This window comes from Pseudomonas syringae group sp. J248-6 (assembly GCF_032586995.1).
Lineage (GTDB): Bacteria > Pseudomonadota > Gammaproteobacteria > Pseudomonadales > Pseudomonadaceae > Aquipseudomonas > Aquipseudomonas amygdali.
Window position 1 is genome coordinate 92,398 of the sequence record NZ_JAWHOP010000003.1, and the last position, 56,425, is coordinate 148,822.

The following is a 56,425-nucleotide window of genomic DNA, read 5'->3' on the forward strand; positions in this document are numbered from 1 at the left end:
GCGTGGGAATGCAGGTCTCGACGCTCTGCGTCGCCAGGAGGACGCGGAGCGTCCGGAAAGGCATGCGACGCGGAGCGACGCACGATATTGAGATCATCGTTCCGCACGCTCCAGCGTGGGAATGCAGGTCTCGACGCTCTGCGTCGCCAGGAGGACGCGGAGCGTCCGGAAAGGCATGCGACGCGGAGCGGCGCACGATAGTTGAGATTCCGCATGCTCCAGCCATATAACCATTTAAAACTATTACCCTTTCTTCGCTGTCTCTGACTTAACGCCACTCAGAGCACACGCAAACGGATGAGCAGACCCACCGATTTCGCTCGACGATGGTTTCTCGCCCGGGGCTGGAAGCCGTTCGCTTTTCAGAAGGAGGTCTGGGCGGCGGTGAAGAAAGGTGAGTCCGGCCTGCTGCATGCCAGTACCGGCTCAGGCAAGACTTATGCAGTCTGGTTTGCCGCACTCAACCGCTTCGCCAAAGCCAATACGCTCACCGCTGACAACAAACCTCGTAAACGCAAACCGCCCGCTGAACCGCTGAGTGTGCTGTGGATCACGCCCATGCGCGCCTTGGCCGCCGATACCGCCAGAGCCCTTGAAGCACCATTGGCCGAGCTGGATATTCCATGGTCGGTGGGCTTGCGCACCGGCGATACCAGCGGCAGCGAACGCGCCCGGCAGAGCCGGCGGCTGCCCTCTGCCCTGATCACCACCCCTGAAAGCCTGACGCTGCTGCTGACCCGCGCCGATGCCCAGGTCGCCTTGTCGACGCTGAAAATGGTGGTGGTGGACGAATGGCACGAGCTGATCGGCAACAAGCGCGGCGTGCAGTTGCAATTGGCACTGGCGCGCCTGCGGCGATGGAATCCACAACTGATTGTGTGGGGCATTTCCGCGACGCTGGGCAATCAGCAACACGCGCAGCAGGTGCTGATCGGCGACAACGGCGTGACCGTGCAGGGCAAGGTCGACAAGCAATTGCTGGTCGATACGCTGTTGCCGCCGTCCATCGAACGCTTTCCATGGGCCGGACATATGGGCCTGCGCATGCTGCCGCAAGTGGTCGCCGAGGTGGATAGCAGCGCCAGTTGCCTAGTGTTCACCAATACAAGGGCGCAATCGGAAATCTGGTATCAGGCGCTACTCGAAGCGCGCCCGGACTGGGCCGGATTGATTGCCCTGCATCACGGGTCGCTGGCGCGAGAGGTCCGTGACTGGGTCGAACGCGCGCTGAAAGAAGGCGCGCTCAAGGCCGTGGTGTGTACATCGAGCCTGGATCTGGGCGTGGACTTTCTGCCGGTCGAGCGCGTGTTGCAAATCGGCTCGCCTAAAGGTGTCGCACGGCTGATGCAGCGTGCCGGACGCTCAGGCCACGCGCCGGGTCGCCCTTCGCGTGTCACGCTGGTGCCGACCCACAGCCTGGAACTGGTCGAAGCTGCTGCCGCTCATGACGCCGTCGCCGCGCGGATGATCGAGCCGCGCGAATCACCACAGCAGCCGCTGGACGTTCTGGTCCAGCATCTGGTCAGCATCGCGCTGGGCGGTGGCTTCATGCCCGATGAGCTGTTGACCGAAGTGCGCAGCGCCTGGGCCTACCGCGACCTCAGCGACGAGCAATGGCAATGGGCGCTGGCCTTTGTGCGCAACGGCGGCCACTCACTGACCGCCTACCCCGATTACCGCCGCGCCGAACCGGATGAACAGGGTGTCTGGCGTGTTCCCGATGCGCGTCTCGCCAGGCGCCACCGCATGAGCGTCGGCACCATCGTCAGCGAAGCCACCGTTAACCTGAAGTACTGGAAAAAAGGCGGCGGTGGCGGCTCGCTGGGCAGCGTTGAAGAAGGTTTCATCGCCCGGCTCAAACCTGGTGACGGCTTTCTGTTCGGTGGGCGCCTGCTGGAGCTGGTCCGGGTGGAAAACATGACCGCCTACGTCAAGCGGGCTACGGGCAAGAAAGCCGCCGTGCCACGCTGGAACGGTGGTCGAATGCCACTTTCCAGCGAACTGGCGGACGCCGTGGTGGAGAAGTTCGATGCGGCGGCACGGGGTGAATTCACCAGCCCGGAAATGCAAGCCATCAAACCCTTGCTGGAAGTGCAGCAACAATGGTCCGGGCTACCGCAACGCGACACGCTGCTGGCTGAAACCCTTAAATCCCGTGAAGGCTGGCACCTGTTTCTCTACCCGTTCGCCGGTCGGCACGTGCATTTGGGGCTGGGTAGTCTGCTGGCCTGGCGTCTGAGCCAGCATCGACCGTTGACCTTTTCCATCGCCGTCAACGACTACGGGCTGGAACTGCTCAGCGCCAGCGAGATTGACTGGGCCCAGGCATTGCAGGCTGACCTTTTCAGCGAGACCGATCTTTTGGCCGACATTATTGCCAGTCTGAATGCGGGCGAACTGGCGCTGCGACGCTTTCGCGAAATTGCCCGCATCTCGGGACTGGTGTTTTCCGGCTACCCGGGTGCGGCGAAAAGCAATCGACAACTTCAGGCATCGAGCGGGTTGTTCTTTGAGGTATTCAAGCAATACGACGCTGACAACATGCTGCTGACCCAGGCCGAACAGGAAGTGCTACGCCAGGAGCTGGATCTGCAGCGTCTGGAGCTGACATTGCGCCAGATCAACAGTCGCAGGCTGGACCTGCATGCGATAAAGCGCGCGACCCCGTTGGCTTTTCCTCTACTGGTCGAGCGCTTCCGCGAAAGTCTCAGTTCGGAAAAACTCGCTGACCGCATTGCGCGCATGGTCCGCGACCTGGAGAAAGCCGCAGGTCCGGAGCATGAGCAATGACGCCTTACCTCGCAGTAACGCTGGCGGGAGAAGAGTTGTGGCTGCTGGCCGACAAGGCCATCTACTACCCAGCAGAGCGATCGCTGCTGATTGCCGACGCGCACTTTGGCAAGGCAGCGGCCTACCGCAAGCTGGGTCAACCAGTGCCACACGGCACCACTCAAGCCAATCTGCGACGACTGGACAGCCTGCTCGATGCGTATGCCTGCGATCATCTGATCTTTCTGGGCGACTTTCTGCACGCGCCGGAATCACACGCAGCGGGCACGCTCGCGGCACTGGAACAATGGCGGGGCGAACACCCGGCGTTGCGCATCACCCTGATCCGCGGTAACCATGACAAACGGGCGGGCGACCCGCCCGCCTATCTGGGCATAGATGTAGTTCCCGAACCCCTGACGCTGGGGCCCTTTGCCTTGCAACACGAGCCTGACCCACACCCTCAATTGCACGTACTGGCCGGGCATGTTCACCCGGTTTACCGGCTGCATGGGCGTGGCAGGCAAAGCTTGCGACTGGCGTGCTTCTACCTGGGCCAACGCGTCAGCCTGCTGCCAGCGTTCGGTGAATTTACGGGCGGGTTTCAGATTAGTCCGGCGCAGGACTGCTCAGTCTATGTGACAGGCGGTGATGCCGTGTGGCGAGTGGTATAGCGTCGCTAGCCGCCGCATACGAGGACCTGCCCCTCACAAGGAGAAGCAGGGAACTGGTAATCAGGCAACCGGCGCAGGTGGCGGCTCGTCAGGAACGGTAGGTCCACCTGGCTCAGTGGGCTCCGGATAGGGAGTATCTGGCCCTGGATCACCCGGAATGCCACCACCGACCATATTAAGCTCGGGAAGCAGATCCGAATGAGCCATCAATGACCAGGCAAGCAACCCGATCTCGTTAAGCGGAGATTGAACCTGTTCAGAGATTTTGAAAGTAGTCTTCATAGGGCACTCCAGATCAAAGGCCGTCGCACATATCGATTATGCGAAAGCATGTGAGCAGATAGAGTGCGAAATAGAGTATTAATTCAATTCCACTAATCACCTGACCGGCAAATCAGGTACGTGGCAGGGTGACGCCACGCTGGCCCTGGTATTTGCCGCCTCGATCCTTGTAGGACACTTCACATTCCTCATCGGACTCGAGGAACAGCATCTGTGCCACGCCTTCGTTGGCGTAGATCTTGGCCGGCAATGTCGTGGTGTTGGAGAACTCCAGCGTCACATGGCCTTCCCATTCTGGTTCAAGCGGCGTGACGTTGACGATAATGCCGCAGCGCGCGTAGGTGCTTTTGCCCAGGCAGATGGTCAGAACGTTACGCGGAATACGGAAATATTCCACCGTGCGCGCCAGCGCAAACGAGTTGGGAGGGATGATGCACACGTCGCTCTTGATATCGACGAAGCTTTTTTCATCAAAGTTTTTCGGATCGACAGTGGCCGAATTGATGTTGGTAAACACCTTGAATTCGTCTGCGCAACGCACGTCGTAGCCGTAGCTGGACACGCCGAAGGAGATCACCCTGTCAGCTCCTTCGCCACGTACCTGGCGCTCGACAAAGGGCTCGATCATCCCGTGTTCCTGCGCCATGCGGCGAATCCACTTGTCCGATTTGATGCTCATGGCGGTGTCCTGAATAGCGAGGTAAAAAAGATATCCGGCATCTTACCGGGCCGGGGCCGACGGTTCAAAGGCAACAGATAGCGAGTTTGTGTGACGAGCCGGGCTCTTTCGCTGCGAATGGAAATAATCATCAACAGACCATTGGCACGTTCGGAAAAAAGGGTTAAGGTGGCGTCACTGTGTTGCTTGTGTCACTGAGAATCTCTACACGATGTTGAATTTCGATCCAACCATCTCCATGAATTTTCCAGCTCTTTGCACTCAGTCTCGGCCAGGGCTCTTCCTACGCCGCAGTTAACTTTGTCCAAGGAGATATACTATGTCCAATCGCCAAACTGGTACCGTTAAGTGGTTCAACGATGAAAAAGGCTTCGGCTTCATCACTCCACAATCCGGTGACGACCTGTTCGTGCACTTCAAAGCTATCCAATCCGACGGCTTCAAAAGCCTGAAAGAAGGCCAACAGGTTTCTTTCATCGCTACCCGCGGTCAGAAAGGCATGCAAGCTGAAGAAGTTCAAGTTATCTAACTTGTACTGATTCGCTTAAAAACCCCGCCCTTAAAAGCGGGGTTTTTTATTGCCTGTCGTTTGAGCATTTGCTTACCCATCAAGCCACGCATAAGCCTGACCGAGAGACGTCAATTGGCTGCGCCTCCCCGCCAGAGCACCACTACAGAATCAATCGTCGCTGACAGAAATGGTCGGCATCGCCGGGCTTGCAGCTTCCTGCAAGACGATTCGTGCGCCCACGTGACGTGCCAGCTCCTGATACACCATCGCAATCTGACTTTCAGGCTCGGCAATAGCGGTAGGCTTGCCGCCATCTGCCTGTTCGCGAATCAGCATCGACAACGGCAGTGATGCCAGCAACTCGACATTGTACTGCGACGCCAGCTTCTCACCGCCGCCCTCACCAAAAAGATGCTCCGCATGGCCGCAATTGGAGCAGATGTGTACCGCCATGTTTTCCACAACGCCCAGCACCGGGATGTTGACCTTGCGGAACATCTCGACACCCTTCTTCGCATCCAGCAAGGCCAGATCCTGAGGCGTGGTGACAATCACGGCACCGGCAACCGGGACCTTCTGCGCCAGCGTCAACTGGATATCGCCCGTGCCGGGCGGCATGTCGATAACCAGATAGTCCAGATCATTCCAGGCAGTCTGCGTGACCAGTTGCAGCAACGCCCCTGACACCATCGGCCCGCGCCAGACCATAGGCGTGTTGTCATCGGTCAGAAACGCCATCGACATCACGTCAATGCCATGAGCCTGGACCGGCACGAACCACTTCTGGTCCTTGATCTTCGGCCGCGTGCCTTCGGCAATACCGAACATCACACCCTGACTCGGCCCATAGATATCTGCATCGAGAATACCGACCCGTGCGCCCTCGCGAGACAGTGCCAGTGCCAGATTGGCCGCCGTTGTGGACTTGCCGACACCGCCCTTGCCCGACGCGACAGCCACGATGTTTTTCACATTGGCCAAACCGGGGATCTGACTCTGCGCCTTGTGCGCGCTGATCACGCTTTTAATGGCAACCGTGGCCGAGCTGACGCCCTCCAGGTTCTCGATGGCGGTTTTCAGCACTTGCGCCCAGCCGTTCCTGAACAGGTCGGCGGCATAGCCCAGTTCGAGTTGCACGCTGACCTGTGCACCCTGGATATCGATGGACCGCACGCAACCGGCACTGACCGGGTCCTGATTCAGATAAGGGTCGGTGTACTGGCGAAGAATCGTCTCCACCGCTGCGCGATTGACTGCGCTCATGGGCTTACTCCGTAAAAGACTGAGTGAAACAGCCGACTATCGTACCTGTTCTGTCCGTAGCCGACATGATTTCACTGAACCCTGCCCAACCACTCAGGAGTATTCCCACAACCGAGCGGGGTGAAAAAAATCGCTCAGACCTTTATAGTGGCCGGTCTCCGTTTCACTTCAAGTAGCCGAGCCCCATGTCCGAGCCACGCAAGATTCTCGTTACCAGCGCCCTGCCCTATGCCAATGGCTCCATCCACCTTGGCCACATGCTCGAGTACATCCAGACCGACATGTGGGTGCGCTTTCAGAAGCACCGCGGCAACCAATGCATTTATGTCTGCGCGGACGATGCTCACGGTTCGGCAATCATGCTGCGCGCTGAAAAAGAAGGCATTACGCCAGAACAGCTCATCGACAACGTCAAGGCCGACCATAGCGCCGACTTCGCCGACTTCCTGGTGGATTTCGATAATTTCCACTCGACGCACTCGCACGAAAACCGCGAGCTGTCGAGCATGATCTACACGCGTCTGCGCGACGCAGGTCATATCGCGACGCGTTCAGTGACCCAGTATTTCGACCCGGAAAAGAAAATGTTCCTGGCCGACCGCTTCATCAAAGGCACCTGCCCGAAATGTGCGGCTGAAGATCAGTACGGCGACAACTGTGAAAAGTGCGGCGCAACCTATGCCCCGACCGACCTGAAAAACCCCAAGTCGGCAATTTCCGGGGCCACGCCGGTACTCAAGGACTCGAAGCATTTCTTCTTCGACCTGCCTGCATTCGACGCGATGCTCAAAAGCTGGACGCGTAGCGGAACCCTGCAGGACGCCGTCGCCAACAAGATCGCCGAATGGCTGGACAGCGGCCTGCAGCAGTGGGACATCTCCCGCGATGCGCCGTATTTCGGCTTCGAAATCCCCGATGAGCCGGGCAAATACTTCTACGTATGGCTGGATGCACCGATCGGCTACATGGCCAGCTTCAAGAACCTGTGTGCACGTCGTCCGGACCTGGACTTCGACGCGTACTGGGGCAAGGGTGCGACCACCGAGCTCTATCACTTCATCGGCAAGGACATCGTCAATTTCCACGCACTGTTCTGGCCAGCCATGCTGGAAGGTGCGGCCTTGCGCACACCGACCGGCATTAACGTTCACGGCTACCTGACCGTCAACGGTCAGAAAATGTCGAAGTCACGTGGCACCTTCATCAAGGCGCGCACCTACCTCGACCACCTGCCACCCGAGTACCTGCGCTATTACTACGCGTCGAAACTGGGTCGTGGCGTCGACGACCTGGATTTGAACCTCGAAGACTTCGTGCAAAAGGTCAACTCTGACCTGATCGGCAAGGTCGTGAACATCGCCAGCCGTTGTGCCGGGTTCATCCACAAAGGCAACGCCGGTGTAATGGTCGAGGCCAATGCGGCTCCCGAATTGACCGATGCCTTCCTCGCGGCAGCCCCAAGCATTGCCGACGCCTACGAAGCCCGCGACTTCGCCCGCGCCATGCGCGAAACCATGGCTCTGGCGGATCGCGCCAACGCCTATATCGCGGAAAAAGCGCCGTGGGCGCTGGCCAAACAGGAAGGTAAACAGGATGAGGTGCAGGCGGTCTGTGCGCTGGGTATAAACCTGTTCCGCCAGCTGGTCATTTTCCTCAAACCGGTATTGCCGAATCTGGCCGCCGACGCAGAGAAATTTCTCAACGTCGAGCCGCTGACCTGGGAAGACCACAAGACCTTGCTGGGCAATCATCAGCTCAATCCGTTCTCGGCCCTGATGACCCGCATAGATCCACTCAAGGTAGAAGCCATGGCTGCTGCTTCCAAGGAAGACCTGACCGCTACCGACACTACCGCGAGCAGTGCGCCTGCCGGTAATGGCGAACTCGCCAAAGACCCGCTGTCGGCGGAAATCGACTTTGATGCTTTTGCCGCTGTAGACCTGCGCGTTGCCCTGATTCTCAAGGCCGAACATGTGGAGGGTGCCGACAAGTTGCTGCGCCTGACTCTGGACATCGGCGATGAGCAACGTAATGTCTTTTCCGGCATCAAAAGCGCCTATCCGAACCCGTCCGAGCTCGAAGGCCGTCTGACCATGATGATCGCCAACCTTAAGCCACGAAAAATGCGCTTCGGCATTTCGGAAGGTATGGTGATGGCGGCAGGTCCTGGCGGCGAGGAGATCTATCTGCTCAGCCCGGACAATGGTGCAAAGCCCGGCCAGCGCATCAAGTAAACCCGGACAAGGCCCGGTATCCAGCCATCAGGCGGATACCGGGCCTTTGCGCATTCGCAAACCTCCCGATCTGTCCGATAATGCTGCACCCTCGATAGACAGAACACCTGTTGGTCACCTGGCAAGATCATGACTGAATTGATTCGCCTGCTTCCCGGCGTGGACCTTATCCGCAGCATCGACGCCCTTCTGCCGCAGACTCAGTGCGGCAAGTGCGGCCATCCCGGCTGCAAGCCCTACGCCGAAGGCATCGCTGGCGGTGAAGCCATCAACAAATGCCCGCCGGGCGGGGACGAAACAATAGCCCAACTGGCAGAGCTGCTAGGTGTTCCGGCTCTGCGGCTGGATATGGAACGCGGTGCAGCCCCTGCGCAGGTAGCGTTCATTCGCGAAGCAGAGTGCATCGGTTGTACCAAATGCATTCAGGCCTGCCCCGTAGATGCCATTCTCGGCGCATCCAAGCTGATGCACACCGTGATTATCGATGAATGCACAGGCTGTGATCTGTGCGTTGCGCCATGCCCGGTGGATTGCATTGAAATGCACCCGCTGCCACTGGCAACGGTCACGCCCTTCGTGGGTGGTCTGGCCCCTACACCCGAGCTGCAGGAGGCGCGGCAGCGCAAGCGTAGCCATGCCCGGAAGCGTTTCGAAGCACGAAATGCGCGCCTGCACCGTGAACAGCAAAAACGGCTGGCAGAGCGCCTTGCGCGGTCGCAACGCATTGAATCCGCTCGTGACGTGCTGCCTCATTCCGCCGTTGCACTCGCCCGAAACGACAAACCTGCCGGACCGGATGAAGCGGTGAAAAGAGCCCGTATTGCCGTGGCCATGAGCCGCGCGCAGCTCAACAAGTCGCTCAAGGCCTTCGGCCATCCACCGATTGCCGAGCAGGCCGCCAGGCTCGTGGAGTTGCAGCGCGAATACGAAGCCGCCGAGCAAACACTTGCAGCACTTCTGCCGCCCCCCGCACAGGCTAATTCCGAGGAAAAGCTCCGTCCATGAATGCCGCAAAACGCCAGGAAATCTTTCGCAGGCTGCATGAGGACAATCCGGACCCTAAAACCGAACTGGCCTACACCACGCCTTTTGAGCTGTTGATCGCCGTCATCCTTTCTGCCCAGGCCACTGACGTGAGCGTCAACAAGGCCACGGCGAAGCTGTACCCGGTTGCCAATACGCCACAAGCCATATATGACCTGGGCGTCGAGGGGCTGTCCGAGTACATCAAGACAATTGGCCTCTACAACAGCAAAGCCAAAAACGTAATTGAAACCTGCCGGATGCTGGTGGAGTTGCATAACAGCGAAGTGCCGCAGACCCGAGAAGCACTCGAAGCATTACCGGGCGTAGGACGCAAGACTGCCAATGTCGTGCTCAACACCGCTTTCCGTCAGGTCGCGATGGCTGTAGACACTCACATCTTTCGCGTCAGCAACCGTACGGGCATCGCGCCAGGGAAAAATGTGGTGGAGGTGGAGAAGCAATTGATGAAATTTGTGCCAAAGAACTATCTGCTCGATGCGCACCACTGGCTGATCCTGCACGGACGCTACGTTTGCCAGGCACGCAAGCCGCGATGCGGCAGTTGCCGTATAGAAGACCTGTGCGATTACAAGGAAAAAACGTCCGACGATTGAGCCAGACAGCTGGTTGCTATCCTGTCGATTGAAAAAATCTTTTTTACCCGCTTGTGGATTGTCGATATAAGAGGCGCCAGAGAGCCCAAGCCCTGGAGTCGACTTCATGAGCACTGACAACGAGCAACTGGACGTGGACGATGACCTTGTTTCCGTCGAAACGGATGAAACCGAAACAGCGACTATTGAGCCGGCAAAGACCAATCTGAGCAAACGACGCACCATCGACAACCTGCTTGAAGAGCGGCGCTTGCAGAAACAGCTGGCCGACTACGATTTCGACTTCTAGACAAGCGCAAAAAACCTCGCACCGGCTTCCTGCCACCTACCGTTCCATTCAGGCATTTGAAGCCTCTCACAGAAGAGGCTTCAATACGTGACTGGCTGCTCTTCACCCGCTCCACATACGTGGGCACCAGGCACGCTTCCTTCTCAAACAGACCGGTTATTCAGACCAGCCCGTTACGCTGGGCGAGCTCGATCAGATCGACCAGTGAATGCGCGTTGAGCTTGAGCAACAAACGCGTTTTATAGGTACTGACGGTTTTGTTGCTCAGAAACATACCGTCTGCAATTTCCTTGTTGGTCTTGCCTCTGGCCAGTTGTTGCAGAACCATCATCTCCCTGCCGGAAAGTCGGTCAACCATGTCCGACTCGCTCGCGTTGCCCATACTGGAACGAACCGTGTGCAACGCCTGATTGGGAAAGTAGCTGTACCCCGAGAGTACCGCCTTGATAGCGCTGAGCAGCTCGGTCAGGTCCTGTTGCTTGCAGACATATCCGGCGGCCCCTGCCTGCATGCAGCGCATGGAAAAGTGGCCGGGTGCCTGAGACGTCAGAATCAGGACCTTGAACGGCAATGTCATGGCTGACAGGCGGGCAATAACTTCCAGCCCGTCGAGCTTGGGGATACCAATATCAAGAATGACGATATCAGGAAGGTGCTCACGAGCCAGTTGCAGCGCATCCACACCGTTGTCAGTCTCCGCAATGACCTCATAGCCATGACGCTCCATCAGCATGCGTACAGCAAGGCGAATGACGGGATGATCATCCACGATCAGCACTTTATTCATGGGCAGTCCATTTTTCGCTATTCGAATTTTCAGAGCCAGCACAATAACTTAGTCGTTTACTGCTTTGCATGGCGCTCACCCTTGTGGACTGACAGCCAAAGACCATTCCTACAATTACAGCAGAAACTTCCTACAAAACTCGGCAGGAACGTACATTTTTTATTAATTTTCACAGAGCCTTCCTTTTCGGAATCTGGTGATTTTTTATTGCTGGCGGCTACGGCATAAGCATCACAGCGCCAGTAAGTAAATGCATGCAGCAAACCCAGCCAAACTTTTACGTTCAAAAATGACCTTGCTGCATCTGTTAAAAGTATCGCCACACTGTTTTTGCGTCAGCGTCAGAACACGCCGGACACATGGCTTATCGCCAGCAAAAACAGCCGGAAAACTGTAGAGGCCTTGCATCCGGATGCCCTACCCGAAACCCCATGATGGAAAATCAGTGAATACACACCACGCATTACATACGCAAACGGGGATTAAAAATTACACATCGATTCCGGAATTTCGTACAAATATTTATTTAAGGACGCTCCTTACAGGCATGAAGGAAAGTTCCTACAACCGAAGCGCACAACATAAACGCGGCGTGCCAATTGAACCATTGCCGACAAACGCCAAATAATGATAGTCCATCCCCCTTGCATTGTCGCAAGATCTTACACACACCATAGCATAACCCTACATCATTCAAGACCATAAGCAGCTCTTTCGACAAGTAGCAAATACCATTTTCTATTTCAAATCCAGACACAGGGAATCGAATAGGAAACGTACTACAAAATTCACGGACGCAACATTACAGCACGTAAGACTTTATAAAGAGCGACAAATCAATTCTGGCGGCACACCATTTTTCACTTGCAAATTTTATTACCAGTCGTTACTTTTTTAACAGAGACTTTATTACTTACTGCCATTAACCATGTGCAGCCCTATGAAACACTATCATTGGGTCATACACGTTTGCAGTTCATGAGCGGCGCGTTTACACGCACTTGGTGTATCACGCGAACCGGCTGAATTCAGGTGTTGCGTACACGGCTCATCAGGCGACACTGCCGCGTGACAAACTCTGAGTGCCTGGCAACTCTTTTGAATGGGCCCTGTGTATAACCATGTTCAAAAAGGGATACACCATGAATACTAGATACGCGCGCACGCGCTCATCAATACCCACCGCTTCCGAGTTAATCACCGCTGTGGAAAACTTTGTTGCCAAAGGCGGTATTATTGCAGTCATACCCGATGGAGAGATGGCAGGCGCATCAAACCCGTCCTCGACCGATATAGCGCCAACCCTGCCAGACGGGCCTGAACACGCTGGCAAGCTTGAACAACTCAAATACCTGGCCGCCAAGGGCGCAGGCTTTACAGCGCTGCAATATTCATTACGCATGAATAAAAAAGACGTTCGCCAACTGGCTACCGAAAACGGTGTGACGATCACTGTCAGTCAGCCCATGCTCACCACCCGCAGGGAGGCCCGTCATGACGCTACGGATATCGACGACGTGGTGGCCGGCCACGCCATGCATTACTCGGCGCTGGGCTATACCGCAGCCGAGATTGCCCAGGTACTGGACCTGAGCCTTCGCCAGGTATGGAATATCGGCAAGGCCTATCGATTCGAGTTCAAGCAGCAACGCGAGAGCGACACGACCTGAAGCCCGACTCTAAAACAGGTATCGAGTGCACAAGTTTCGACTGCCACGCAGAAAGCACCAGGCATCCTGCTTTTAACTTCGACAGCCACTGTAGGAAAAAACCAAAAGCAGACCTGCACTTTTCGCCATGAACGGTAAGAACGAATTTAATGAGTACATGCGCGGCGATACATAATCGCCTGCACCCGGCGAACTGCTGCTTACATGACTTGCCGATGGAAATACTCTGTCAATATCAAACGCGTACTGCGACACCGAAAACACACTGAGCGTCCGGCAGGACGGTCTAGAAACACTCATGAACAATGAGCAACTTGTCAGAGAGCCTGAATTCGAGAAATGGCTACAGACGTTGACGCTTTAAAGGCGTGACGGGGAACCTGGATTTAAAGTGCAGCCCTGCAAGGGCTGCACTCATCGAACAACCAGCAGTATCAGAACAGCTTACGGCCTTTATTCGCAGCAATACGCATACGCAAGGCATTGAGCTTGATGAAGCCTGCCGCATCGGCCTGATCATAGGCACCTGCGTCATCTTCGAAGGTAGCGATATTGGCATCGAACAACGAATCGTCCGACTTGCGACCGGTAACAATCACATTGCCTTTATAAAGCTTCAGACGTACAACACCGTTCACATGGGCCTGAGACGCGTCGATCATCTGCTGCAGCATCAGACGCTCCGGGCTCCACCAGTAACCTGTGTAGATCAGGCTGGCGTATTTGGCCATCAGTTCGTCCTTGAGGTGGGCGACTTCACGGTCCAGAGTGATCGATTCGATGGCGCGGTGAGCACGCAGCATGATGGTGCCGCCCGGCGTCTCGTAGCAGCCACGGGACTTCATGCCCACGTAACGGTTTTCAACGATGTCCAGACGTCCGATGCCGTTTTCGCCACCGATGCGGTTCAGGGTCGCCAACACAGTGGCAGGCGTCATCTCAACGCCGTCCAGCGCAACGATGTCGCCATTGCGGTAGGTCAGCTCCAGATAAGTTGCAACGTTCGGCGCGTCCTCAGGAGACTTGGTCCAGCGCCACATGTCTTCTTCGTGCTCGGTCCAGGTGTCTTCCAGCACGCCGCCCTCATAGGAGATGTGCAGCAGGTTGGCATCCATCGAGTACGGGGATTTCTTCTTGCCGTGGCGCTCGATCGGAATGTTGTGCTTCTCGGCGTAGTCCATCAGCTTTTCACGAGAGAGCAGGTCCCATTCACGCCACGGAGCAATCACTTTGACACCTGGCTTGAGCGCATAGGCGCCCAGCTCGAAACGCACCTGATCGTTGCCTTTACCGGTGGCACCATGGGAAATGGCATCAGCGCCGGTTTCGTTGGCGATCTCGATCAGGCGCTTGGCGATCAGCGGGCGAGCGATGGAAGTGCCCAGCAGGTACTCGCCTTCATAGACGGTGTTGGCACGGAACATCGGGAACACGAAATCACGCACGAACTCTTCGCGCAGGTCATCGATGTAGATTTCTTTCACGCCCATGGCCTGAGCCTTGGCGCGTGCCGGCTCGACTTCTTCACCCTGACCCAGGTCAGCGGTAAAGGTCACCACTTCGCAGTTGTACGTATCTTGCAGCCACTTGAGGATTACCGAAGTATCCAGGCCACCGGAATACGCGAGAACTACCTTGTTTACGTCCGCCATGCCATCACTCCACCGGGTTGTACGGAAAACCGCTGATTCTACCGTTCAAACCAGCAAATTTACAGGGGCGCGACAGCTTGTGACGACAAGGCGACGTTTGGCAGGAGCCTTATGCAGCCATCAGGACGTGTGCGCTGCACTGACCGCAGAGGCTACCGGCACCGGACGCTCATCGGGCGCAACACGCTCCAGATGCACGTTCACGCGGCGGTTGCGCGCACGATTGGCCTCATTGGTGTTGGGCACCAGCGGGTAGCGTTCGCCATGAAAGCGCAGGGTGATTTGCTGCTCGGGGATGCCCTGAGCCTTGAAGTAGTCCATGACCGCCAGCGCACGGCGGCGGGAAAGGTCGCGGTTGGTGAGCCGATTGCCACTGTTGTCCGAATGGCCGTCAAGCTCGATACGGTTAACCGTCGGGTCGGCCTTCAAATAAGCCACCATGTTGTCCAGACGCGCCTTGGCATGGGCATCCAGTTCAATACCGCCACCGGGAAATCCTACTTCAGCCTGTTTGACCTGATCGAAGTTCATCGGCAGAAGTTTGGCTGTGCACGCCTGGTAATCACTGAACGCCTTGCTGAACTTGACCGGCAGCAGGCGCACTTCCATCTGGCCACCGTCACGGGTGTAGTGACGGATAAGCGGGCTGCGACCGTCCATCAGACCACTGATCAGACGCCCGGCCTGTGCCTGGGAAGTATTGAAGGGTATGTCGCCATTGCTGACGCGCACCGACCCCAGATTGATATCACCACGCCCCGGCTGCCACGGTGCGGCGGCGGCCAGCAGCGTTGCGGAACCGTTGCCCAGCATGTTGTAGGAAGCCTTGAGGCGAAACGTCGCCTGCTCACCGGCACGGCGCACGAACTCACCGGCACCGAAGTCGGTGATCGGCTGAGTCAGGCGGCATTCGAACTGATCGCCTTCGACCTTCCACTCGATGCTCTCCAGACGAGTCTGGAAACTGATAGCCATCGCCGGGAGGCTGGCAAACATGCTGAGCAGGGCTAAATATCGCTGGCGCACGGGAGGCTCCACTGGAAATAAACGCGAAACAAAAAATGACTGACTGACAAGGGGGCTATCGGTAACTTCGTGCAAAACTTGATAGCGGATGCCTGAGAGAGTCTTTTCCGGTAGCATTCCCAGCGAGTTTGACCCGCCTGGAATCCCCAATGTCTGACCGCCTGACCCTCCTGCGTCCCGACGACTGGCACGTTCACCTCCGTGACGGAGCTGTCTTGCCTCATACCGTTGCTGACGTAGCGCGAACTTTTGGCCGCGCAATCATCATGCCCAACCTCGTGCCTCCGGTGCGCAACGCGCAGCAAGCCGATGCCTATCGTCAGCGCATTCTGGCTGCACGCCCGGCCGGCAGCCGCTTCGAGCCGTTGATGGTGCTGTACCTCACCGACCAGACCACGCCTGAAGACATCCGTACCGCGAAAGCCAGTGGCTTCGTGCACGCCGCCAAGCTGTATCCGGCCGGCGCGACCACCAACTCCGATTCCGGTGTCACCAGCATCGACAAGATCTTCCCTGCCCTCGAAGCCATGGCTGAAGTCGGCATGCTCCTGCTGGTACACGGGGAAGTGACGCGCGGCGAGATCGACGTGTTCGACCGCGAAAAGGTCTTCATCGATGAGCACCTCCGTCGTGTAGTCGAACGCTTCCCGACGCTAAAAGTGGTGTTTGAACACATCACCACCGGTGAAGCGGTGCAGTTCGTCAATGAAGCATCAGCCAATGTCGCGGCGACCATCACCGCGCATCACCTGCTGTACAACCGCAATCACATGCTGGTTGGCGGCATTCGCCCGCACTTCTATTGCCTGCCGATTCTCAAGCGCAATACGCACCAGACGTCCCTGCTCGACGCCGCCACCAGTGGCAGCGGCAAGTTCTTCCTGGGCACCGACTCGGCACCGCACGCCCAACACGCCAAGGAAAACGCTTGCGGTTGCGCCGGTTGCTACACCGCCTACGCGGCCATCGAATTGTATGCAGAAGCTTTCGAGCAGCGTAACGCGCTGGACAAGCTGGAGGGCTTTGCCAGTCTTCACGGTCCGGCGTTCTACGGCCTGCCCGCCAATCAGGACACCATCACGCTGGTGCGTGACGAGTGGACCGCCCCTGCCAGCCTGCCGTTTGGCGAGTTGACTGTTATCCCGCTGCGCGCTGGTGAAAAACTGCGCTGGCGTCTGGAGGAACACGCGTGAGTGAAGATCATTTTGACGACGAACACGAAGGCCACGGCGGTGGCGGCGGTTCTCGTCACCCGATGGCAGCACGCTTTCGCGGGTACCTGCCCGTGGTCGTCGACGTAGAAACCGGCGGTTTCAACTCAGCCACCGACGCACTGCTGGAAATTGCTGCCGTGACCATCGGCATGGATGAAAAAGGCTTCGTGTTCCCGGAACACACCTATTTCTTCCGCGTCGAGCCGTTCGAAGGTGCCAACATCGAAGCCGCTGCGCTGGAGTTTACCGGTATCAAGCTGGATCACCCGTTGCGCATGGCGGTCAGCGAAGAAACCGCAATGAACGACATCTTCCGCGGCGTGCGCAAGGCTCTCAAGGCCAATGGCTGCAAACGCGCCGTGCTGGTCGGCCACAACGCCAGCTTCGACCTCGGCTTCGTCAATGCCGCTGTCGCGCGAATGGACATGAAGCGCAACCCGTTTCACCCGTTCTCAAGCTTCGACACCGCTACCCTCGCAGGCCTGGCCTACGGTCAGACCGTGCTGGCCAAGGCCTGCCAGGCTGCCGGAATCGACTTCGACGGCCGCGAAGCCCACTCGGCTCGCTACGACACCGAGAAGACTGCAGAGCTGTTCTGCGGCATCGTCAACCGCTGGAAGGAAATGGGCGGCTGGGAAGACTTCGACGACTAAGGTCGGCACGGCAGTGAATGGACCGGCTTCTCGCCGGTTTTTTCATGCCTGTCTGGAACGGGATATCTGGATACGCTGACTCTGAAAACAACCACTCATCGTTCTACCTGAATCGAACCCAAAACAGTTTTGACAAGCATTCTCATTAACATTAAGCTCCTCGGCACCAAGCAATAAACCAGCGACGGTCAATAGCTTATGTATGTTTGTCTTTGCCAAGGTGTCACAGACGGTCAAATCCGGGATGCAATTCTGGAAGGCTGCTGCAGTTATCGTGAAGTCCGTGAAACGCTGGGTGTTGCGAGTAAATGCGGAAAATGCGCCTGCCTTGCGAAGGAAGTGGTGCGTGACACGCTGACAGAACTGCAAACCACTCAGGCATCGCTGGCCTATCCAGCAGAATTTTCAGCCGCCTGAATACCCCTCTTTTAAAGAACCGGGCACCCTGCCCGGTTTTTTTATGCCTGTAATTCAAGCGCTTAGCGTGAAGATGCGGAACTCAAACATTCTTATTCCTATTTAAATTCACTTATTATTCAACAACTTAGGTTTGACAGGCGTTTAAGCGCGGCTCACACTCGGCGCTTATATACACAATCCACCGGCAGGACCTCGAACATGAAAGGCGACATTACAGTCATCCAGCATCTCAACAAGATCCTCGGAAACGAGCTGGTCGCCATCAATCAGTATTTCCTGCATGCGCGCATGTATGAAGACTGGGGTCTGAAAAAGCTCGGCGGCCATGAGTACAAAGAATCCATCCATGCGATGAAGTATGCCGACAAGCTGATCAAGCGCACGCTGTTCCTTGAAGGGCTGCCAAACCTGCAGGATCTGGGCAAGATCCTGATTGGTGAGCACACCAAGGAAATGCTCGAGTGCGACCTGAAGATCGAGCAGAAAGGCCTGGCTGATCTGAAAGCGGCCATTGCTCACTTTGAAACGGTAGGTGACTTCGGCAGCCGTGAACTGCTGGAAGACATCCTCGAGCCCAAGGAAGAGCAAATCGACTGGCTGGAGACCCAGCTGGGTCTGATCGTAAAAGTCGGTATCGAGAACTACCTGCAGTCGCAGATGGGCGACTGATTCACCGGTTGCGCTGCAATGAAAAAGCCCGCCTCAATCGAGAGCGGGCTTTTTCTTGTGCGTAAAACCATGCTTGGGCGCAGGGCACGATAATCTCGACTATCGTGCCCACGATGCAGCGCAAGGCTTTACTCGGCTTTGGCGGCCGATGCTTCCTTGACCAGAGTTTGCAGCGAACCATCAGCCATCATTTCGGTGATGATGTCGCTACCGCCGACCAGTTCACCAGCCACCCACAGTTGCGGGAAAGTCGGCCAGTTGGCGTACTTTGGCAGGTTGGCGCGAATTTCAGGGTTTTGCAGAATGTCGACGTAGGCAAATTTTTCGCCACACGCCATCAATGCCTGGGAAGCCTTGGCCGAAAAGCCGCATTGAGGGGCATTCGGAGCGCCTTTCATGTAAAGCAGAATGGTGTTGTTTGCAATCTGCTCTTTGATCGTTTCGATGATATCCATGGAGCACCTCGGCTGAAATATCCGACTCAGTTGTCGGCACGGTGGCGCATTGTAACGAAATCCCGAGCATGACGCTCTGTCTTGAGCCTTAACAGGCAGCCACCTGTACCGGCACACCGTTCAACGCCGCATTGCCGGAGAGTACGTCAAGTTGCCGTTCGTCGGTCAGGTCATTGGCGCTCACCCCTGGCTGACTCCGGGCGATATCCATTTTCACCCCGGTACGCGAATGTCCCCAGCCATGCGGCAGGCTGACCACCCCGGGCATCATGTCGAGACTGCCCAGCACCTGCACCTCGATCGTCCCGACCCGAGAGCTGACCCGCACCTGCTGGCCATCGCTCAAACCACGACAGGCAAGATCGTCAGGGTGCATCAGCAATTGATGCCGGGGCTTGCCTTTTACCAGCCGGTGATAGTTGTGCATCCACGAATTATTGCTGCGCACGTGCCGACGACCAATCAGCAACAACGCTGCGGAATCGGGAGCGGGGTCGGCCGCGAAGCGCGCCAGGTCGGCCATGATGACCTCTGGGGCCGCCTGAATCCGCCCGTTGGCGGTTTTCAGGCGCTCAGTGAGGTTAGGCTTCAACGCCCCCAGATCGAGCCCGTGCGGGTGACTGGCCAACGTTTCCAGTGACAGTTTGTGCAGCGATGCATCGCCATAGAAGCCTGCGCGCAACCCGCGATCAATCATCTGCGCGGGTGGCAGGGTCGGTTTGAGTTCACGCTGCGCCTGGGCTGCAAATGATCTGGCCAGACCGACAAAGATCTCCCAGTCATGCAGCGCACCTTCGGGCTTGTCGAAAATGGCCTGATTGAAGCGAGTGACGTTGCGCACTGCCAGGGTATTGAAGGTGGTGTCGTAGTGATCGTTTTCCAACGCTGAGGTGGACGGCAGGATCAAGTCGGCGTGGCGGGTAGTTTCGTTGATGTACAGATCAATGCTGAGCATGAACTCCAGACCTTCGAGCGCCTGTTCCAACTGACGGCCATTGGGGGTGGACAGAACCGGGTTACCCGCGACAGTCACCAGCGCGCGAACCTGCCCTTCCCCGTCCACGAGCATTTCCTCGGCGAGCGCTGAAACCGGCAACTCGCCGCCGTACTCAGGCAGGCCGGACACCCGGCTTTGCCATAGATTGAAATGGCCGCCCGAAGTCGAACTGACGAGATCAACTGCGGGTTCCGTACACAGCGTTCCGCCCACGCGATCCAGGTTGCCGGTCACCAGATTGATCAGTTGCGCCAGCCAATGACACAACGTGCCGAAGGTCTGGGTCGACACCCCCATTCGGCCATAACAGACCGCCTTGTCAGCGGCCGCGAAATCCCGCGCCAGTTGCCGGATCTGCTCGGCAGCAATGCCGCAGCGTGGGCTCATGGCCTCGGCAGTGAAGCCGGAAATGGCGTGTCGCACTTGGTCCAGACCATCAATGGGCAAGTGACTCTCGCGAGTCAGGCCTTCTTCAAACAGAGTATTGAGCAGCCCGAACAGCAACGCCGCATCACCGCCCGGACGTACGAACAGATGCTGGTCAGCGATGGCAGCCGTCTCACTGCGGCGAGGGTCAATGACCACCAGTTTGCCGCCGCGCTGCTGGATCGCTTTCAGACGCTTTTCGACATCCGGCACGCTCATGATGCTGCCATTGGACGCCAACGGATTACCGCCGAGAATCAGCATGAAGTCGGTGTGATCGATATCCGGAATCGGCAACAGCATGCCGTGGCCATACATCAGAAAACTGGTGAGGTGATGCGGTAACTGATCAACCGAGGTCGCCGAGAAGCGATTACGAGTCTTGAGCAGCCCGAGAAAATAATTGCTGTGGGTCATCAGCCCATAGTTGTGCACGCTGGGGTTGCCCTGATAAACCGCTACCGCGTTCTGCCCATGGCGCTGCTGAATGGCGTAAAGCCGCTCTGCCACCAGATCGAACGCGGCCTGCCAGGCGATCGGTCGCCATTGGTCACCGGTGCGCAGCATCGGCTGACGCAGGCGGTCGGGGTCGTTCTGGATGTCTTGCAGCGCAACAGCCTTGGGGCAGATGTGGCCACGGCTGAAAGTGTCCAGCGGGTCACCCTTGATCGAGGTGATGCGCGGGGCAGAATCCGGCTCGGTAACGGTCTCGATGGCAAGACCGCAAATGGCCTCACACAGGTGGCAGGCGCGGTAGTGTTCAGTCCGGGTCATCACAGCCTCAGATCTTGTCATGGCAATCCGGTTGATTGCCTGACAAGCACTATGGCCGCTGCCAATAACCCGCGCCACTGACGTTTGTCGTGTGAATCGGGGGGCATCAGGCGGGCCGATGAGTGGACCGTATCAGCCGCCGATAGGCGTGACGACCTTACGCTGCAACTGGATTTCAGTGACGGTTTCGACCTGCTCCTGAGCCAGGTGAACACCGGTCAGGTCACCGATCAGGCGCCAGTGCTCGTCGAGTCCCGAGCTGATGGTCGCCATGCGATCAATCATGCGCCGCCCCGCATTACGCGTGACTTCGTCCTCGCTGCGCAGCAACTCAAAGGACATCGAGGTCATTGAGGCGGTCAGATGGGTAAGCGTGCGGGCGGTCAGCCCGAGTAACTCCGTTAGTTGACGCTCTTTTGAGTCCATTCCCCACCCCTCGATCAGTAATGTATCGGCAACGATTTATAACCTACGCCCGGCATTAAAGAAACGGTCCTTGTTTCCAGCCCGTGAAGCGGGTCGCATTCAGCGCGCCCGCGCAAACCCGGACTGTTGCAGGATTGGTACTAATTGCCAAGCGCTATTTGAGCAGTGTACAAATGCTGCCTTCGGAAAAAGCAGAGATGGCTATTGGCCTTATCAGCTTAGCCAGTTTTTAACTCGTCAACAAAGAATAACAGTGCCCCCTGACGGGGAGCGCCAGTGACATCGGTGTTTCAGAAAACAGCATGCTATTGGTAAGACGCGACATTTTTTTATACTATCGCGCCTTTCTTATTCGTCGCCTCGTGCGGCTTCCGCCGCAGGTCTCGCCCGTTTTCCCGATAAAAACCGGCTTTGATAACCTGCGGTCTGTTGCAAAAAAGGTAGTTAATCATGAACGCCAGGCACTTTCTCTCGATGATGGATTACACCCCAGATGAACTCCTGGGCTTGATCCGTCGTGGCGTAGAGCTCAAAGACCTGCGAAATCGCGGTGAGCTTTTTGAACCGCTGAAGAACCGGGTATTGGGGATGATTTTCGAGAAATCCTCGACACGTACCCGTCTTTCTTTTGAAGCAGGGATGATTCAGTTGGGTGGCCAGGCCATCTTTTTGTCCCATCGCGACACCCAATTGGGCCGTGGCGAGCCGATTGCCGACAGTGCAAAAGTCATGTCACGCATGCTCGATGCGGTAATGATCCGTACCTACGCGCACAGCAATCTGACCGAATTCGCCGCCAATTCCCGCGTCCCGGTTATCAATGGTCTGTCGGATGACCTGCACCCGTGCCAGTTGCTGGCCGACATGCAAACCTTTCTGGAGCATCGCGGCTCGATCAAAGGCAAGACGGTCGCCTGGATCGGCGATGGCAACAACATGTGCAACAGCTATATAGAAGCGGCGATTCAATTCGACTTCCAGTTGCGTGTGGCCTGCCCTGCCGGCTACGAGCCAAACGCCGAGTTCCTGACGCTGGCTGGCGAGCGTGTCACCGTGGTCCGCGACCCGAAAGCCGCAGTTGAGGGCGCCCATCTGGTCAGCACCGATGTGTGGACCTCCATGGGTCAGGAAGAGGAAACCGCCCGGCGCAAGAAGTTGTTTGCGCCGTTTCAGGTCACGCGCGCCCTGCTCGACCTGGCTGACAAGGACGTGCTGTTCATGCACTGCCTGCCTGCTCATCGCGGCGAAGAAATCAGTGTCGACCTGCTGGATGATTCACGCTCGATCGCCTGGGATCAGGCAGAAAATCGCTTGCACGCGCAGAAAGCGCTGCTGGAGTTTCTCGTCGCGCCGGCCTGCAAGCCCGCATGAACCCGTTGCTGCTGAACCTGCGCAACCTCGCTTGCGGCTATCAGAAACAGCGCGTGGTGCAGGATTTGAACATGCACCTCAACGCGGGCGATATCGGCTGCCTGCTAGGTTCATCGGGCTGCGGCAAGACCACCACACTGCGTGCGATTGCCGGTTTCGAGCCGATACATGCAGGGGAGATAACCCTGGCGGGCGAAGTCATTTCCCGTCCGGGCTGGACTCTGGCACCGGAGAAGCGCCGTATCGGCATGGTGTTTCAGGATTACGCGCTGTTCCCGCACCTGAGCGTCGCCGAGAACATCGCATTCGGCATTCGCAACCACCCGCGCCTTGATCAGGTGATCGCCGAGTTGCTTGAACTGGTCAACCTCGGCGCGCTGGGCAAGCGCTATCCTCACGAGTTATCCGGCGGGCAGCAACAACGAGTGGCCCTGGCCAGGGCGCTGGCACCGGAGCCGCAACTGTTGCTGCTCGATGAACCCTTCTCCAACCTGGATGGCGAGTTGCGTAGACGTCTGAGCCATGAAGTGCGCGATATTCTAAAGGCACGTGGTACCAGTGCCATTCTGGTGACCCATGATCAGGAAGAGGCTTTCGCGGTCAGCGATCATGTCGGCGTATTCAAGGAAGGTCGCCTGGAGCAGTGGGATACGCCTTACAACCTGTATCACGAACCTCGTACGCCCTTTGTCGCCAGCTTCATTGGCCAGGGGTATTTCATTCGCGGGCAGATGATAGACCCCGAATCGGTGCGCACCGAACTGGGTGTTCTGCGCGGCAACCGGGCATATCCGGGCGTCAGCGGCAGCGCCGTGGATGTCTTGCTGCGACCTGACGATATCGTCTACGCGCCGCACAGCGACCTGAAAGCGCGGGTAATCGGTCGAACATTTCAGGGCGCATCGACGCTGTATCGCATGCAGCTGTCTACCGGCAGCCAACTTGAAGCCATTTTCCCCAGTCATGCCGATCACGGTCAGGGCGAGGAAGTCGGTATTCGTGTGGCAGCTGACCATCTGGTGCTGTTTGCAGCGCCCGGCAGCGTCGCGGCGCATACGGTCAATCACTGAGCCCCAGCTTATTCCCGGCCAATCGGTGCGAACCGAGCCTGCGTATGCTCGGCCAGCACGGCTGCCGAAAGCTCAACCTCCAGCCCCCTCCTCCCGGCGCTGACGTAAATAGTCTCAAAACCCTGCGCTGTGTCGTCAATGAACGTACGCAGGCGCTTCTTCTGGCCCAGTGGGCTGATGCCACCCAACAGGTAGCCCGTTGAGCGCTGCGCCGCCGCGGGGTCAGCCATTTCGGTTTTTTTCGCCCCGGCGGCCTGTGCCAGAGCCTTCAGATCAAGCGTTCCGACGACCGGCACTACGGCGACCAGTAACTCGCCCTTTTCGGTACTGGCCAACAATGTCTTGAAAACCCGCGCGGGCTCCAGCCCCAGCTTTTCCGCTGCTTCCAGCCCATATGACGCTGCTTTGGGATCGTGTTCGTAACTGTGGATACGATGTTCGGCGCGAAGTTTTTTCAGTAAATCCAGTGCAGGGGTCATGCAACGCTCCTTAGGCTTCCGACTGCCTGCCACTTTAAGCCAAGTAAAGTGAACATGCCTTGATTCACGCCACCTGCAACACTGATGGCTTTTTGGTAACAGCCATAAAATCCCGGTATAAAGCGGCTGTGCGGGCTCGTATCCACTCCATGACCGTTCGGTTCCGACCTTTGACAGCGTTGTTTCTTGTCTATATTTTTTCGTTTACGAATATTATCGAAAGCGGTTTTTCGGTATAACTCGCACCAGCGATCAGAAATGGGGTTTTTCTGATACGCACGAATAACGAGCACCCATGCCTGTCTCAGGGTGCCGAGACAAAAACAAAAATGAGGTATCCATGACCATCGCACTAAAACAACCGACACTCACCGGGCAATGTGTAGCTGAATTTCTTGGCACAGCCCTGATGATTTTTTTCGGCACAGGATGCGTTGCAGCGCTCAAGGTCGCGGGAGCCACTTTCGGCTTGTGGGAAATCTGCATCATCTGGGGCATGGCCGTCAGCATGGGGATCTACCTCAGTGCCGGCATTTCAGGTGCCCACCTCAACCCGGCTGTCAGCATCGCGCTGAGTCTGTTTGCCGGTTTCGAAAAACGTAAGTTGCCTTTTTATATCTCGGCGCAAATCGCAGGCGCGTTCTGCGGAGCTGGCTTGGTGTACCTGCTGTACATCAGCCTTTTTTTCGACTTCGAACATGCGCACCACATTATTCGCGGCAGCGAACAGAGCCTTGAACTGGCCTCGGTGTTTTCGACCTATCCAAACCCTGCCATTTCCGTGGAGCAGGCATTTCTGGTCGAAGTGGTCATTACCACCATTCTGATGGGCGTCATCATGGCTTTGGGCGATGACAGCAACGGCTTGCCGCGCGGCCCGCTGGCGCCCTTGCTGATCGGCCTGCTGGTAGCCGTGATAGGCAGCTCGATGGGCCCACTGACCGGTTTTGCCATGAACCCGGCGCGCGACTTCGGTCCGAAGCTGATGACGTTCTTCGCTGGCTGGGGTGAAATGGCCTTCACCGGCGGTCGTGACATTCCTTACTTCCTGGTTCCGATTTTTGCGCCCATTCTGGGTGCCTGCCTTGGTGCTGCTGGCTACCGCGCGCTGATTGCGCGTCATCTGCCCAGCGCCGCTCCTGTTGAAAATGAAAAAGAGGCTCCTGTGGTTCGCGGCAAAGTTCAGGCTTCATCTTGAGCACCCCTCAATTTGAATCTCACTCAACTGAATCCCACCCAATAAATGCAAGGCAATCGACATGACTGACACACAGAACAAGAACTACATCATTGCTCTTGACCAGGGCACCACCAGCTCGCGCGCCATCATCTTCGACCGCGATGCCAACGTGGTGAGCACTGCCCAAAGCGAATTCGTCCAGCATTACCCGCAGGCAGGCTGGGTCGAGCATGACCCGATGGAAATCTTTGCCACCCAGACGGCCTGCATGACCAAGGCGCTGGCGCAGGCCGATCTGCACCACAACCAGATCGCCGCCATCGGTATCACAAACCAGCGTGAAACCACGGTCATCTGGGAGCGCGACACCGGCCGCCCGATCTACAACGCAATCGTCTGGCAGTGCCGCCGCAGCACCGAGATCTGCCAGCAGCTCAAGCGCGACGGTCTTGAGGAGTACATCAAGGACACCACAGGTCTGGTGATTGACCCGTACTTCTCCGGCTCCAAGGTCAAGTGGATTCTGGACAACGTCGAAGGCAGCCGCGAGCGCGCCCGCAAAGGCGAGCTGATGTTCGGCACCATCGATACCTGGCTGATCTGGAAATTCACCGGCGGCAAGGTTCACGTCACCGACTACACCAACGCCTCTCGCACCATGCTGTTCAATATCCATACGCTGGAATGGGATCAGCGCATGCTCGACGTGCTGGACATCCCGCGCGAGATACTGCCAGAGGTCAAAGCCTCCTCCGAGGTCTACGGTCACAGCAAAAGCGGCATCCCGATTGCCGGTATCGCAGGCGACCAACAGGCGGCGTTGTTCGGCCAGATGTGTGTCGAACCCGGCCAGGCCAAGAATACCTACGGCACCGGCTGCTTCCTGCTGATGAACACCGGCAAGAAAGCCGTGAAGTCGGCGCACGGCATGCTGACCACCATCGGCTGCGGCCCGCGTGGTGAAGTGGCCTATGCACTGGAAGGCGCGGTCTTCAACGGTGGCTCGACCGTGCAGTGGCTGCGCGACGAACTCAAGCTCATCAACGACGCGCTGGACACAGAATACTTCGCTGGCAAGGTCAAGGACAGCAACGGCGTGTACCTGGTGCCGGCGTTCACGGGCCTGGGCGCACCTTACTGGGACCCGTACGCACGAGGCGCATTGTTCGGCCTGACCCGCGGAGTGAAAGTCGATCACATCATCCGTGCAGCGCTGGAATCCATCGCCTATCAGACCCGCGACGTGCTCGACGCCATGCAACAGGACTCCGGCGAACGCCTCAAGTCGCTGCGCGTGGACGGCGGTGCCGTGGCCAACAACTTCCTGATGCAGTTCCAGGCGGACATTCTCGGCACCCACGTCGAACGCCCGCAAATGCGTGAAACAACAGCCTTGGGCGCCGCGTTCCTGGCCGGTCTGGCGATCGGGTTCTGGAGCAGCCTGGACGAGTTGCGCAACAAGGCGGTGATCGAGCGCGTGTTCGAACCTTCCTGCGAAGAGGCCCACCGCGAGAAACTCTACGCGGGCTGGCAAAAAGCTGTCGCGCGCACCCGTGACTGGGAACCGCACGAAAACGAAGAGTGATACCCGCTGTTGTGCGGAGGGGACAGGATTCCGGCTGACAGGTCACACTTTCCTGCGGCATGATGGGCGCCATTTGCAGAGGGCGCTCAAGGAAAAACAATGAACCTGCCTCCCCGCCAACAACAGATCCTCGAACTGGTCCGTGACCGTGGTTACGTCAGCATCGAGGAAATGGCGACGCTGTTCGTCGTGACCCCACAAACCATCCGCCGTGATATCAATCAATTGGCGGAAATGAATCTGCTGCGTCGCTACCACGGCGGCGCGGCCTATGACTCCAGCATCGAAAACACCGCCTACGCCATGCGTGCGGATCAGATGCGCGACGAAAAACAACGGATCGCCGAGGCCATCGCCGCGCAGATCCCGGACAACGCCTCGTTGTTCATCAATATCGGCACCACCACCGAATCCATCGCACGCGCCCTGCTCAACCACAACAACCTGAAGATCATCACCAATAACCTGCATGTGGCATCGATCCTCAGTACCAAGGACGATTTCGAGGTCCTGATAGCCGGTGGCAATGTGCGTCGTGACGGCGGCGTGGTGGGCCAAGGCAGTATCGACTTCATTACCCAGTTCAAGGTGGACTTCGCGCTGGTCGGCATCAGCGGCATTGATGAAGACGGCAGCCTGCTGGATTTCGATTATCAGGAAGTACGGGTTTCCCAGGCGATCATCGCCAACGCACGCAAAGTGCTGCTTGCCGCTGACTCCAGCAAGTTCGGGCGCAATGCGATGGTCCGGTTGGGACCAATCACCCTGATCGATTGCCTGGTCACCGATCAGCCACCTGTGCCCGCACTGCAACAACTGCTGACCCAGCACAAGATTCGTCTGGAAGTGGTGTGATTGTCAGGAACGACCGGTGTCCGCGATAACACATGCCGTTCTGGACACGCTGGAGCGTGAGGAACGATAAGCCCGAATATCGTGCGACGCTCCGCGTCGCATGCCGTTCCGGACGCTCTGCGTCCTCTTTTATGCGCAGAGCGTCGCGAACTTGATTCCCGCTGGAGCCTGAGACACGAGAGGTGTCCAGGCTGGCGCGTGCAGAACGAAAAGCATCAGATAGTACGGTCATACCCCGCGTGACATCCCGCCCTACAATGTTCATTTTTGTTCTTTTCCTGACTTCACCATCAGTATTTTCAATCGATACTCGCTAGCAAGGGTCATTTTATTGAGCTATTATTTTCGAAAGTGAACATTAATGTTCAGATTCGCCTTTCGAGCTTTGCTCACGAATTGTCCAGGAGGCCACCAATGCCCCACACTACCGTGCCAACCCAACCCCTCTCCGAGGTTTACGACATCGCCGTTATTGGCGGTGGCATCAATGGTGTCGGTATTGCGGCGGATGCCTCCGGTCGCGGCCTGTCGGTTTTTCTTTGCGAAAAGGACGACCTGGCCAGCCACACGTCCTCGGCCAGCAGCAAGCTGATTCATGGCGGCCTGCGCTATCTTGAGCACTACGAATTCCGTCTGGTCCGCGAAGCACTCGCAGAGCGCGAAGTGCTGCTTGCCAAGGCGCCGCACATCGTCAAACCCATGCGTTTTGTCTTGCCGCACCGTCCGCACCTGCGTCCAGCGTGGATGATCCGCGCCGGCATGTTCCTGTATGACAACCTCGGCAAGCGCGAAAAGCTGCCCGCCTCGAAAACCATTCGTTTTGGTGCGGACAGCCCGCTCAACTCGAGCATCACCCGTGGCTTCGAATACTCCGATTGCTGGGTCGACGACGCCCGTCTGGTGGTGCTTAACGCCATGGCCGCGCGTGAAAACGGCGCGCACATTCATACTCAGACTCGCTGTGTCAGCGCCCGCCGTATCAAGGGCATGTGGCACCTGCACCTGGAACGCAGCGATGGCAGCCTGTTCTCGATCCACGCCAAGGCATTGGTCAATGCGGCAGGCCCGTGGGTGGCCAAGTTCATCCGTGAAGACCTCAAGCTCGATTCGGCTTACGGCATCCGCCTGATTCAAGGCAGCCACCTGATCGTGCCGAAACTGTACGAGGGTGAGCACGCGTTCATTCTGCAGAACGAAGACAAGCGCATCGTGTTCACGATTCCGTACCTGGAACACTTCACCATCGTCGGCACCACTGACCGTGAGTATCAGGGCGATCCGAACAAGGTGGACATCACCGAAGGCGAGATGGATTACGTGCTGAAAGTGGCCAACGACCACTTCAAGAAACAGTTGAGTCGCGCAGACGTGCTCCACACATTCTCTGGCGTGCGCCCGCTGTGCAACGACGAGTCCGATAATCCGTCTGCCATTACCCGTGATTACACACTTTCGTTGTCAGGCGGCGCGGACGAGGCGCCAATTCTGTCGGTGTTCGGCGGCAAGCTGACCACCTACCGCAAACTGGCCGAATCGGCGATGACGCAGTTGGCACCGTTCTTCAAACAGATGAAACCGAGCTGGACGGCCAAGGCTGCTCTGCCCGGCGGCGAAGACATGAGCACGCCAGAAGCCCTGGCAGCAGAAATGACCCGTCGCTTCAGTTGGCTGCACGCGCCTATCGCCAAACGCTGGGCGATTACCTACGGCAGCCGCAGCTGGCGCTTGCTGGAAGGCGCGCAAGGTCTTGAAGACCTCGGCCAGCATCTGGGTGCAGGTCTGTACACCCGAGAGGTCGATTACCTGTGCGACCAGGAATGGGCTACCAGCATCGAAGACATCCTGTGGCGCCGAACCAAGCTTGGCCTGTTCACTACGCCTGAAGAACAGGCCGCTGTGCGCAGCTACCTGGAAACCGTTGTGCGCAACAAGGCCGCTATCGAGGCTGCCTGATAGCTCGCATACCACCTGTTCGCCCATCGCGCGGCGAACAGGTTTGTTCCTCTGCACCGCCCTCCCCCTGAATACTCCGTTGCATTCGGTTTTCCGAACATTTCGCTCTGCCTGATTCGGCTTCCCGGACGCTTCGATTCCGGGCGTCGCATTCAACCACGAATAAAATCCTTTAAATTCATAGCCTTGATTGATTCAAGCTGCTTGGCACGACTCATGCTCTACACTCTGAACCGAGCGTTTCGACAGGGCGTGTGTCTGGATCTGGACGCCGTTGAAGCATTCGCCAAGAAGCGGGCCGACTCCCATTGCGGCCCCATCAATAAAAATGAAATCAAGGATTCATCAATGCGCATCGTTCCCCATCTGTTGGGCGTAGCAATCACTGCCGCTCTGATCAGCACCCCGGTTTTCGCCGCCGAACTTACCGGCACCCTGAAGAAAATCAAGGAATCCGGCACCATCACGCTGGGCCACCGTGACGCGTCCATTCCGTTTTCCTACATCGCAGACGCTTCTGGCGTACCGATGGGCTACTCGCATGACATTCAGCTGAAAATCGTCGAAGCCATCAAGAAAGAACTGGACATGCCTGACCTCAAGGTCAAGTACAACCTGGTAACATCTCAGACCCGTATTCCGCTGGTTCAGAACGGCACCGTCGACGTTGAATGTGGTTCGACCACCAACAATGTCGAGCGCCAGCAGCAGGTCGATTTCTCCATCGGCATCTTCGAAGTCGGCACGCGTCTGCTGTCGAAAAAGGACTCCAGCTACAAGGACTTCGATGACCTGAAAGGCAAGAACGTCGTGACCACCGCTGGCACAACGTCCGAGCGCATCCTCAAGGCGATGAACGCCGACAAGCAGATGGGCATGAACGTGATCTCGGCCAAGGACCACGGCGAATCCTTCCAGATGCTTGAGTCCGGCCGTGCGGTCGCATTCATGATGGACGACGCACTGCTGGCCGGCGAGATGGCCAAGGCCAAGAAGCCGGATGACTGGGCAGTGACCGGTACTGCGCAATCCTACGAAATCTACGGCTGCATGGTCCGCAAGGGCGATGCCCCGTTCAAGAAGGCAGTGGATGACGCCATTGTTGCCACCTACAAGTCTGGCGACATCAATGCCATCTACAGCAAGTGGTTCATGTCCCCCGTCCCGCCTAAAGGGCTGAATCTGAATTTCCCGATGAGCGACAAGCTCAAGGAACTGATTCAGAACCCGACCGACAAGGCCGCAGAAGACAAGAAAGCCTGAGCAACCGGTTCAGCCAGTCTGAACTGATGGCATCCCGAACAGGCAAAACCTGTTCGGGACCGGCCCCTCACTCTCGAAGTCCGACAGTGCGTGCATCTCGATATAAATAGAAAAATAGGGGGAGACCCTGATGAATTACAACTGGGACTGGGGCGTGTTCTTCAAGTCCACCGGCGTCGGCAGCGAGACCTATCTGGACTGGTTCATATCCGGTCTGGGCTGGACCATCGCCATTGCTGTCGTTGCCTGGATCATTGCCCTGATACTGGGTTCGGTACTGGGCGTCATGCGCACCGTACCAAGCCGTCTGGTGTCGGGTATTGCCACGGTATACGTGGAAATTTTCCGTAATGTGCCACTGCTGGTGCAGCTGTTCATCTGGTACTTTCTGGTGCCCGATCTGCTGCCGGAAAACCTGCAGGAGTGGTACAAGCAGGACCTCAACCCGACTACCTCAGCGTTCCTGAGCGTGGTGGTCTGCCTGGGTCTGTTTACCGCTGCACGGGTCTGCGAACAGGTGCGTACCGGCATTGAAGCACTGCCAAAGGGCCAGGAATCGGCCGCGCGTGCAATGGGCTTCAAGCTGCCGCAGATCTACTGGAACGTGCTGTTGCCACAGGCTTACCGGATCATCATTCCGCCGCTCACTTCCGAATTCCTGAACGTGTTCAAGAACTCGTCGGTAGCATCGCTGATCGGCCTGATGGAGCTGCTCGCGCAGACCAAACAGACCGCCGAGTTTTCCGCCAACCTGTTTGAAGCCTTTACGCTCGCAACCCTCATCTACTTCACGCTGAACATGAGCCTGATGCTGCTGATGCGCATGATCGAGAAGAAAGTCGCTGTACCCGGACTCATCTCGCTGGGGGGCAAATAATGGACTTCACTGGAATCGTTCCGGCCATTCCCGGCCTGTGGAACGGCATGGTCATGACCCTCAAGCTGATGGCAATGGGTGTTGTCGGCGGCCTGGTGCTTGGCACTTTGCTGGCGTTGATGCGCCTGTCATCAAACAAGCTGCTGGCCAATGTGGCTGGCGCTTACGTGAACTACTTCCGTTCGATCCCGCTGCTGCTGGTGATCACCTGGTTCTACCTCGCAGTGCCATTCGTGTTGCGCTGGATTACCGGTGAAGACACGCCCATCGGGGCCTTCGCTTCCTGTGTCGTGGCCTTCATGATGTTCGAAGCCGCGTACTTCTGCGAAATCGTCCGTGCCGGCGTGCAGTCGATTTCCAAAGGACAGATGGGCGCAGCCCAGGCGCTGGGCATGAATTACTCGCAGATGATGCGACTGATCATCCTGCCCCAGGCGTTTCGCAAGATGACGCCGCTGTTGCTGCAACAGAGCATCATTCTGTTCCAGGACACCTCTCTGGTGTACACCGTGGGCCTTGTGGACTTTCTCAATGCATCGCGCTCCAGTGGCGACATCATCGGACGCGCCAACGAGTTCCTGATCATTGCCGGTCTGGTCTATTTCACGATCAGCTTTGCCGCCTCGCTGCTGGTGAAGCGTCTGCAAAAAAGGTTTGCCGTATGATTTCCATAAAAAATGTCAACAAATGGTATGGCGACTTCCAGGTGCTGACCGATTGCAGCACCGAGGTCAGCAAAGGTGAAGTGGTGGTGGTGTGCGGGCCCTCCGGTTCCGGCAAGTCGACCCTGATCAAATGCGTGAATGCGCTGGAACCGTTTCAGAAAGGCGACATTGTCGTCGACGGCACTTCCATTTCCGACTCTAAAACCAACCTGCCAAAACTGCGCTCGCGGGTCGGCATGGTGTTTCAACACTTCGAACTGTTCCCGCACCTGAGCATTGTCGAAAACCTGACCATCGCGCAGATCAAGGTACTGGGTCGCAGCAAGGCCGAAGCGACCGAAAAAGGCCTGAAATTGCTGGACCGCGTCGGTCTGTCCGAGCATGCGCACAAGCATCCCGGGCAGCTTTCCGGTGGTCAGCAACAGCGTGTTGCCATCGCTCGCGCCCTGGCCATGGACCCGGTGGTCATGCTGTTTGACGAACCGACGTCTGCGCTGGACCCGGAAATGGTCAACGAAGTGCTCGACGTGATGGTGCAACTGGCGCACGAAGGCATGACCATGATGTGCGTGACCCACGAAATGGGCTTCGCTCGCAAGGTCGCCAATCGGGTGATTTTCATGGACAAGGGTCAGATTGTCGAAGACTGCGAAAAAGAAGAGTTTTTCGGTGACGTCAGCGCACGCTCGGAACGCGCTCAGCAATTTCTCGCCAAGATTCTTCAGCACTAGGTAATGCCGGCTGCCCGCGCGCTCGCGGGCAGCTGTTCGGTTCAGGACGACTGTGATGAAATGCGACCCCACCCTGTATCGCGCCGCGCCGCCATCACTCGCCGTGAAACCTCGTCTGATACGCCAACTGTTTTTGCCGCCACTGATCCTCATGCTGATGATCGGACTGGGCTATATCGCCTACCTGATCAGCGAACACAGCGGTATCAAGAGCCTGCGCGAGACCGGTGAGCGCCAGCTGGAGCTGCACGCCCGTACGGTCGAGAGCGAAATAAGCAAGTACACCTATTTGCCCAGCGTGCTGGAGCTTGAATCCAGCGTGTCGCAGATGCTCAACAAGCCGAGCCCCGAGCTTCAGCAGCAGGTCAACCGTTATCTGGAAGGGATGAATCGACGCAGCGGCAGCCGCGCCATTTATGTGATGGACACCACCGGCCGAGTGCTGGCCACCAGCAACTGGCGTGATTCCGACAGCTATCAGGGTGAAGACCTGTCCTTCCGCGCCTATTTTCAGGACGCCGTGCGCGGCCTGCCCGGCCGTTTTTACGGGATTGGCACCACCACGGGCGAATCGGGCTACTACCTGGCCCACGGGCTGGAAGACAAAGGCCGGATCATCGGCGTCGCCGTGATCAAGGTGCGCCTTGAAGCACTGGAAGAACGCTGGCAGCGTGCTCGTCTGGAGGCATTTGTCAGCGACGAGAACGGCATCATCATCCTCTCAAGTGACCCGGCTCGACGCCTGAAGTCAGTTCGACCGCTCACTCCGCAGGTCAAGGAACGCCTGGCCCGTAGCCTGCAATATTACTGGTGGCCGCTTAACGAACTGGTGCCGCTGGAACGGGAAACCCTCTCCGAAGGCGTCGAAAAGCTTGTGTTCCCGGCCAACGTCAGTGTCGATCGAGAGCACAAGCAGGTCAGCTATCTGGCCCAGAGCCGCCCGCTGAGCGATACCGCCTGGCACCTGACACTGCTTACGCCCCTGGAAGACCTGCGCCGTGAAGCGGCCAACCAGGGCATGCTGGTAGCTGTGGCCTGCGCGCTGGTGACCTTTCTGCTGATTGCCTGGAACGAGCGGCGCAAGGTTATCTCGACCCGGCTGGCGGCCAGAGAGGCGCTGCAGGCTGCGAACAATGAGCTGGAACGCAAGATCGCCGAGCGTACCGAACACCTGCGTGCCAGCAACGAACGCCTCAAGGCGCAGATTCGCGAACGAAGACAGGCTGAAGACACCCTGCGCAAAGCCCAGGACGAGTTGGTGCAAGCTGGCAAGCTGGCGGCTATCGGCCAGATGTCGACCAGCATCGCTCATGAACTGAACCAGCCTCTGGCAGCATTGCGCACCTTGTCTGGCAATACCGTGCGTTTTCTTGAGCGAGGCGCACTGGACACCGCCAGCGCCAACCTGCGCACCATCAATGATCTGGTCGACCGCATGGGCCGCATTACCGCCAGCCTGCGCGCATTCGCCAGACGCGGCGACGATCAGGGCCAGGCGCAACTGAGCAAGGCCGTCGAGGCGGCGGCGCAGTTGCTCGGCGTACGCCTGGAGCAATCCGGCCTGGCATTGCATCGAGACTTCGTCGACGCCACCCTGACCATCGATCAGACCCGTCTGGAACAGATTCTGGTCAACCTGATCGGCAATGCGCTGGACGCCATGTTCAACCAGCCAGCGCCCGAATTGTGGCTTACCGGGTCAATTGAAGACGGCCGTTATCGCTTGCGGGTGCGTGATAACGGACACGGCGTCGATACCGAAACCCGCAAGCACCTGTTCGAACCTTTCTTCACCACCAAACCCGGCGAACAAGGCCTGGGACTGGGCCTGACGCTGTCGGCGAGCCTTGCCGCCGCAGCCGGGGGCAGCCTGAGCGCAGAGCATCCGGGCGACGGCGGCACAACATTTGTCCTGAGCCTGCCATTTGTCCCCGATGCCCCGACCGACAATCGCCCGACCGGCCCCGGCCCAGGTGGACTGACATGAGACGACACCCATGAGCATCAACAGCGACCTGACTGTGCTGATCGTCGAAGACGACCCGCATGTGTTGCTCGGCTGCCAACAGGCGCTGGCGCTGGAAGACATTGCCAGCGAAGGCGTATCCAGCGCCGAAGACGCCCTCAAGCGCATTGGTGACAATTTTGCCGGTATCGTCATCAGCGACATTCGTTTGCCGGGTATCGACGGGCTGGAATTACTGAGTCGCCTCAAGGCGCGTGACAGCAGCCTGCCGGTGGTGCTGATCACCGGTCACGGCGACATCACCATGGCCGTCAACGCAATGCGCGATGGCGCTTACGATTTCATGGAGAAACCCTTTTCTCCCGAGCGCCTGGTCGACGTCACCCGGCGCGCGCTGGAGCAGCGCGGGCTGGCCCGGGAAGTCTGGGCCTTGCGCAAGCAACTGGCCGAACGCGATTCGCTGGAAGGCCGGATCATCGGCCGCTCCCCTGCCATGCAAAACCTGCGCGCATTGATTGCCAACGTCGCCGATACATCGGCCAATGTGCTGATCGAAGGCGAGACCGGCACCGGCAAGGAGCTCGTTGCGCGCTGCCTGCACGACTTCAGCCGGCGCAAGGACAGCCAGTTCGTGGCACTCAATTGTGGCGGGCTGGCAGAAAGCCTGTTCGAGTCGGAAATTTTCGGTCACGAAGCCAATGCATTTACCGGCGCGGGCAAGCGGCGCATCGGCAAGATAGAACACGCCCACAATGGCACGCTGTTTCTCGATGAAGTGGAAAGCATGCCGGTCAACCTGCAGATCAAACTGTTGCGCGTCCTCCAGGAACGAACTCTGGAGCGGCTTGGTTCGAACCAAAGTGTCGCGGTGGATTGCCGGGTCATTGCGGCGACCAAATCCGACCTCAATGCACTGAGCAAGACCAGTCAGTTCCGCAGCGACCTGTATTACCGTCTGAACGTCGTCACGCTGGAGCTGCCACCATTGCGTGAGCGCCGCGAAGACATTCTGCAGCTGTTCGAACATTTCCTGCAGTTGTCGTCATTGCGCTTCGACCGTGAGCCGCCAACGCTGGACAGACAGACCAGTTCAAGCCTGATGAGCCACGACTGGCCAGGTAACGTGCGGGAGCTGCGCAACGTAGCCGAGCGATTTGCCTTGGGTCTGCCGGCGTTCAAACAGACAGGCACGGTCAGTGAAAATCAAAGCCTGGGATTTGCCGAAGCGGTTGAAGCCTTCGAACGATCCCTGCTCAGCGAAGCCCTGCAACGCAGCGGCGGCAACCTCAGCCAGGCCAGTCAGGAGCTGGGCATGGCCAAGACCACCTTGTTCGACAAGGTCAAGAAATACGGGCTTTGAGCACTGCGTCCGATCTTGAGTATGCGGTGTAACGCAGATCTGTGACGCAGAGCGTCACCCACTGCATTCCCACGCTGGAGCGTGCGGAACGATCGGCGTCCGCACGTCCCTAAGCAGGAGCGCGAGGAACGATAGGCGTCCGCAAGACACCTATCGTGCCCATGCTCCGCGTGGGCATGCCTTTCCGGACGCTCTGCGTCCTATCCTGCACAGGCAGTGCGTTACTGCGATTCACCGACAATCTGGCGGATCGCGCTGACGAATACCTCGACCGGCTGACCGCCCGAGACGGCGTACTGGTCGTTGAAGACCATGGTCGGCACCGACGTGATACCACGGGATGTCCAGAGTTGCTCGGCTTCGCGGACCTCTGCGGTGTACTCGCCGCTGTCGAGGATGGCCTGAGCGCGCAAACGGTCCAGGCCGACCTTCTGCGCTACGTCTGCCAGAGTCTGGTGGCTGGACGGGTCTTTCAGGTCGCTGAAATAGGCTTCGAACAGCGCCTGTTTCAATGCGTACTGCTTGCCTTGTTGTTCGGCCCAGTGCAGCAGGCGATGGGCGTCGAACGTGTTGTAGATACGCCGCTCGCCCTTGGCAAAGGTGAACCCCAGCTCGGCACCGCGCTCACGAATCGTCTCGTGAATGCTTTCGATCTGTTCTGGCGTAGAGCCATATTTTTCGGCGATGTGCTCTTTGATGTCCTGCCCTTCGGCAGGCATGTTCGGGTTCAGCTCGAAAGGCTGGAAGTGAATGTGCGCTTGCACCTCATCCCCCAGTGCCTCCAGCGCCTGATCCAGCGCGCGCAGGCCGATGACACACCAGGGGCAGGAAACATCGGAGATGAAATCGATCTTCAGTGCAGTCGTCATGTCGGCCCTTTTCAGTCAGCTAATTCAATAAGCAAGGGCCATACGATACACCTCTGTCGGAGCCTGACAACCGGGCAGGCTTCACAGTTGAGCAAGGCTGCGACCGTCCTCATGCTGGGCTTTCAGGTACGGCAGCACCGCCCCGAGCAACGGTGCCTTGAAGGCTTCCTGAAAACGGTGCGCCAGCCCCGGAATCAGGCGCAACTGGCTGCCCTGAATGTGCGCGGCCACATGCACACCGTGCATGACCGGCAACAATGGATCAGCCGTGCCATGCACCACCAGCACCGGCAGGCGCAGACGGTTCAGCAACTCCACCCGGCTCGGCTCGGCCAGAATCGCCATGATCTGACGCTTGACGCCCTCGGGATTGAAGGCCCGGTCGTAGGACACCGCAGCCTGATGCAGCAATTGCTGGCGATCGTCCTTGACCTGCGGGCTGCCAAGCGCTGCAAGCAGATCAGCCTGTTGCTCGATGGCCATTTCCCGGTTGGGCGCGCCGCGCCGCGCCAGCAGTTGCATCAACGCCGCACTGGGCATCGGCAAGCCCTGTGCACCGGAGCTGGTCATGATCAGCGTCAGGCTTTCGACCCGCGACGGGGCCAGATCGGCCAGGTGCTGAGCAATCATGCCGCCCATGCTCGCGCCAAGAACGTGAAACTGGCGAATCTGCAGGGCGTCCATCAGGCCCAAGGCATCGTCGGCCATATCGGTCAGCGAATACGGTGCAGAGACCGGCAGGCCCAGCTTGTAGCGCAGCACTTCAAAGGTCAGATTGGCCTCGGCGGGCTGTTGCACCCAGGTGGACAGACCGACATCGCGATTGTCGTAGCGAATCACCCGGTAGCCCTGCTGACACAGCGCGACCACAACCTCGTCCGGCCAATGAATCAACTGCCCGCCCAGGCCCATTACCAACAGCAAGGCAGGGTCGGACTCACTGCCGATGCTTTGATAGGCAATTCGTACCTCTTTAAGGTCAGCATGCTGTACAGGAACATCGACATCACAACGATCGGCCGCAAAAGACGGCAAGCCGCACAGAAGCGCGGCCAGAAAAATTAAAACCCGCATGAAAAACACCAAAAAACAGATCCCCAGTAGGCAGAGAGTCTGATGATGTTTTGCCAAGCGCGCTGCCACACTTGCGTGACAGTTTGATGAATGGCGCTGAGCGGTCGTTAATCGGGTGTTGCGTTACGCGGCGACCTGATCCGCCACCATCAGGTTTTCCCCAAAACGGGCGCGCGCTTCGAGGAGGGACTCCTGGTGCCAGCCCGAATGCGTGTCGCACTCGCCCAGGGACAGGACCTTGTAAACCGGCAGACGATCAAACACCGGAGCCAGCAGCTCCGGTTCGGTCACGCTGTCCAGATGCAACCCTGCAACCGGCAGCAAGGCCGCGACACCCAGGTTGGGCCGCAGGTCACCGTGATAAAGCCCAATGAGCTTCTTCAACGGCGAATACTGAAGAATGTGATAGGCGCGTTCGAAGGCGTTGCTCCATGCCAGCGGCAGGTCGAGCGCCAGGATCGGTTCGTCGATCTGAATCCACTCGACACCGCGCGCCGCCAGACGCCCGAAGATCTCGCCATACACCGGCAGTAGATGCTCCAGCAGGTCGAGGCGATCGACCTCGCCACCCTGAACATCACTTAGCCAGAGCAGTGTCAGAGGACCGATCAACGCAGGCTTGCGGCCTTGCTCGCACGCTTCAGCGACGCTCGCCAGCAGCGGTGCCCAACCAGGCTGAAAACGCTGGTCGCGTTTCAGGTGTGGCACCTGCTGCGGGTAACGCGCCATCAACCAGGTGCGCAGTTCGGCGTCCGTTGTCGCAACACCCTGATCCTGTTTCCAGAAAGCCTGCAAAGCGTGCTGCAATTCACGGTCTGCGCCAATGTGAAAATAGTCAGGGTGTTGAGTCAGGGCCACGATGCGTCCTCCATAAAAGATGGGTCTATTGTCGACAGCTGACACAACATGAGACAAACTCATTTTTTTCGTGTTGATCACAAATACTGCTCATGGAGCGCTGACGGTGCTTGAAATACGCCACCTCAAAACCCTGCACGCCCTGCGCGAGGCCGACAGCCTTGTGGAAGCCGCCGAACGCCTGCACCTGACGCAGTCGGCGCTGTCCCATCAGTTCAAGGAACTGGAAGAGCGCATGGGCATGCCGTTGTTCGTGCGCAAGACCAAACCGGTACGGTTTACCAGCGCCGGTCTGCGCCTGCTGCAACTGGCCGACTCCATGCTGCCGCAACTGCGCAGTGCCGAGCGCGACATTGCCCGTCTGGCAGGCGGCACGGCGGGACGGCTGCACATGGCAATCGAATGCCACAGCTGTTTTCAATGGTTGATGCCGACCATCGACCAGTTCCGCGATGCCTGGCCTGAGGTCGAGCTGGACCTGTCTTCCGGCTTCTCTTTCGCGCCATTGCCGGCGCTGGCGCGTGGTGACCTGGACCTGGTGGTAACGTCCGACCCGCTGGAATTGCCCGGCATCACCTACGTGCCGCTGTTCACCTATGAAGCGATGCTGGCGGTGGCCAATCAACACGCGCTGGCGGGCCGGCCGTACATTGTTCCGGAAGACTTGCTGACTGAAACGCTGATCACTTACCCGGTGGAACGCGACCGGCTGGATATCTTTACGCGCTTTCTGGAACCCGCCGACATCGAACCGGCACAGGTACGAACATCAGAACTGACGGTGATGATGATGCAACTGGTCGCCAGCGGACGCGGGGTCTGTGGCATGCCGCACTGGGCGCTGCATGAATACAGTTCACGCGGTTATGTGAAGGCCAAGCGCTTGGGCGAGAAAGGGCTGTTCGCAACGCTGTATGCCGGTATTCGCGCCGACATGCTCGACGCCCCCTACATGCGCGACTTCCTGCTGACCGCCAAGGACACCTCGTTTTCGACACTGGACGGGGTGAGCGTGGTTCGCTGACAGTATCGTCCTGCGCCACGGCACAGGACGACACGGGTTCAGTTCGCTGGAGTCTGCCGCTCGCGGTACAACGGCAGGATCAGGTCGCGTGTCAGCGGAGCCAGATGTACATCCGCAAGACTTTCTGCGCCGACCCACAGCACTTCTTCGATCTCGGCGGCGGGCAGAACCTGGGCATCAGTTCTGACCTCGTAAAGCTGACAACACACCTCAAAGCCCGGCTCGTTGGCAGCCGGTGCAGCGAACTCGCCGAGAAACAGCGCCTGCTGCGGATCGATGATCAGCCCGAGTTCTTCTTCAAGCTCCCTGGCCAGCGCCCGCGGTGCCGGTTCGCCAGGTTCAATCTTGCCGCCCGGCTGCATGAATGCCTGAGTGCCGCGCTTGCGCACCAGAAGAGTCCGGCCGTCTGCGCCGATCAGCAGCGCCGCCGCGATGCGGATTATCTTCATGCAAAGATTTCCGTTTTCAGCAAACGCGCCTGATCAGCGCGCTCAAGGGCCAGCACGATCAGGCGATGGATCAGTTCGGCATAGGTCAGGCCACTGGCCTGCCAGAGCTTGGGGTACATGCTGATGGAGGTGAAGCCGGGCAGCGTGTTGACCTCGTTGATGATGATGTCATGCGTATCGGTCACGAAGAAATCGACCCGCGAAAGCCCTGCGCAACCCAGCACTTTGTAAGCCTGCAACGCGACTTCACGTACCTGATCACTCAGATCGGCGGGAAATTCGGCGGGTATCGCGATGCGCGCCTGATCACCATTCAGGTACTTGGTGTCGTAGGCGTAGAACTCGTCGTTGGCAATCACTTCGCCACAGACACTGACCTGCGCATCGAAGTTACCCAGTACGGCGCACTCCACTTCGCGGCCGACGATGCCCTGCTCAATCAGCAGCTTGTGGTCAAATTCGAAACCCAATGCCAGTGCAGCCACGAAGCCAGCCTCGTCAGACACTTTGCTGACGCCCACCGACGAGCCTTGATTGGCCGGTTTGACGAACATCGGCAGGCCCAACTGCGTGGTCGCATCGGCGAATGACAGGGTTTCCCCACGGCTGAGCACCATGAACGGCGCGACAGCAATGCCTGCATCGCGCAGCAGACGCTTGGTCACGTCTTTGTCCATGCACGCCGCCGAGGCGAGTACGTCAGCGCCCACAAACGGAACGGCCAGCATGCGCAGCACGCCTTGCAATGCACCGTCTTCACCAAACGCGCCGTGGATCAGCGGAAATACCACGTCGATAGCTGCCAGCGGTTTGCCTGTCTCGACCTCGACAAACTGGCCGCCAGTGCTGCCAGGCAACAGCGACAACTGCTTGCCGGATGCACTCAGTTTGATCCGCGCAGGATCATTGGCATTGAGCAGGTAGTCGGCTTCGTCGAAGCGCAACCAGCGGCCCAGCTTGTCGACACCGATCAGGGTCAGCGCATAGCGATCACGATCAATCGCATTGATCACGTTGCGTGCCGACTGCAACGAAACCTCATGCTCGCTGGATTGCCCACCGAAAACGATGGCGACTGACTTTTTCAAAGCGGTTACTCCTGTTTTTCAGGCCGCGAAGATAAAAGCAATGTCGGCTGTTAGTCCAGCAGATGATTGGCCGCACACCTGAAATTCAGGCAAAAAAATCCCGGTGGTGGGCAATCCATGCGAAATGCCCATCACCGGGAGGTCAGACAGCTCATTGAGCCGCTGCGGTTTCTTTCTTGCCGCCAGAGCCAAAGGTGGCGAAACGCTTGTTGAAACCCGCGATCCGGCCTTCGTTGGTGGTCTTGCGCTGCTGCCCGGTGTACATCGGGTGCGAGGCGCTGGACACGTCGAGTGCGACATAAGGATAGGTGTTGCCGTCGGTGTGCTGCTGCGTGCGGTCTGTGTCTACGGTCGAGCCGATCAGGAAGTAAACGTCGGCAGCGGTGTCGTGGAACAGCACAGTACGGTAAGCAGGATGGATATCGGGTTTCATGGTTAGCTCTCCGGTGAGTTGACTGCAATCGTTATACAGTAACATAACAGAAGATGAGAATGATTGCTGTTGATTGCCATCATCGGCGAGCTTGATCGAACGCGCGCATGCAGCCGCTGTCGCCCTGAAACCGCCAGAACCAGCGTGCCAGAGACATTCTGTAATAGCGTGACTTTGCAATCGAGCCGAATTAACGGCACCCTGCCGCGCCGCCGAACGTCACTGGTCGCCGGCCTGGAACCTGAGCCTCTGTGGCCGATCTTTACTCATTAGCACTTTCAAGAGTCCACCGTTATGAATAACGGACGCGATCATCGAATCGACTTCTTTCGCGGCCTGGCGCTGATCTTCATATTCTGGGATCACGTGCCGGACAACCCGCTCGCGCAGTTGACCGTACGCAACTTCGGCTTCAGCGACGCAGCGGAAATCTTTGTCTTTCTTGCCGGTTACGCATCGATCCTGGCCTATGGACGCATCGCCCGGCGCGACGGCATGCTGGTGGCTGGCGTGCGGATCCTGCGCCGCACCTGGGTGCTGTATGTGGTGCATATCTTTCTGCTGACCCTGCTGATGGGCATCGTCTTCGTCGCCAACAATCATGTCGAGACGCGCGACATGGTCCAGCAGATGGGCCTTGAATACTTCGTCGGCAACCCGCAACAGGCATTGGCCGATGAACTGCTGCTGCGTTTCAAGCCCAACCTGACCGACCCGTTGCCGCTGTATATCGTGCTGTTGCTGACCTTGCCGCTGACCTTGCCATTGATGCTGCGCAAACTGGAACTGGCGGTCGGCCTGTCGATTGCCCTGTACCTGATGGTGCCGTTGTTCGGCTGGAACCTGCGTGCCTATGAAGGCGGTGGCGTGTGGTATTTCAATCCGGTGGCCTGGCAGTTGCTGTTCATTCTCGGCGGTGCCTGTGCATTGCGCAGCGAAACAGCCACACCCGCCGTACGCTCTCCGTTGCGCCAACAACCGCTGTTCCTGATGGCCGCCATCTACGTGTTGATCGCCGGGATGCTGACCTTCAGCGAAAAATGGCCCGGCCTGCACACTGCAATGGTCTCGACCCTGCACCTCGACGCCCTGTACCCCATCAGCAAGACCGACCTGGCACCCGCGCGCCTGCTGCACTTCCTTGCACTGGTCTACGTCGTCGCCCGACTGCTGCCAACCTCAAGCGCCTGGCTCGAAAACTGGCCCGCCCGACAGACCTGCCGCATGGGCCGTTATTCGCTGGAAGTCTTCTGCCTGGGCGTATTGCTCGCGCCACTGGCAGACATGGCAAACGCACTGGCAGGTGATACATGGCCTATGCAGGTGACTACCGCGATTGTCGGGCTGGGCTTGATGATGTTGATGGCCAATGGGTTGGAATTGAATAAGCGGCTGGGGAAATCGCCCCGCTTGTTAACTACTTGAGAACAGCGTCACGTTTGCACGCCCTCTCGGAAATCTCCTACTGGTTTATCAGGCCAAGTTTTTCAGGAACTGGCCGCTATTCGTTATGAGACCAAAGGGAGGGCAACGTTTTGAACATTAATGGCATTCCGAATCAGGCAAACACCCTGCAACAAACGGCGCTGATACCTGGCACCAAAAATGGCGATCCGACAGAAGATGCTGGCTTGGAAAAGGCCATTGCATCCGAAGCAAAAAAGACAGAAGAAAATGTATTTTATGAATATCAGAAAGAGCCGTGGTTATTGGAGTCGATCAACGAGCACATTACAAATCGGCTCGACTACGTGGCGCATAAAAAAATAGTCGACGTACTGGAGCTTGCGTTGATAAATGTCACCTACGACAGTTTTCGTAAAGACCTGCAAGAAACGCACCCCGACATCGCAAGTAAAAAATTTGGTTTTACACTGAACGAAAGCGCGTCCATCAAGATAATTGACTACGATAACAGCCTGACTGAGAATGACACATCAGTGCTTACCCATGCCATCAACGGGTTCAGAGAGTTCAAAGAGCAAATACAGCAGCACGCAAAGACGGTCATGACCTTGGTTGACCATGATCATGAAACATTTGGTGGTCGATATAAACTGGATATCAGTAATTTTCAGGATGTGATCGATTATGGCAAGATTATGAGCACCAGCGTGCAAAAAATGCAGGACGAATGGATACAGCAAGTCCAGAGCAATGCTGAAAAGCGAGATTTTTCCTATATTTCTTTGGCGGTATGAGAAATCAGTCTGGCGAGACAAACGGCTCGCCAGACTGAGCTGAATGTTAACCACGAGGAGCGACAGTTCGCAGAACGGTCTGTGTACAGATATGCCCCATGTAAAAAATATGAGGGGTCGCTGTCATTGGTCCCAATGAAAAATTGTGTACGGTGTAGCCAGCAACTTTATAGTGACTTCTCCATGTATTGAAACCTCTTTGTGCGTGCACAAAATCTTGGGCCTCCACGCCACCGTAACAGCGTCCAAACTCGATACGCTGAGAAGCAAAGCCGGTAGCATCACTGACTACAACATGCTCAATTGAAGGTTCTGCTTTACCAAAACTCAGGTCAAGAATCGCCATACCGCCTTCCAAGGGCGAGCCTTTGGTGTCGGTAAATCTCGCCTCAAAAACAGCCTCTTTATAAATCTGGGTGGCCAACCAGCCAATACATTTCTCAATAAAAACTCATAGATATTCTCACAAATTATGCAGAGGCAGGTTGCCACTGACAACGTCCACGCAATAGATATTGAATCACTTAGTCAATCCTTCGCGCTGAAAACACAGAAACTTCCTACAAAAAACCATTCCCATCTGCACTCTAGGAAAAATCCTACACAACAAACAGGAAAAGTTTTCCAGCACAATGCCGTTAGATAGTTATCACTAACAGCGAAGGGCGTTTTCAGAATGAACATCACCCCCCCTACCAGCACTATTCATAAGCAGCCATTTCCCCGCCAAACCACCTCACCAGAGGCACGTCAGGAAAAAGATGCTCAAACGGTCAAAAAACAACGCAATCCTAATGAAGAGTTCTACCGCTACGAGGACTCTCCTTGGCTAACAAAAAACTCAAGAGGTGAAATCGCTTCATTCTACAAGATGCTTCCCCAAGAAGATCTTGATGACCTTAAAGATAGGTACCTGAAGAAGCTAATCAAAACATCGAACGCGGAAATGTGCCGTATGTTCGACAATTACCACGAATTCAAACAACAGCTTACTTATTTAAATTTAGAGCTTTCAAATAAGAATTTTGGTTTCACACTGGGTTTCAACGAAGCTATTCAGGTTACAGATCCTGACAGTGTACTCACCCCTGCAGAATTTACCTACTTGACCGAGAAGTTGAACGATCGTCAGTCACTGAAAGACGATCTACGTAAGAATGCTAAAAGCGTCATGGAACTCGTTGACCAATACACGGAAAAACTTGACAACCGCCACACGCTCAACCTAGAAAACTACAGCAAGATCATTGATTACGGACAGGTATTCAGCCGTAACTACATTGGCAATTTCATCAACACGATTCTTTATCAAGTGGAGCGTAATGCTCCGAAGCATGAGGATGAGCGCAGACCCATAATTGACACCCATGCTTGAATTATCCAAGATTAGGACTCTACTGAATTCTAATCTCTCAGCAATAGGAAAAGGAATTTTTTGTTCGGCGCAGTAGCTTTTGCTTATAGAAAATACTCTGCATGGATGTTTCCAGGCAGAGTATTTAAGCTTAGATCAGTTCCTGGACCAATTAATTAACCACCGCTTGCAAACATGGCCAAAATTATATATGTGCGGCTTATCAGCCAGCTGTTCCGGCAGCACATTTTTAGCCCAATATAGTTTTGATTGGTAGCGTGTACTCCAAGTTTCTCTTCCATTTTCGCTGTAATGAGTAAAGTTATCAGCAAGTCTTCCGCCTTCACATCGGCCGAACGTTATCAACTGCATGATCTTCCCAGAACTGTCCGAGGTATACGTCACGCCTGCGTCATTTTCTACACCTAGAAAAAAATCCAGTACCCCGCCTTCTAATGGAAAAGCTTTGCTGTCTGTAAAGGTAGCTTCCAGCATCGCTTTTGTAAGGGCTTGGGTCGCCAAAAAAGGAGGATCGGTAAAGCCATAGGGAATCAACCTGAAGCCCTCTTCGTGGTGCAAGTCATAACGCATATGAGGAAACGAGCCAAACACCACGCTGTAATCAGTGGTATCAAACCTGGCACCGTCAGTCGCGATAATACGTATATTGACTTGTGAACCAGGATTGAGCCCTTCGATTCTCTGCGCCGATGAATGACGCTTGGGCTGCCACTCTCCGCCATCCACCTGATACTCCAACCTCCATTTCTGGTCGTAATCCGAATCCGGCGTTGTAATCAGCACATTCTGGCCGCGCGTAGCGGTGAAATTATACTGATGAACTGCCGAGGTATTCTCCAGAATATGACTGATCTGATGAATCTTGTCCGACAGCACCACAGGATTCGAATGGCTTGGGTTTTGTACAGCCTGTTCCTGCAACATTGGTTGTTGACTGACTACAGGAGCTCCTTCTACTTGTGCCATGGCGTGGTAAGACATTGCCAATAGCAATCCAGACACAAACGCACGACCTGCTTTGTTTTTCTTATTATTCATTTTATTGATCTCGATAGGGATTAACTAATCAGGGCATCATTGCCACTGACAAAACCGGACGTAATCACCTGTTTAATTCAAGATCAAGCGCTGGAAACAATTATCAGAAACGTCCTACAAATAACCGATAGGCTTTTATAAGTCCAGCGCCTGGATTTATAAAGACTGGTTTTCAGGCGCTTATCTATGACTGATATTTTTTCAGTCAAATCCTGTGCTTAGACGAAAAAGCATACAAGCCATGCAAGTCCAGGCATCGCCTCAGCCAATCTCGAAAACCACCACACAATTCCCCCCACATTCCCATCCAGCGTCTAAGCTTGGGTCAGGTGCGTTGACAGGATGACCGGACAATCGACTATGGGCGTATTTCGGCATTCCGATAGCAAGCATGAAGCGCTGTCAGCTGACCGCCAGGATGACCCACGCGCGCCAAAGCGTCCGCGTCGCAAGCGATACGGGTGGCGGGTGTTTTGGGTGATTGTGGTGCTGGCCTGCATTGCGCTGGGTGTTGCAATAACCGTGGAGAGCCGCAGTTCAAGGCTGCAGGCGCGGGAGTTCAGCCGCTTTGCCGCGAGCTTGAGTTATTCAATGCAGCCTGGGCCGAGCCATGACGTGGTGTATCCCGGTGACGGGCCGTTCGACAGGCGCCTGGGCTATTCGTCGCTGGATGAGTTCCTGCAGCGCCTGCTCAAGCGCGATTATGTGATTACTCGCCAGACCCGTTTCTCTCCAGAGCTGATGCGCTACGTTCAGCATGGCTTCTTCGTGCCTTACGAGGAAAAAACCCAGGCTGGCCTGTCGATCACTGATTGCCGAAATGAACCGTTGTATGAGTTCAGATACCCGCAGCAGTTTTACCCGACCTTTACCGCTATTCCGCCACTGCTGGTGAACAGCCTGCTGTTTATCGAAAACCGCGACTTGCTGGACCCGCAGCAACCCTTGGCCAACCCGGCAGTGGACTGGCCACGCTTCGTGAAGGCTGCGTGGTCGCAACTGGCGAAGATGTTCGCCCTTCCCGGCCAGTCGGCCGGCGGCAGTACGCTGGCGACTCAACTGGAAAAATATCGCCACTCACCCGACGGGCTGACGCTGTCGGGTTCAGAGAAGTTGCGGCAGATGATTTCCGCCAGTGTTCGCGCCTATCAACCGGGCACCGAGACCCTTGCGGTACGCCAACGGGTGGTGCGTGATTACCTGAACAGCGTGCCGTTGTCCGCGGTGCCGGGGCACGGTGAAGTGCACGGGCTGGCCGAAGGGTTGCGGGTGTGGTTCGGTGCAGATTTTGCCAAAACCAATGAATTACTGGCCTCCAGCCCCACTGACAAACAACGGCTGGCCGATAAGGCACTGGCCCTGCGCGAAGTGCTGTCACTGGTCATTGCTCAGCGTCGTCCATCGCATTATCTGGCCAAGGGTCGCCTGGAACTGGCGGACCTGACCGATAGCCACCTACGCCTGCTGGCCCAGGCCAATGTCATTGATCAACCGCTGGCCGATGCCGCATTGGCAGCCCAGGTTACCTACCGTGACTGGGCACAGCAGCCGACCATTCAGCCTATCGAAACCAACAAGGGCATCAGTGTCGCGCGCACTCGTCTGTCGAACCTGCTCAATCGCCCGCTTTACGATCTGGACCGTCTTGATCTATCGGCCACTAGCACCTTGCACGGCGAATTGCAGCGCAGCGTCAGCCAATACCTGCGTGACCTGGCCAACCCTGAGTTTGCCGCAAGGATCGGGTTGATGGGCGAGCGCCTGTTGACCCCGGCCAGCACAACGCAGGTGCGCTACAGCTTCACGCTGTTTGAACGCGGCGTGGACGGCTCGCGGGTCAGGGTCCAGACCGACAGCACTGATCAGCCGTTCGATATCAACGAAGGCAGCAAGCTGGAGCTGGGCTCGACGGCGAAGATGCGCGTGCTGACGACGTATCTGGAGATCATCGCCGAACTGCATGGGCGCTATGCGGGCCTGAACCCTGCGCAATTGCGCAAAATCCCTGTCGAGGAACCGGATCGGCTGACCCGCTGGGCGGTGGATTATCTGCTGCTGAACAAGGACCATGACCTGGCGAAGATGCTGTCGGCAGCACTCGACCGCACCTATTCGGCCAGCCCCGCAGAAGCGTTCTTCACCGGTGGCGGCATGCACCGTTTCAATAATTTCCGGCGCGAAGACAACGAGCGGATTCCAACCCTGCGCGAGTCGCTGCGTGAGTCGATCAACCTGCCGTTCATTCGTCTGATGCGCGATGTGGTGCGCTACAGCACATATCAGGCACCCAACAACAGTGCCGAGTTGCTCAAGGATGACGACAACCCGCGCCGTCAGGAATACCTCGCGCAGTTTGCCGACCGCGAGGGCACGGTGTTCCTGCTGCGCTTCTGGAAACGCTACAAGGAAAAGACCACCCAGGAACGCCTTGATACCTTTCTGGACGGTATCCATCCTACGGCCATTCGTCTGGCTGCCGTGCATCGCTACCTGTTGCCTGGGGCTGATCAAGCCACGTTCAACGCATTCATCCGCGCGCATCTGGATGAGCCGAAAGCAACCTCGAAGCTGACCGACAAGCGCCTTGCCGACTTGTACAAGGGCTATGGGCCGGGGACTTACGACTTGCCCGATCAAGGCTACATCGCCCGCGTCCACCCGCTGGAGCTGTGGCTGGTGGGCTACCTGCTCAAACACCCTGAAGCACAATTCAAGGACGCCGTGGCCGCCAGTCGTTACGAGCGTCAGGAAGTCTACGGCTGGCTGTTCAAGAGTCGCCACAAAAGCGCTCGCGACAGTCGCGTAAGGACCATGATGGAGGTCGAAGCGTTTCTGGATATCGAACAGCGCTGGCAGCGCGTGGGCTATCCGTTCGACCATCTGGTGCCATCGCTGGCAACGGCTATCGGCAGCTCGGGTGATCGCCCGGCAGCGCTGGCCGAGTTGATCGGCATTATCCAGAACGATGGCATCCGTTTGCCGCCCGTGCGCATCGACAGTCTGCATTTTGCCGCTGATACACCTTACGACACCGAACTGACCATCAACCCGGAGCTGGGCCAGCGCGTGCTGCCATCAGAAGTTGCCGCGGCAATGCGCGAAGCCTTGTCGCAGGTAGTGGATGGCGGCACCGCCAAGCGTGTGCAAGGCACCTTCAAGATGCAGGACGGCAGCGTGCTGGCGATGGGCGGCAAAACCGGCACGGGTGATAACAGGATCGAGAGCATTGGCGCAGGCGGACGCATTCTCAGTTCCAGGGCGATCAATCGCACGGCGACCTTTGTGTTTTATATCGGCGACAACCACTTCGGCGCATTGACCGCGTTCGTGCCAGGGCGCGCCGCCGAAGGCTTTCGCTTCACCTCGGCGTTGCCGGTGCAGGTACTCAAAGGCATGGCTCCGATCCTGACCCCGTACCTGGAGAATCATGGGCAGGCGATGTGCAATGCCCCACTTCCCGACCCACCCAAGGGTGCCTGACCGTTAACGACCGCTCGTCTGCCGACTCTGTGAATACTTTTAGACATATCTTAAGGTATATCTAACGTGTAACCACAGAGATCAAAAACATGCGTGAAGACAAACACCCTCCCCACCACCGTCCGCCGCATCTTCGTGAACCAGGTGAAGATCGCGACGGCTTTGAAAAACGCCCGGGCCGTGAACGCGGTGGACGTGGCCCTCGGGTTTTCGCCCCTGGCGATCTGAAATTGCTGCTGTTGGCGTTGATCGCCGAACAGCCCGCCCACGGCTATGACCTGATCCGCAAGATCGAAGGTCTGTTCGAAGGTGCGTACTGCCCCAGCCCCGGCGTTATCTACCCCACCCTGACGTTTCTTGAAGAAAGCGAAATGGTGGTCGGCGATGCCCAGGCTGGCAAGAAGCTCTACACCATCACCGATGCGGGTCGCCAATCCCTGAAAGATCAGGCCGTGGCGCTGGAAGGTGTGCGCATGCGCATAGATGTCAGCAAGCGGTCACTGCGCGGCCACGATCGTCCGCCGGAAATCCACGAAGCGGTGCACAACCTGCGCCACGCGCTGCAGATGCACCATGGCCGCTGGAGCCCGGAAGAGATTTTGCGCGTCAGCGAACTGCTCAACAGCACGGCCAAGGCTGTCGTCGATGGGCCTCAACCTGCCTCGGAGGAGTCGGCATGAATTCGCCCCAGTCAATCCATCGCGTCATGCATGAAATCAAGCGTCGCAAGCTGCAGGTGGTGCGGGTCACGGAACTGACACCCCTGATGCGCCGCATTACCTTGCAGGGGCCGGAGTTGGCGGGTTTCATCAGCCTGGGTACCGACGACCACGTCAAACTGTTCTTCCCGCAAACGGCAGAAGAGCAGGCCGCGCTGGAAAACCTGAACCCTGCCGGCGACAAGGACACGCCGCGCCCGCCGATGCGCGATTACACGCCGCGTCGCTACGACGAAGAAACCGGGGAACTGGATATCGATTTCGTTCTGCATGGCGAAGGCCCGGCTGCCACCTGGGCGGCTCAGGCTGAACCGGGGCAATTTCTGCACATCGCAGGGCCAAAGGGTTCGATGGTGGTGCCGGACATGTTCGACAGCTACCTGCTGATCGGCGACGAAACAGCCATTCCGGCCATCGCCCGACGCCTTGAATCGCTGCCCGCCAATCGTGCTGCGCTGGTGGTGGTCGAAGTGGCCAGCCCGCAGGAACAGCAGGTGTTCGACAGTGCCGCACAGGTCGACGTGATCTGGATCGTACGCGGCGAACAGAGTCTGCTGGACGTCACGCGTCGTCTGGAGATGCCCGAGGGCAAGCTGTACGCCTGGGTCGCGACCGAATCCGCGCTGTCACGCAAGTTACGTCGTGTGCTGCTCGACGAGTTCGGCCTGGAAGAGGACTTCGTCAAGGCCGCCGGTTACTGGAAGCTGGACAGCACTGAAGAATGAGCAGGACCGGGCGACTCACCGCGTACGACGAGACGCCCGTTTATCAACTGCCAGCAGCACCAATGCGATCAGCACGAAACCGAGCAGCACGCCCAGCGCGTTGATGAATGCCGCCGGGAAACCGAGCGTGCCGACATCGATGAACGGGTACAGGTAATCACCGAACATGTGGCCACGCAGCAGGACATAGGCGAAGTAGACGATCGGATAGATCGCCCAGAGCACTACATGGCTCAGACGCAGCGTGCCCTTGGGCACGTACAGCCACCAATAGAGCACGAACGCCAGCGGCATTATGTCGTGCAGCAGTTCGTCGGCCACCCACTGCCAGCCTTCCGGGTGCCACAAGTGGCGCAGCAGAATGTTGTAGGCGATGCCCACCAGCGCAATACTCACCGCAATGCCACCACACACCACCGGATGTCGGAAAAACCGGTGGCCTGCCGACTGCCGTATTGTCAGCGCACAACTCAGGGCGACCGCTACCAGCGTATTGGTCAGTACGGTGAAAAAACTTGAAAAGCGCACCAGCCCACCCAGCAGACTGGCGTGATCGGCATAACGGCCAATCAGGATCAGGTAAAGCTGAATCACCAATCCCGACCAGCCGAGACAAGCGGCCACAAGGGCGTAATAGCGCTGTCCCTGCGCAGGTTGTGGATGTTCACTGAGCATCAATCGGTATCCTTGCGTGCCGGCGTCCATGCCGGACTGTCTGGCGGGCCTGTTACCAGCCCTTGCTGCGATGCAATTTCACATACAGCGCTTCGACCTTTTCCCGCGCCCAGGGTGTCTTGCGCAGGAAGGTCAGGCTGGACTTGATGCTCGGATCGCTCTTGAAGCAGCGAATATCGATGCGTTCGGCGAGGCCGGACCATTCGTAATGTTCGACCAGCGCCCTGAGGATCTGCTCCAGCGTGACGCCGTGCAACGGGTCGGAATTGGGTGTTGTCATGATGAGCCTTGAAGCTGATGAAGAGGGATAGCAGCCTGAACAGCTTTCTGGAACGCGCTGGTCTTCCCGAAAAGTCTGCCATTGTAAGCGCCGCGCTTTCATAAAACACAGTCGGCTTGAGGCACTGTTGCCGACCTTGCAATGATCCATGTCAGGTTTATGGCTTTTAGAAAAATCGTTAGCGTCCTATCATTGCGCGTTTAAGGATTGCAGGTTTCCTTTCTGAAGAGGCTCCGCTGAATAAACGCCTATGCACGAATTCGGGCGGCAATGGTCTACGAATCAATGACCGGGCCGCGCTGAATGGGCAACCGTGTTCTGTGTGACGTTGAATTCGACCGTCGGTGATTCGTTTCAATAAACAGCCTCAAGGAATGCTGCCAGGGTCGGCGGCGTACATGAAAACAAGATATCAACTACTTACTTCTCGCGGAGATTCGCATTATGAGCACTGACAGTGCTTCAAATAGAAATCGCCTGTTGCCGACCCTGCTCGGGCTGGTGATCCTGTTGATGGGGCTGGCCTTGCTGGTCGGTGGTGCCCGACTGCTGCAACTGGATGGCTCGTTGTATTACCTGCTGGCGGGTATCGGTTTTGCCGTGACCGGCGTGTTGCTGATGACCGGCCGTGCTGCTGCACTTGGCCTGTATGCACTGCTGCTGTTCGCGAGCACCGTATGGTCGTTGTGGGAAGTCGGTCTCGACTGGTGGCAATTGGTGCCGCGCCTGGCGCTGTGGTTCGCACTGGGCATCGTCCTGCTGCTGCCGTGGTTCCGCAAGCCACTGCTGCGCAATGGCCCGGCGCGCCTGGGCACTGGCGCATTGAGCGTTGCTGTCGTGCTGGCCGGTCTGACCGCGCTGGCGAGCCAGTTCACCAACCCTGGCCGTATCGAAGGCCAACTGGACCGCGAAACTGCCGGTACCACCAACACCGCTCCGGCCATGCCTGACGGCGACTGGCAGTCCTACGGCCGCACCGCATTCGGTGATCGTTACTCGCCACTGGCGCAGATCACCCCGGAAAACGTCAACAAACTGGAACCGGCCTGGACCTTCCGCACTGGCGACATCCCTGGGCCTAACGACCCGGGTGAAACCACTGCCGAGAACACTCCGCTCAAGGTCAACGGCATGCTCTACGTGTGTACGCCGCACAGCCAGGTAATCGCGCTTGATCCGGATTCGGGCAAGGAAATCTGGCGCTTCGATCCGAAGCTCAGCACCCAGAATGCGAAAAACTTCAAAGGCTGGGCGCACATGACCTGCCGTGGCGTCACTTATCATGACGACGCAGCCTATGCAGCCAGCGCCCCGGCGCAAAGCCAGACGGTCCCGGCTGCTGACGGCACGGCCACTGCCAGTGCTGCCTGCCCGCGCAGAATCTTCCTGCCGACTGCCGACACCCGTCTGATCGCGCTGAACGCCGATACTGGCAAGATGTGTGAAGACTTCGGCAACAAGGGTTCGGTTGACCTGACCGCCAACATGGGCACCTTCGCTCCGGGCGGCTACTACTCCACGTCGCCACCGGCAGTGACCAAAGACCTGGTGATCATCGGCGGCCACGTTACCGATAACGTCTCCATGGACGAACCGTCCGGCGTGATCCGTGCCTACGACGTGCACACTGGCCGTCTGGTGTGGAACTGGGACAGCGGCAATCCGGAAGAAACTGCACCGATTGCCGAAGGCAAGATCTACACGCGCAACTCGCCGAACATGTGGTCCATGTTCAGCGTCGATGAAAAGCTCGGCATGATCTACCTGCCGATGGGCAACCAGACGCCTGACCAATGGGGCGGCGACCGCACGCCGGATTCCGAGAAATACAGTGCGGGCCTGGTTGCACTGGACATCGCGACCGGTCGCGTACGTTGGAATTACCAGTTCACCCACCACGACCTGTGGGACATGGACGTGGGCGGTCAACCGACCCTGCTGGATATGAAAACTGCTGATGGTGTGAAGCCGGCGGTATTGGCATCGACCAAGCAGGGCAGCATCTACGTGCTGGACCGCAGCACCGGTCAGCCTATTGTGCCGATCAACGAAGTACCGGTTCCGCAAGGCGCTGTTGCAGGCGATCACACCTCGCCGACCCAGCCCAAGTCCGACCTGAACTTCATGCCGCCGCCGCTTAAAGAGCGCGACATGTGGGGCGTGACGCCATTTGACCAGATGATGTGCCGGATCGACTTCAAGTCGCTGCGCTACGACGGCCCGTTCACGCCGCCTTCGCTGCAGGGTTCGATTGTTTATCCGGGTAACTTCGGCGTGTTCGACTGGGGCGGTATTTCCGTCGACCCGGTTCGTCAGATTGCCTTCGTCAACCCTAGCTACATGGCGTTCCGTTCAAAGCTGGTACCTGCTGCCGAAGTCGAAGGCGGACCTGGCCGCAAGAGCGAAACCGAAGGCGTGCAGCCGAACAAGGGCGCACCTTATGGCGTGATCCTGGAAGCACTGCTGTCGCCAATGGGCCTGCCGTGCCAGGCCCCTGCGTGGGGTTACGTGGCGGCGGTCGATCTGACCACCCACAAAACCATCTGGATGCACAAGAACGGCACCGTGCGTGACAGTTCGCCAATCCCGATCCCGCTGACCATGGGCGTTCCAAGCCTGGGTGGCCCGATCACTACGGCGAGCGGCCTGGCCTTCCTGAGCGGTACGCTTGACCAATACCTGCGCGCCTACGATGTACGTAACGGCAAGCAGCTGTGGGAAGGTCGCCTGCCAGCAGGCGCACAAACCACACCGATGACCTACACCGGCAAGGACGGTCAGCAATACGTGCTGGTCGTGGCGGGCGGTCACGGTTCACTGGGCACCAAACAGGGTGACTACGTGATGGCATTCAAACTGCCGAAGTGATGCATTAGTGCGGTAAATGAAAAGCGGCTATCGAGAGGTAGCCGCTTTTTTTATTGCCATTGAAACCTTGATCTCGTCTGCATTTGCTACCGGACGAGGCTGTAGATCTGTGACGCGGAGCGTCACGAAATGCATGCCAACGCGGAGCATTGGCACGATGGTGCTCTGACGATTATCGTTGCGCACGCTCCAGCGTGGGAATGCCGTTCTGGACGCTCTGCGTCAGCTCTTGAATGTGCGGTGCGGCGCAGACCTGTGACGCAGAGCGTCACGAAATGCATGCCAACGCGGAGCATTGGCACGATGGTGTTCTGACGATTATCGTTCCGCACGCTCCAGCGTGGGAATGCCGTTCTGGACGCTCTGCGTCAGCTCTTGAATGTGCGGTGCGGCGCAGACCTGTG

At 57.5% G+C, this 56,425-nt stretch carries 51 protein-coding genes and 1 pseudogene; 32 read left to right on the forward strand and 20 right to left on the reverse strand.

All coding sequences use genetic code 11. The annotated features are described in order from the left end of the window. The first annotated feature begins 297 nt into the window (after window positions 1-297). On the forward strand, window positions 298-2,790 hold the full coding sequence (locus RYC17_RS04740) for a ligase-associated DNA damage response DEXH box helicase (RefSeq protein WP_316902593.1): 2,493 nt from the start codon (window positions 298-300) through the stop codon (window positions 2,788-2,790). Next, complete coding sequence (gene pdeM / locus RYC17_RS04745; protein WP_058408362.1) at window positions 2,787-3,443, forward strand: ligase-associated DNA damage response endonuclease PdeM; 657 nt, start codon at window positions 2,787-2,789, stop codon at window positions 3,441-3,443. The genes RYC17_RS04740 and pdeM overlap by 4 nt, the downstream gene beginning before the upstream one ends. Window positions 3,444-3,503: 60 nt before the next feature. Here the strand turns inward: pdeM and RYC17_RS04750 are convergent, their stop codons facing one another. After that, window positions 3,504-3,725, reverse strand: a complete 222-nt coding sequence (locus RYC17_RS04750) for a hypothetical protein (RefSeq protein ID WP_058428140.1) — start codon at window positions 3,723-3,725, stop codon at window positions 3,504-3,506. Window positions 3,726-3,837: 112 nt separating this feature from the next. Next, window positions 3,838-4,404, reverse strand: coding sequence for a dCTP deaminase (gene dcd, locus RYC17_RS04755; protein ID WP_002554836.1), 567 nt, complete (start codon window positions 4,402-4,404; stop codon window positions 3,838-3,840). A gap of 319 nt (window positions 4,405-4,723) precedes the next feature. Between dcd and RYC17_RS04760 the strand changes: the two genes are divergently transcribed. After that, window positions 4,724-4,933, forward strand: a complete 210-nt coding sequence (locus RYC17_RS04760) for a cold-shock protein (RefSeq protein ID WP_002554837.1) — start codon at window positions 4,724-4,726, stop codon at window positions 4,931-4,933. Between the two features lie 150 nt (window positions 4,934-5,083). Here RYC17_RS04760 and apbC read toward each other — a convergent pair whose 3' ends face one another. Continuing rightward, window positions 5,084-6,178: an iron-sulfur cluster carrier protein ApbC gene (apbC, locus tag RYC17_RS04765; RefSeq protein WP_316902594.1), complete on the reverse strand. Its 1,095-nt coding sequence runs from the start codon at window positions 6,176-6,178 to the stop codon at window positions 5,084-5,086. Window positions 6,179-6,363: 185 nt separating this feature from the next. Here apbC and metG point away from each other — a divergent pair, with 185 nt between their 5' ends. The 4 genes from metG to RYC17_RS04785 all read left to right on the forward strand — a co-directional run bounded on the left by metG (window position 6,364) and on the right by RYC17_RS04785 (window position 10,341). Beyond that, window positions 6,364-8,412 carry a methionine--tRNA ligase gene (metG, locus tag RYC17_RS04770; protein WP_316902595.1) on the forward strand — a complete coding sequence of 683 codons (2,049 nt, stop codon included), beginning with the start codon at window positions 6,364-6,366 and terminating at the stop codon, window positions 8,410-8,412. A 129-nt stretch (window positions 8,413-8,541) separates the two neighbouring features. Continuing rightward, window positions 8,542-9,417, forward strand: coding sequence for an electron transport complex subunit RsxB (rsxB, locus tag RYC17_RS04775; protein ID WP_316902596.1), 876 nt, complete (start codon window positions 8,542-8,544; stop codon window positions 9,415-9,417). Then, window positions 9,414-10,052, forward strand: coding sequence for an endonuclease III (nth, locus tag RYC17_RS04780; RefSeq protein ID WP_002554841.1), 639 nt, complete (start codon window positions 9,414-9,416; stop codon window positions 10,050-10,052). The genes rsxB and nth overlap by 4 nt, the downstream gene beginning before the upstream one ends. 106 nt (window positions 10,053-10,158) lie before the next feature. Then, window positions 10,159-10,341 carry a PA3496 family putative envelope integrity protein gene (locus RYC17_RS04785; RefSeq protein ID WP_122258363.1) on the forward strand — a complete coding sequence of 61 codons (183 nt, stop codon included), beginning with the start codon at window positions 10,159-10,161 and terminating at the stop codon, window positions 10,339-10,341. A 160-nt stretch (window positions 10,342-10,501) separates the two neighbouring features. Here RYC17_RS04785 and RYC17_RS04790 read toward each other — a convergent pair whose 3' ends face one another. Next, the gene (locus RYC17_RS04790; protein ID WP_002554843.1) at window positions 10,502-11,128 is read right to left on the reverse strand and encodes a response regulator transcription factor; all 627 of its coding nucleotides are present in this window, start codon (window positions 11,126-11,128) and stop codon (window positions 10,502-10,504) included. A 1,142-nt stretch (window positions 11,129-12,270) separates the two neighbouring features. Here RYC17_RS04790 and RYC17_RS04795 point away from each other — a divergent pair. After that, on the forward strand, window positions 12,271-12,798 hold the full coding sequence (locus tag RYC17_RS04795; RefSeq protein WP_063611886.1) for a hypothetical protein: 528 nt from the start codon (window positions 12,271-12,273) through the stop codon (window positions 12,796-12,798). A gap of 434 nt (window positions 12,799-13,232) precedes the next feature. On the opposite strand, the gene RYC17_RS04800 is transcribed toward RYC17_RS04795, so the two are convergent. After that, the gene (locus RYC17_RS04800) at window positions 13,233-14,450 is read right to left on the reverse strand and encodes an argininosuccinate synthase (RefSeq protein ID WP_003412906.1); all 1,218 of its coding nucleotides are present in this window, start codon (window positions 14,448-14,450) and stop codon (window positions 13,233-13,235) included. Window positions 14,451-14,570: 120 nt separating this feature from the next. After that, window positions 14,571-15,476: a flagellar protein MotY gene (locus RYC17_RS04805; RefSeq protein WP_057455933.1), complete on the reverse strand. Its 906-nt coding sequence runs from the start codon at window positions 15,474-15,476 to the stop codon at window positions 14,571-14,573. 149 nt (window positions 15,477-15,625) lie between these two features. Here RYC17_RS04805 and pyrC point away from each other — a divergent pair, with 149 nt between their 5' ends. The 4 genes from pyrC to bfr all read left to right on the forward strand — a co-directional run bounded on the left by pyrC (window position 15,626) and on the right by bfr (window position 18,432). Further along, window positions 15,626-16,669 carry a dihydroorotase gene (gene pyrC, locus RYC17_RS04810; RefSeq protein ID WP_316902597.1) on the forward strand — a complete coding sequence of 348 codons (1,044 nt, stop codon included), beginning with the start codon at window positions 15,626-15,628 and terminating at the stop codon, window positions 16,667-16,669. Next, entirely contained in the window at window positions 16,666-17,343 is a 678-nt protein-coding gene (rnt, locus tag RYC17_RS04815) for a ribonuclease T (RefSeq protein WP_003363600.1), read from the forward strand. The genes pyrC and rnt overlap by 4 nt, the downstream gene beginning before the upstream one ends. A 198-nt stretch (window positions 17,344-17,541) precedes the next feature. Continuing rightward, on the forward strand, window positions 17,542-17,760 hold the full coding sequence (locus tag RYC17_RS04820) for a bacterioferritin-associated ferredoxin (protein ID WP_002554850.1): 219 nt from the start codon (window positions 17,542-17,544) through the stop codon (window positions 17,758-17,760). 201 nt (window positions 17,761-17,961) lie between these two features. After that, entirely contained in the window at window positions 17,962-18,432 is a 471-nt protein-coding gene (bfr, locus tag RYC17_RS04825) for a bacterioferritin (protein ID WP_002554851.1), read from the forward strand. 128 nt (window positions 18,433-18,560) lie between these two features. On the opposite strand, the gene grxD is transcribed toward bfr, so the two are convergent. From grxD to RYC17_RS04840, 3 genes are all read right to left on the reverse strand, one after another. Next, window positions 18,561-18,887 (reverse strand): Grx4 family monothiol glutaredoxin, encoded by a 327-nt coding sequence (grxD, locus tag RYC17_RS04830; protein WP_002554852.1) that lies wholly within the window; start codon window positions 18,885-18,887, stop codon window positions 18,561-18,563. Between the two features lie 88 nt (window positions 18,888-18,975). Further along, the gene (locus tag RYC17_RS04835; protein WP_316902598.1) at window positions 18,976-21,084 is read right to left on the reverse strand and encodes a molybdopterin oxidoreductase family protein; all 2,109 of its coding nucleotides are present in this window, start codon (window positions 21,082-21,084) and stop codon (window positions 18,976-18,978) included. Between the two features lie 132 nt (window positions 21,085-21,216). Beyond that, window positions 21,217-21,510 (reverse strand): hypothetical protein, encoded by a 294-nt coding sequence (locus tag RYC17_RS04840; protein WP_002554854.1) that lies wholly within the window; start codon window positions 21,508-21,510, stop codon window positions 21,217-21,219. 450 nt (window positions 21,511-21,960) lie between these two features. On the opposite strand from RYC17_RS04840, the gene argF reads away from it, so the two are divergent. Together argF and RYC17_RS04850 are read left to right on the forward strand one after the other, a co-directional pair. Continuing rightward, a complete protein-coding gene (argF, locus tag RYC17_RS04845; protein ID WP_122280752.1) occupies window positions 21,961-22,881 on the forward strand; it encodes an ornithine carbamoyltransferase in 921 nt (306 codons plus the stop codon). Further along, the gene (locus tag RYC17_RS04850) at window positions 22,878-23,951 is read left to right on the forward strand and encodes an ABC transporter ATP-binding protein (RefSeq protein WP_316902599.1); all 1,074 of its coding nucleotides are present in this window, start codon (window positions 22,878-22,880) and stop codon (window positions 23,949-23,951) included. Before argF ends, RYC17_RS04850 begins: the two co-directional genes overlap by 4 nt. An 8-nt stretch (window positions 23,952-23,959) precedes the next feature. On the opposite strand, the gene ybaK is transcribed toward RYC17_RS04850, so the two are convergent. Continuing rightward, entirely contained in the window at window positions 23,960-24,430 is a 471-nt protein-coding gene (gene ybaK, locus RYC17_RS04855) for a Cys-tRNA(Pro) deacylase (protein ID WP_316902600.1), read from the reverse strand. A gap of 340 nt (window positions 24,431-24,770) precedes the next feature. Between ybaK and RYC17_RS04860 the strand changes: the two genes are divergently transcribed. The 10 genes from RYC17_RS04860 (at window position 24,771) to RYC17_RS04905 (ending at window position 36,865) form a co-directional block, all read left to right on the forward strand. Then, complete coding sequence (locus tag RYC17_RS04860; RefSeq protein ID WP_219169999.1) at window positions 24,771-25,628, forward strand: MIP/aquaporin family protein; 858 nt, start codon at window positions 24,771-24,773, stop codon at window positions 25,626-25,628. Between the two features lie 61 nt (window positions 25,629-25,689). Next, a complete protein-coding gene (glpK, locus tag RYC17_RS04865; RefSeq protein ID WP_003363615.1) occupies window positions 25,690-27,195 on the forward strand; it encodes a glycerol kinase GlpK in 1,506 nt (501 codons plus the stop codon). A gap of 99 nt (window positions 27,196-27,294) precedes the next feature. Next, window positions 27,295-28,050 (forward strand): DeoR/GlpR family transcriptional regulator, encoded by a 756-nt coding sequence (locus RYC17_RS04870; protein ID WP_011169330.1) that lies wholly within the window; start codon window positions 27,295-27,297, stop codon window positions 28,048-28,050. Between the two features lie 414 nt (window positions 28,051-28,464). Continuing rightward, window positions 28,465-30,003 (forward strand): glycerol-3-phosphate dehydrogenase, encoded by a 1,539-nt coding sequence (gene glpD / locus RYC17_RS04875; RefSeq protein WP_122280749.1) that lies wholly within the window; start codon window positions 28,465-28,467, stop codon window positions 30,001-30,003. 348 nt (window positions 30,004-30,351) lie between these two features. Then, window positions 30,352-31,266, forward strand: coding sequence for a glutamate/aspartate ABC transporter substrate-binding protein (locus tag RYC17_RS04880; protein ID WP_058401656.1), 915 nt, complete (start codon window positions 30,352-30,354; stop codon window positions 31,264-31,266). A 130-nt stretch (window positions 31,267-31,396) separates the two neighbouring features. Further along, window positions 31,397-32,143 (forward strand): amino acid ABC transporter permease, encoded by a 747-nt coding sequence (locus tag RYC17_RS04885; RefSeq protein WP_004658194.1) that lies wholly within the window; start codon window positions 31,397-31,399, stop codon window positions 32,141-32,143. Continuing rightward, window positions 32,140-32,808: an amino acid ABC transporter permease gene (locus RYC17_RS04890; protein ID WP_170947361.1), complete on the forward strand. Its 669-nt coding sequence runs from the start codon at window positions 32,140-32,142 to the stop codon at window positions 32,806-32,808. The genes RYC17_RS04885 and RYC17_RS04890 overlap by 4 nt, the downstream gene beginning before the upstream one ends. Next, window positions 32,805-33,539, forward strand: a complete 735-nt coding sequence (locus RYC17_RS04895; protein ID WP_002554866.1) for an amino acid ABC transporter ATP-binding protein — start codon at window positions 32,805-32,807, stop codon at window positions 33,537-33,539. The genes RYC17_RS04890 and RYC17_RS04895 overlap by 4 nt, the downstream gene beginning before the upstream one ends. A 55-nt stretch (window positions 33,540-33,594) precedes the next feature. After that, window positions 33,595-35,526: an ATP-binding protein gene (locus RYC17_RS04900; RefSeq protein ID WP_122280747.1), complete on the forward strand. Its 1,932-nt coding sequence runs from the start codon at window positions 33,595-33,597 to the stop codon at window positions 35,524-35,526. 10 nt (window positions 35,527-35,536) lie between these two features. Further along, window positions 35,537-36,865, forward strand: a complete 1,329-nt coding sequence (locus tag RYC17_RS04905; RefSeq protein WP_122280746.1) for a sigma-54-dependent transcriptional regulator — start codon at window positions 35,537-35,539, stop codon at window positions 36,863-36,865. Between the two features lie 221 nt (window positions 36,866-37,086). On the opposite strand, the gene RYC17_RS04910 is transcribed toward RYC17_RS04905, so the two are convergent. From RYC17_RS04910 to RYC17_RS04920, 3 genes are all read right to left on the reverse strand, one after another. After that, on the reverse strand, window positions 37,087-37,734 hold the full coding sequence (locus RYC17_RS04910) for a DsbA family oxidoreductase (protein WP_122258371.1): 648 nt from the start codon (window positions 37,732-37,734) through the stop codon (window positions 37,087-37,089). Window positions 37,735-37,815: 81 nt separating this feature from the next. Further along, the gene (locus RYC17_RS04915; protein WP_080164866.1) at window positions 37,816-38,808 is read right to left on the reverse strand and encodes an alpha/beta fold hydrolase; all 993 of its coding nucleotides are present in this window, start codon (window positions 38,806-38,808) and stop codon (window positions 37,816-37,818) included. 123 nt (window positions 38,809-38,931) lie between these two features. After that, window positions 38,932-39,666 (reverse strand): 5-methyltetrahydropteroyltriglutamate--homocysteine methyltransferase, encoded by a 735-nt coding sequence (locus RYC17_RS04920; protein ID WP_193601281.1) that lies wholly within the window; start codon window positions 39,664-39,666, stop codon window positions 38,932-38,934. A 106-nt stretch (window positions 39,667-39,772) separates the two neighbouring features. On the opposite strand from RYC17_RS04920, the gene metR reads away from it, so the two are divergent. Then, window positions 39,773-40,690 (forward strand): transcriptional regulator MetR, encoded by a 918-nt coding sequence (metR, locus tag RYC17_RS04925; protein WP_122280745.1) that lies wholly within the window; start codon window positions 39,773-39,775, stop codon window positions 40,688-40,690. Window positions 40,691-40,728: 38 nt separating this feature from the next. Here the strand turns inward: metR and RYC17_RS04930 are convergent, their stop codons facing one another. The 3 genes from RYC17_RS04930 to RYC17_RS04940 all read right to left on the reverse strand — a co-directional run bounded on the left by RYC17_RS04930 (window position 40,729) and on the right by RYC17_RS04940 (window position 42,660). Next, window positions 40,729-41,139, reverse strand: a complete 411-nt coding sequence (locus RYC17_RS04930) for an NUDIX hydrolase (RefSeq protein ID WP_122280744.1) — start codon at window positions 41,137-41,139, stop codon at window positions 40,729-40,731. Further along, complete coding sequence (gene ddlA, locus RYC17_RS04935; RefSeq protein ID WP_122280743.1) at window positions 41,136-42,227, reverse strand: D-alanine--D-alanine ligase; 1,092 nt, start codon at window positions 42,225-42,227, stop codon at window positions 41,136-41,138. Before ddlA ends, RYC17_RS04930 begins: the two co-directional genes overlap by 4 nt. Before the next feature lie 151 nt (window positions 42,228-42,378). Further along, window positions 42,379-42,660 (reverse strand): type B 50S ribosomal protein L31, encoded by a 282-nt coding sequence (locus RYC17_RS04940; RefSeq protein WP_002554875.1) that lies wholly within the window; start codon window positions 42,658-42,660, stop codon window positions 42,379-42,381. A gap of 294 nt (window positions 42,661-42,954) precedes the next feature. On the opposite strand from RYC17_RS04940, the gene RYC17_RS04945 reads away from it, so the two are divergent. Beyond that, window positions 42,955-44,085, forward strand: a complete 1,131-nt coding sequence (locus RYC17_RS04945; protein ID WP_122280742.1) for an OpgC domain-containing protein — start codon at window positions 42,955-42,957, stop codon at window positions 44,083-44,085. Between the two features lie 110 nt (window positions 44,086-44,195). After that, window positions 44,196-44,861, forward strand: a complete 666-nt coding sequence (locus RYC17_RS04950; protein WP_122280741.1) for a hypothetical protein — start codon at window positions 44,196-44,198, stop codon at window positions 44,859-44,861. A 46-nt stretch (window positions 44,862-44,907) separates the two neighbouring features. Here RYC17_RS04950 and RYC17_RS04955 read toward each other — a convergent pair. Beyond that, window positions 44,908-45,288: pseudogene (locus tag RYC17_RS04955) on the reverse strand (hypothetical protein); the annotation flags it as partial. 249 nt (window positions 45,289-45,537) lie between these two features. Between RYC17_RS04955 and RYC17_RS04960 the strand changes: the two are divergent. Further along, window positions 45,538-46,236, forward strand: coding sequence for a hypothetical protein (locus RYC17_RS04960; RefSeq protein WP_316902601.1), 699 nt, complete (start codon window positions 45,538-45,540; stop codon window positions 46,234-46,236). A 135-nt stretch (window positions 46,237-46,371) separates the two neighbouring features. On the opposite strand, the gene RYC17_RS04965 is transcribed toward RYC17_RS04960, so the two are convergent. Then, window positions 46,372-47,274 carry a hypothetical protein gene (locus tag RYC17_RS04965; RefSeq protein ID WP_316902602.1) on the reverse strand — a complete coding sequence of 301 codons (903 nt, stop codon included), beginning with the start codon at window positions 47,272-47,274 and terminating at the stop codon, window positions 46,372-46,374. 360 nt (window positions 47,275-47,634) lie between these two features. Between RYC17_RS04965 and RYC17_RS04970 the strand changes: the two genes are divergently transcribed. The 3 genes from RYC17_RS04970 (at window position 47,635) to RYC17_RS04980 (ending at window position 52,198) form a co-directional block, all read left to right on the forward strand. Further along, window positions 47,635-50,754 carry a transglycosylase domain-containing protein gene (locus tag RYC17_RS04970; RefSeq protein WP_316902648.1) on the forward strand — a complete coding sequence of 1,040 codons (3,120 nt, stop codon included), beginning with the start codon at window positions 47,635-47,637 and terminating at the stop codon, window positions 50,752-50,754. Window positions 50,755-50,843: 89 nt separating this feature from the next. Further along, the gene (locus tag RYC17_RS04975; RefSeq protein ID WP_316902603.1) at window positions 50,844-51,434 is read left to right on the forward strand and encodes a PadR family transcriptional regulator; all 591 of its coding nucleotides are present in this window, start codon (window positions 50,844-50,846) and stop codon (window positions 51,432-51,434) included. Beyond that, window positions 51,431-52,198 (forward strand): siderophore-interacting protein, encoded by a 768-nt coding sequence (locus tag RYC17_RS04980; RefSeq protein ID WP_316902604.1) that lies wholly within the window; start codon window positions 51,431-51,433, stop codon window positions 52,196-52,198. The genes RYC17_RS04975 and RYC17_RS04980 overlap by 4 nt, the downstream gene beginning before the upstream one ends. Window positions 52,199-52,213: 15 nt before the next feature. Here the strand turns inward: RYC17_RS04980 and RYC17_RS04985 are convergent, their stop codons facing one another. Together RYC17_RS04985 and RYC17_RS04990 are read right to left on the reverse strand one after the other, a co-directional pair. Beyond that, window positions 52,214-52,873: a Pr6Pr family membrane protein gene (locus tag RYC17_RS04985; RefSeq protein WP_316902605.1), complete on the reverse strand. Its 660-nt coding sequence runs from the start codon at window positions 52,871-52,873 to the stop codon at window positions 52,214-52,216. 52 nt (window positions 52,874-52,925) lie between these two features. Continuing rightward, window positions 52,926-53,153, reverse strand: coding sequence for a VF530 family DNA-binding protein (locus tag RYC17_RS04990; protein WP_003363662.1), 228 nt, complete (start codon window positions 53,151-53,153; stop codon window positions 52,926-52,928). Window positions 53,154-53,597: 444 nt separating this feature from the next. Between RYC17_RS04990 and RYC17_RS04995 the strand changes: the two genes are divergently transcribed. Next, on the forward strand, window positions 53,598-56,021 hold the full coding sequence (locus tag RYC17_RS04995) for a glucose/quinate/shikimate family membrane-bound PQQ-dependent dehydrogenase (RefSeq protein ID WP_058401618.1): 2,424 nt from the start codon (window positions 53,598-53,600) through the stop codon (window positions 56,019-56,021). The last annotated feature ends 404 nt before the right edge of the window (window positions 56,022-56,425 follow it).

Bases quoted from the DNA above. Each gene is read 5' to 3' on its own strand.
- RYC17_RS04820 (WP_002554850.1), top strand. From the start codon at position 17,542: ATGTATGTTTGTCTTTGCCAAGGTGTCACAGACGGTCAAATCCGGGAT.
- RYC17_RS04915 (WP_080164866.1), bottom strand. From the start codon at position 38,808: ATGCGGGTTTTAATTTTTCTGGCCGCGCTTCTGTGCGGCTTGCCGTCT.
- glpK (WP_003363615.1), top strand. From the start codon at position 25,690: ATGACTGACACACAGAACAAGAACTACATCATTGCTCTTGACCAGGGC.
- ybaK (WP_316902600.1), bottom strand. From the start codon at position 24,430: ATGACCCCTGCACTGGATTTACTGAAAAAACTTCGCGCCGAACATCGT.
- RYC17_RS04840 (WP_002554854.1), bottom strand. From the start codon at position 21,510: ATGGACTCAAAAGAGCGTCAACTAACGGAGTTACTCGGGCTGACCGCC.
- RYC17_RS04945 (WP_122280742.1), top strand. From the start codon at position 42,955: ATGAATAACGGACGCGATCATCGAATCGACTTCTTTCGCGGCCTGGCG.
- RYC17_RS04980 (WP_316902604.1), top strand. From the start codon at position 51,431: ATGAATTCGCCCCAGTCAATCCATCGCGTCATGCATGAAATCAAGCGT.
- RYC17_RS04885 (WP_004658194.1), top strand. From the start codon at position 31,397: ATGAATTACAACTGGGACTGGGGCGTGTTCTTCAAGTCCACCGGCGTC.
- RYC17_RS04795 (WP_063611886.1), top strand. From the start codon at position 12,271: ATGAATACTAGATACGCGCGCACGCGCTCATCAATACCCACCGCTTCC.
- RYC17_RS04940 (WP_002554875.1), bottom strand. From the start codon at position 42,660: ATGAAACCCGATATCCATCCTGCTTACCGTACTGTGCTGTTCCACGAC.
- RYC17_RS04760 (WP_002554837.1), top strand. From the start codon at position 4,724: ATGTCCAATCGCCAAACTGGTACCGTTAAGTGGTTCAACGATGAAAAA.
- bfr (WP_002554851.1), top strand. From the start codon at position 17,962: ATGAAAGGCGACATTACAGTCATCCAGCATCTCAACAAGATCCTCGGA.
- RYC17_RS04985 (WP_316902605.1), bottom strand. From the start codon at position 52,873: ATGCTCAGTGAACATCCACAACCTGCGCAGGGACAGCGCTATTACGCC.
- RYC17_RS04995 (WP_058401618.1), top strand. From the start codon at position 53,598: ATGAGCACTGACAGTGCTTCAAATAGAAATCGCCTGTTGCCGACCCTG.
- RYC17_RS04910 (WP_122258371.1), bottom strand. From the start codon at position 37,734: ATGACGACTGCACTGAAGATCGATTTCATCTCCGATGTTTCCTGCCCC.
- RYC17_RS04870 (WP_011169330.1), top strand. From the start codon at position 27,295: ATGAACCTGCCTCCCCGCCAACAACAGATCCTCGAACTGGTCCGTGAC.
- RYC17_RS04960 (WP_316902601.1), top strand. From the start codon at position 45,538: ATGAACATCACCCCCCCTACCAGCACTATTCATAAGCAGCCATTTCCC.
- rsxB (WP_316902596.1), top strand. From the start codon at position 8,542: ATGACTGAATTGATTCGCCTGCTTCCCGGCGTGGACCTTATCCGCAGC.
- grxD (WP_002554852.1), bottom strand. From the start codon at position 18,887: ATGGATATCATCGAAACGATCAAAGAGCAGATTGCAAACAACACCATT.
- RYC17_RS04850 (WP_316902599.1), top strand. From the start codon at position 22,878: ATGAACCCGTTGCTGCTGAACCTGCGCAACCTCGCTTGCGGCTATCAG.
- RYC17_RS04835 (WP_316902598.1), bottom strand. From the start codon at position 21,084: ATGACCCGGACTGAACACTACCGCGCCTGCCACCTGTGTGAGGCCATT.
- RYC17_RS04740 (WP_316902593.1), top strand. From the start codon at position 298: ATGAGCAGACCCACCGATTTCGCTCGACGATGGTTTCTCGCCCGGGGC.
- metG (WP_316902595.1), top strand. From the start codon at position 6,364: ATGTCCGAGCCACGCAAGATTCTCGTTACCAGCGCCCTGCCCTATGCC.
- nth (WP_002554841.1), top strand. From the start codon at position 9,414: ATGAATGCCGCAAAACGCCAGGAAATCTTTCGCAGGCTGCATGAGGAC.
- pyrC (WP_316902597.1), top strand. From the start codon at position 15,626: ATGTCTGACCGCCTGACCCTCCTGCGTCCCGACGACTGGCACGTTCAC.
- RYC17_RS04860 (WP_219169999.1), top strand. From the start codon at position 24,771: ATGACCATCGCACTAAAACAACCGACACTCACCGGGCAATGTGTAGCT.
- RYC17_RS04930 (WP_122280744.1), bottom strand. From the start codon at position 41,139: ATGAAGATAATCCGCATCGCGGCGGCGCTGCTGATCGGCGCAGACGGC.
- RYC17_RS04975 (WP_316902603.1), top strand. From the start codon at position 50,844: ATGCGTGAAGACAAACACCCTCCCCACCACCGTCCGCCGCATCTTCGT.
- glpD (WP_122280749.1), top strand. From the start codon at position 28,465: ATGCCCCACACTACCGTGCCAACCCAACCCCTCTCCGAGGTTTACGAC.
- RYC17_RS04880 (WP_058401656.1), top strand. From the start codon at position 30,352: ATGCGCATCGTTCCCCATCTGTTGGGCGTAGCAATCACTGCCGCTCTG.
- RYC17_RS04970 (WP_316902648.1), top strand. From the start codon at position 47,635: ATGGGCGTATTTCGGCATTCCGATAGCAAGCATGAAGCGCTGTCAGCT.
- RYC17_RS04965 (WP_316902602.1), bottom strand. From the start codon at position 47,274: ATGAATAATAAGAAAAACAAAGCAGGTCGTGCGTTTGTGTCTGGATTG.
- RYC17_RS04895 (WP_002554866.1), top strand. From the start codon at position 32,805: ATGATTTCCATAAAAAATGTCAACAAATGGTATGGCGACTTCCAGGTG.
- pdeM (WP_058408362.1), top strand. From the start codon at position 2,787: ATGACGCCTTACCTCGCAGTAACGCTGGCGGGAGAAGAGTTGTGGCTG.
- RYC17_RS04800 (WP_003412906.1), bottom strand. From the start codon at position 14,450: ATGGCGGACGTAAACAAGGTAGTTCTCGCGTATTCCGGTGGCCTGGAT.
- argF (WP_122280752.1), top strand. From the start codon at position 21,961: ATGAACGCCAGGCACTTTCTCTCGATGATGGATTACACCCCAGATGAA.
- RYC17_RS04990 (WP_003363662.1), bottom strand. From the start codon at position 53,153: ATGACAACACCCAATTCCGACCCGTTGCACGGCGTCACGCTGGAGCAG.
- apbC (WP_316902594.1), bottom strand. From the start codon at position 6,178: ATGAGCGCAGTCAATCGCGCAGCGGTGGAGACGATTCTTCGCCAGTAC.
- RYC17_RS04750 (WP_058428140.1), bottom strand. From the start codon at position 3,725: ATGAAGACTACTTTCAAAATCTCTGAACAGGTTCAATCTCCGCTTAAC.
- RYC17_RS04785 (WP_122258363.1), top strand. From the start codon at position 10,159: ATGAGCACTGACAACGAGCAACTGGACGTGGACGATGACCTTGTTTCC.
- dcd (WP_002554836.1), bottom strand. From the start codon at position 4,404: ATGAGCATCAAATCGGACAAGTGGATTCGCCGCATGGCGCAGGAACAC.
- RYC17_RS04905 (WP_122280746.1), top strand. From the start codon at position 35,537: ATGAGCATCAACAGCGACCTGACTGTGCTGATCGTCGAAGACGACCCG.
- RYC17_RS04790 (WP_002554843.1), bottom strand. From the start codon at position 11,128: ATGAATAAAGTGCTGATCGTGGATGATCATCCCGTCATTCGCCTTGCT.
- RYC17_RS04900 (WP_122280747.1), top strand. From the start codon at position 33,595: ATGAAATGCGACCCCACCCTGTATCGCGCCGCGCCGCCATCACTCGCC.